Source organism: Nitrosovibrio sp. Nv17, from assembly GCF_900119085.1.
GTDB lineage: Bacteria > Pseudomonadota > Gammaproteobacteria > Burkholderiales > Nitrosomonadaceae > Nitrosospira.
This window is the reverse complement of record NZ_FPIQ01000018.1, coordinates 1-57137: the sequence shown is the minus strand read 5'-3', so window position 1 is coordinate 57137 and position 57137 is coordinate 1. Positions and strand designations below refer to the sequence as shown.

General features: G+C 62.2%; 50 protein-coding genes, 4 tRNA genes, 1 other RNA gene, 1 pseudogene and 1 riboswitch (1 of these 57 running past the window's edge). Of the genes and pseudogenes, 27 read left to right on the top strand and 29 right to left on the bottom strand.

The annotated features are described in order from the left end of the window. Positions 1-253: the 3' end of a heme o synthase gene (cyoE, locus tag BT108_RS10375; protein WP_072294455.1), read on the top strand. The gene continues 641 nt to the left of window position 1, outside the view; only the last 253 of its 894 coding nucleotides appear in the window; the start codon falls outside the window, past its left edge; the stop codon is at positions 251-253. A gap of 28 nt (positions 254-281) precedes the next feature. Here the strand turns inward: cyoE and BT108_RS10370 are convergent, their stop codons facing one another. The 3 genes from BT108_RS10370 to BT108_RS10360 are packed head-to-tail and all read right to left on the bottom strand — an operon-like array spanning position 282 to position 2673. Beyond that, positions 282-1649: an FAD-binding oxidoreductase gene (locus tag BT108_RS10370; protein WP_072294454.1), complete on the bottom strand. Its 1368-nt coding sequence runs from the start codon at positions 1647-1649 to the stop codon at positions 282-284. A gap of 42 nt (positions 1650-1691) precedes the next feature. Further along, on the bottom strand, positions 1692-2282 hold the full coding sequence (locus BT108_RS10365; RefSeq protein WP_072294453.1) for a BON domain-containing protein: 591 nt from the start codon (positions 2280-2282) through the stop codon (positions 1692-1694). Positions 2283-2334: 52 nt separating this feature from the next. After that, positions 2335-2673 carry a YraN family protein gene (locus BT108_RS10360; RefSeq protein WP_072294452.1) on the bottom strand — a complete coding sequence of 113 codons (339 nt, stop codon included), beginning with the start codon at positions 2671-2673 and terminating at the stop codon, positions 2335-2337. A gap of 229 nt (positions 2674-2902) precedes the next feature. Here BT108_RS10360 and rsmI point away from each other — a divergent pair, with 229 nt between their 5' ends. The 4 genes from rsmI to BT108_RS10340 all read left to right on the top strand — a co-directional run bounded on the left by rsmI (position 2903) and on the right by BT108_RS10340 (position 6816). Continuing rightward, complete coding sequence (gene rsmI, locus BT108_RS10355; protein ID WP_072294451.1) at positions 2903-3787, top strand: 16S rRNA (cytidine(1402)-2'-O)-methyltransferase; 885 nt, start codon at positions 2903-2905, stop codon at positions 3785-3787. A 146-nt stretch (positions 3788-3933) separates the two neighbouring features. Further along, a complete protein-coding gene (locus BT108_RS10350) occupies positions 3934-4185 on the top strand; it encodes a thioredoxin family protein (protein WP_255369693.1) in 252 nt (83 codons plus the stop codon). A 154-nt stretch (positions 4186-4339) separates the two neighbouring features. Then, positions 4340-4795 (top strand): SixA phosphatase family protein, encoded by a 456-nt coding sequence (locus BT108_RS10345; RefSeq protein ID WP_072294449.1) that lies wholly within the window; start codon positions 4340-4342, stop codon positions 4793-4795. Between the two features lie 143 nt (positions 4796-4938). Further along, a complete protein-coding gene (locus BT108_RS10340) occupies positions 4939-6816 on the top strand; it encodes a potassium transporter Kup (protein WP_072294448.1) in 1878 nt (625 codons plus the stop codon). Here the strand turns inward: BT108_RS10340 and BT108_RS10335 are convergent. Together BT108_RS10335 and BT108_RS10330 are read right to left on the bottom strand one after the other, a co-directional pair. Next, positions 6813-9218, bottom strand: coding sequence for a putative bifunctional diguanylate cyclase/phosphodiesterase (locus tag BT108_RS10335; protein ID WP_083566380.1), 2406 nt, complete (start codon positions 9216-9218; stop codon positions 6813-6815). The two genes, BT108_RS10340 and BT108_RS10335, sit on opposite strands and share 4 nt — an antisense overlap. Positions 9219-9402: 184 nt before the next feature. Continuing rightward, positions 9403-10725, bottom strand: a complete 1323-nt coding sequence (locus BT108_RS10330; RefSeq protein WP_255369692.1) for an OmpP1/FadL family transporter — start codon at positions 10723-10725, stop codon at positions 9403-9405. A gap of 504 nt (positions 10726-11229) precedes the next feature. Here BT108_RS10330 and BT108_RS10325 point away from each other — a divergent pair. Then, on the top strand, positions 11230-11529 hold the full coding sequence (locus tag BT108_RS10325) for a hypothetical protein (RefSeq protein ID WP_072294447.1): 300 nt from the start codon (positions 11230-11232) through the stop codon (positions 11527-11529). 311 nt (positions 11530-11840) lie between these two features. Here the strand turns inward: BT108_RS10325 and BT108_RS10320 are convergent, their stop codons facing one another. Beyond that, positions 11841-12737 (bottom strand): AraC family transcriptional regulator, encoded by an 897-nt coding sequence (locus BT108_RS10320; RefSeq protein WP_177257302.1) that lies wholly within the window; start codon positions 12735-12737, stop codon positions 11841-11843. Positions 12738-12838: 101 nt separating this feature from the next. On the opposite strand from BT108_RS10320, the gene BT108_RS10315 reads away from it, so the two are divergent. Next, positions 12839-13582 (top strand): SDR family oxidoreductase, encoded by a 744-nt coding sequence (locus BT108_RS10315; RefSeq protein ID WP_072294445.1) that lies wholly within the window; start codon positions 12839-12841, stop codon positions 13580-13582. 209 nt (positions 13583-13791) lie between these two features. Here the strand turns inward: BT108_RS10315 and BT108_RS10310 are convergent, their stop codons facing one another. The 5 genes from BT108_RS10310 to BT108_RS10290 form a co-directional block, all read right to left on the bottom strand. Then, positions 13792-14700 (bottom strand): type I-G CRISPR-associated protein, Cas3-extension family, encoded by a 909-nt coding sequence (locus tag BT108_RS10310; RefSeq protein WP_143142469.1) that lies wholly within the window; start codon positions 14698-14700, stop codon positions 13792-13794. Beyond that, a complete protein-coding gene (gene cas3u / locus BT108_RS10305) occupies positions 14681-17731 on the bottom strand; it encodes a type I-G CRISPR-associated helicase/endonuclease Cas3g (protein ID WP_072294443.1) in 3051 nt (1016 codons plus the stop codon). Before cas3u ends, BT108_RS10310 begins: the two co-directional genes overlap by 20 nt. Continuing rightward, positions 17728-19326: a type I-G CRISPR-associated protein Csb2 gene (csb2, locus tag BT108_RS10300; RefSeq protein ID WP_083566376.1), complete on the bottom strand. Its 1599-nt coding sequence runs from the start codon at positions 19324-19326 to the stop codon at positions 17728-17730. Before csb2 ends, cas3u begins: the two co-directional genes overlap by 4 nt. Next, a complete protein-coding gene (gene cas7u, locus BT108_RS10295) occupies positions 19323-20597 on the bottom strand; it encodes a type I-G CRISPR-associated RAMP protein Csb1/Cas7g (RefSeq protein WP_072294441.1) in 1275 nt (424 codons plus the stop codon). The genes csb2 and cas7u overlap by 4 nt, the downstream gene beginning before the upstream one ends. A gap of 1351 nt (positions 20598-21948) precedes the next feature. Further along, a tRNA-Arg gene (locus tag BT108_RS10290) sits at positions 21949-22025 on the bottom strand. A 146-nt stretch (positions 22026-22171) separates the two neighbouring features. Between BT108_RS10290 and BT108_RS10285 the strand changes: the two genes are divergently transcribed. Both BT108_RS10285 and BT108_RS10280 read left to right on the top strand, forming a co-directional pair. Then, a complete protein-coding gene (locus BT108_RS10285; RefSeq protein WP_072294467.1) occupies positions 22172-22717 on the top strand; it encodes a c-type cytochrome in 546 nt (181 codons plus the stop codon). An 89-nt stretch (positions 22718-22806) separates the two neighbouring features. Next, positions 22807-23634 (top strand): symmetrical bis(5'-nucleosyl)-tetraphosphatase, encoded by an 828-nt coding sequence (locus BT108_RS10280; protein WP_072294440.1) that lies wholly within the window; start codon positions 22807-22809, stop codon positions 23632-23634. Here the strand turns inward: BT108_RS10280 and BT108_RS10275 are convergent. The 7 genes and pseudogenes from BT108_RS10275 to gcvT form a co-directional block, all read right to left on the bottom strand. After that, on the bottom strand, positions 23555-24352 hold the full coding sequence (locus tag BT108_RS10275) for a lysophospholipid acyltransferase family protein (RefSeq protein ID WP_072294439.1): 798 nt from the start codon (positions 24350-24352) through the stop codon (positions 23555-23557). The genes BT108_RS10280 and BT108_RS10275 overlap by 80 nt on opposite strands. Before the next feature lie 53 nt (positions 24353-24405). Continuing rightward, positions 24406-25341: a carbohydrate kinase family protein gene (locus BT108_RS10270; protein WP_072294438.1), complete on the bottom strand. Its 936-nt coding sequence runs from the start codon at positions 25339-25341 to the stop codon at positions 24406-24408. After that, positions 25341-26795 (bottom strand): annotated as a pseudogene (gene gcvPB / locus BT108_RS10265) (aminomethyl-transferring glycine dehydrogenase subunit GcvPB); the annotation flags it as partial. The pseudogene gcvPB and the gene BT108_RS10270, both read right to left, overlap by 1 nt. 42 nt (positions 26796-26837) lie before the next feature. After that, positions 26838-27338 (bottom strand): thiol peroxidase, encoded by a 501-nt coding sequence (tpx, locus tag BT108_RS10260; RefSeq protein WP_072294436.1) that lies wholly within the window; start codon positions 27336-27338, stop codon positions 26838-26840. 11 nt (positions 27339-27349) lie between these two features. Then, positions 27350-28708 (bottom strand): aminomethyl-transferring glycine dehydrogenase subunit GcvPA, encoded by a 1359-nt coding sequence (gcvPA, locus tag BT108_RS10255; protein ID WP_072294435.1) that lies wholly within the window; start codon positions 28706-28708, stop codon positions 27350-27352. 73 nt (positions 28709-28781) lie between these two features. Beyond that, the gene (gcvH, locus tag BT108_RS10250; protein WP_072294434.1) at positions 28782-29174 is read right to left on the bottom strand and encodes a glycine cleavage system protein GcvH; all 393 of its coding nucleotides are present in this window, start codon (positions 29172-29174) and stop codon (positions 28782-28784) included. 34 nt (positions 29175-29208) lie between these two features. Beyond that, positions 29209-30291 carry a glycine cleavage system aminomethyltransferase GcvT gene (gene gcvT, locus BT108_RS10245; RefSeq protein ID WP_072294433.1) on the bottom strand — a complete coding sequence of 361 codons (1083 nt, stop codon included), beginning with the start codon at positions 30289-30291 and terminating at the stop codon, positions 29209-29211. Between the two features lie 40 nt (positions 30292-30331). Beyond that, positions 30332-30441, bottom strand: a riboswitch (glycine riboswitch). A 264-nt stretch (positions 30442-30705) separates the two neighbouring features. Here gcvT and BT108_RS10240 point away from each other — a divergent pair. The 6 genes from BT108_RS10240 (at position 30706) to metW (ending at position 36720) form a co-directional block, all read left to right on the top strand. Continuing rightward, the gene (locus BT108_RS10240; RefSeq protein ID WP_083566374.1) at positions 30706-32286 is read left to right on the top strand and encodes an AAA family ATPase; all 1581 of its coding nucleotides are present in this window, start codon (positions 30706-30708) and stop codon (positions 32284-32286) included. A 13-nt stretch (positions 32287-32299) separates the two neighbouring features. Next, positions 32300-32797 (top strand): PTS sugar transporter subunit IIA, encoded by a 498-nt coding sequence (locus BT108_RS10235; protein WP_369817085.1) that lies wholly within the window; start codon positions 32300-32302, stop codon positions 32795-32797. Continuing rightward, on the top strand, positions 32787-33056 hold the full coding sequence (locus BT108_RS10230) for an HPr family phosphocarrier protein (protein WP_072294431.1): 270 nt from the start codon (positions 32787-32789) through the stop codon (positions 33054-33056). Before BT108_RS10235 ends, BT108_RS10230 begins: the two co-directional genes overlap by 11 nt. After that, positions 33053-34780 carry a phosphoenolpyruvate--protein phosphotransferase gene (ptsP, locus tag BT108_RS10225; RefSeq protein WP_072294430.1) on the top strand — a complete coding sequence of 576 codons (1728 nt, stop codon included), beginning with the start codon at positions 33053-33055 and terminating at the stop codon, positions 34778-34780. The genes BT108_RS10230 and ptsP overlap by 4 nt, the downstream gene beginning before the upstream one ends. A 166-nt stretch (positions 34781-34946) precedes the next feature. Beyond that, a complete protein-coding gene (locus tag BT108_RS10220) occupies positions 34947-36074 on the top strand; it encodes a homoserine O-succinyltransferase MetX (protein WP_072294429.1) in 1128 nt (375 codons plus the stop codon). 19 nt (positions 36075-36093) lie between these two features. After that, complete coding sequence (gene metW, locus BT108_RS10215) at positions 36094-36720, top strand: methionine biosynthesis protein MetW (protein ID WP_255369691.1); 627 nt, start codon at positions 36094-36096, stop codon at positions 36718-36720. Position 36721: 1 nt separating this feature from the next. Here metW and BT108_RS10210 read toward each other — a convergent pair whose 3' ends face one another. Next, positions 36722-38116: an AmpG family muropeptide MFS transporter gene (locus tag BT108_RS10210; protein WP_072294428.1), complete on the bottom strand. Its 1395-nt coding sequence runs from the start codon at positions 38114-38116 to the stop codon at positions 36722-36724. 46 nt (positions 38117-38162) lie between these two features. Further along, on the bottom strand, positions 38163-38954 hold the full coding sequence (locus BT108_RS10205) for an exodeoxyribonuclease III (RefSeq protein WP_072294427.1): 792 nt from the start codon (positions 38952-38954) through the stop codon (positions 38163-38165). A 28-nt stretch (positions 38955-38982) separates the two neighbouring features. Between BT108_RS10205 and pyrE the strand changes: the two genes are divergently transcribed. Further along, positions 38983-39624 (top strand): orotate phosphoribosyltransferase, encoded by a 642-nt coding sequence (gene pyrE, locus BT108_RS10200; RefSeq protein ID WP_072294426.1) that lies wholly within the window; start codon positions 38983-38985, stop codon positions 39622-39624. Here the strand turns inward: pyrE and BT108_RS10195 are convergent. Further along, entirely contained in the window at positions 39617-40093 is a 477-nt protein-coding gene (locus tag BT108_RS10195) for an LEA/WHy family protein (RefSeq protein WP_083566384.1), read from the bottom strand. The two genes, pyrE and BT108_RS10195, sit on opposite strands and share 8 nt — an antisense overlap. Positions 40094-40216: 123 nt before the next feature. Here BT108_RS10195 and rnpB point away from each other — a divergent pair. Both rnpB and BT108_RS10185 read left to right on the top strand, forming a co-directional pair. After that, an RNA gene (gene rnpB, locus BT108_RS10190) (RNase P RNA component class A) lies at positions 40217-40518 on the top strand. A gap of 379 nt (positions 40519-40897) precedes the next feature. Then, positions 40898-41494 (top strand): hypothetical protein, encoded by a 597-nt coding sequence (locus BT108_RS10185; RefSeq protein ID WP_072294463.1) that lies wholly within the window; start codon positions 40898-40900, stop codon positions 41492-41494. A 10-nt stretch (positions 41495-41504) separates the two neighbouring features. Here the strand turns inward: BT108_RS10185 and BT108_RS10180 are convergent, their stop codons facing one another. The 7 genes from BT108_RS10180 to BT108_RS10150 all read right to left on the bottom strand — a co-directional run bounded on the left by BT108_RS10180 (position 41505) and on the right by BT108_RS10150 (position 49498). Beyond that, positions 41505-43268: an ABC transporter ATP-binding protein gene (locus tag BT108_RS10180; RefSeq protein WP_072294425.1), complete on the bottom strand. Its 1764-nt coding sequence runs from the start codon at positions 43266-43268 to the stop codon at positions 41505-41507. Positions 43269-43359: 91 nt separating this feature from the next. Then, positions 43360-44547: a serine palmitoyltransferase gene (locus tag BT108_RS10175; RefSeq protein ID WP_177257301.1), complete on the bottom strand. Its 1188-nt coding sequence runs from the start codon at positions 44545-44547 to the stop codon at positions 43360-43362. Beyond that, positions 44544-44798, bottom strand: coding sequence for an acyl carrier protein (locus BT108_RS10170; RefSeq protein ID WP_072294424.1), 255 nt, complete (start codon positions 44796-44798; stop codon positions 44544-44546). Before BT108_RS10170 ends, BT108_RS10175 begins: the two co-directional genes overlap by 4 nt. Positions 44799-44827: 29 nt before the next feature. Beyond that, positions 44828-45748 carry an NAD-dependent epimerase/dehydratase family protein gene (locus BT108_RS10165; protein WP_072294423.1) on the bottom strand — a complete coding sequence of 307 codons (921 nt, stop codon included), beginning with the start codon at positions 45746-45748 and terminating at the stop codon, positions 44828-44830. A 7-nt stretch (positions 45749-45755) separates the two neighbouring features. After that, positions 45756-47582 carry a fatty acyl-AMP ligase gene (locus BT108_RS10160; RefSeq protein WP_072294461.1) on the bottom strand — a complete coding sequence of 609 codons (1827 nt, stop codon included), beginning with the start codon at positions 47580-47582 and terminating at the stop codon, positions 45756-45758. 434 nt (positions 47583-48016) lie between these two features. After that, positions 48017-48364: a SpoIIAA family protein gene (locus BT108_RS10155; protein ID WP_072294422.1), complete on the bottom strand. Its 348-nt coding sequence runs from the start codon at positions 48362-48364 to the stop codon at positions 48017-48019. A 30-nt stretch (positions 48365-48394) separates the two neighbouring features. Then, complete coding sequence (locus tag BT108_RS10150; RefSeq protein ID WP_072294421.1) at positions 48395-49498, bottom strand: aromatic ring-hydroxylating oxygenase subunit alpha; 1104 nt, start codon at positions 49496-49498, stop codon at positions 48395-48397. Positions 49499-49957: 459 nt separating this feature from the next. Here BT108_RS10150 and BT108_RS10145 point away from each other — a divergent pair, with 459 nt between their 5' ends. From BT108_RS10145 to BT108_RS10115, 7 genes are all read left to right on the top strand, one after another. Then, on the top strand, positions 49958-50233 hold the full coding sequence (locus tag BT108_RS10145) for an exodeoxyribonuclease VII small subunit (RefSeq protein ID WP_072294420.1): 276 nt from the start codon (positions 49958-49960) through the stop codon (positions 50231-50233). Then, positions 50223-51116 carry a polyprenyl synthetase family protein gene (locus tag BT108_RS10140; RefSeq protein WP_072294419.1) on the top strand — a complete coding sequence of 298 codons (894 nt, stop codon included), beginning with the start codon at positions 50223-50225 and terminating at the stop codon, positions 51114-51116. Before BT108_RS10145 ends, BT108_RS10140 begins: the two co-directional genes overlap by 11 nt. 109 nt (positions 51117-51225) lie before the next feature. Next, complete coding sequence (dxs, locus tag BT108_RS10135; protein WP_072294418.1) at positions 51226-53070, top strand: 1-deoxy-D-xylulose-5-phosphate synthase; 1845 nt, start codon at positions 51226-51228, stop codon at positions 53068-53070. A gap of 157 nt (positions 53071-53227) precedes the next feature. Next, positions 53228-54031, top strand: coding sequence for a GTP cyclohydrolase FolE2 (gene folE2 / locus BT108_RS10130; RefSeq protein WP_072294417.1), 804 nt, complete (start codon positions 53228-53230; stop codon positions 54029-54031). Between the two features lie 123 nt (positions 54032-54154). Next, positions 54155-54231 (top strand) — tRNA-Pro (locus BT108_RS10125). Positions 54232-54274: 43 nt separating this feature from the next. Continuing rightward, positions 54275-54351 (top strand) — tRNA-Arg (locus BT108_RS10120). 68 nt (positions 54352-54419) lie between these two features. After that, positions 54420-54494: transfer RNA gene (locus tag BT108_RS10115), tRNA-His, on the top strand. Between the two features lie 96 nt (positions 54495-54590). On the opposite strand, the gene BT108_RS13580 is transcribed toward BT108_RS10115, so the two are convergent. Continuing rightward, positions 54591-54887, bottom strand: a complete 297-nt coding sequence (locus BT108_RS13580) for a hypothetical protein (protein ID WP_143142467.1) — start codon at positions 54885-54887, stop codon at positions 54591-54593. A gap of 102 nt (positions 54888-54989) precedes the next feature. Here BT108_RS13580 and epsA point away from each other — a divergent pair, with 102 nt between their 5' ends. Further along, a complete protein-coding gene (gene epsA / locus BT108_RS10110; RefSeq protein ID WP_072294416.1) occupies positions 54990-55766 on the top strand; it encodes an XrtB/PEP-CTERM-associated transcriptional regulator EpsA in 777 nt (258 codons plus the stop codon). 64 nt (positions 55767-55830) lie between these two features. After that, positions 55831-57137, top strand: a 1307-nt coding sequence (locus tag BT108_RS10105; RefSeq protein ID WP_255369632.1) for an undecaprenyl-phosphate glucose phosphotransferase, incomplete at its 3' end; no start/stop codon positions are given.

Genomic DNA, 57137 nt, shown 5'->3' with positions numbered 1-57137 from the left:
GTTCACGCGCCTGCACGTCCTGCTCTATACACTCATACTCATCGGCGTCACGCTCATGCCCTACGCCACCAAGATGAGCGGGCTCATCTATCTGGCAGGCGCGGGGATACTGGATGCGATCTTCCTCTACTATGCGGTACGCATTTATTTCCGCTATAGCGACGTGCTGGCCCAGAAGACCTTCCGTTATTCGATCTTCTACCTGACGGCCTTGTTCGTGGTGCTCCTGGTGGATCACTACATCCGGTTCTGAGTCGCTTCACCGTCGCTCCGGAGCAATTTCACGGGAACAGTTTCCCGGGATTGAGGATGTTGCGCGGATCGAAGGCGCGCTTGATGTCCTTCATCAGTCCCAGCGTGCCCGCATCGATCTCCTTGCCTACGTAGGCGCGCTTCTCGCTGCCTATCCCGTGCTCGCCCGACAGCGTGCCGTTGAGCCGGATGACGAGATCGAACATTTGGTCCAGGCACTTCTGCGCCCGTTCCATTTCGTCGCCCGCATCAGGGTTCACCAGCAGATTGACATGGATGTTGCCGTTGCCGGCATGGCCGAAGTTGACGTTGGCGATCCGGTACGCGCGCACCAGTCGTTCCAGATCATCCAGGAACTCCGGCAGCGCCGCGACGGGTACCACCACGTCCTCGTTGATCTTTCTGGGCGCCACGTCGCGCAGCAACGGGGAGAGCGCCTTGCGCGCACGCCACAGGCCCGCGGCGTCCGCAACCTGTTCGGCCAGTATCAGGCCGGGGTCACGGCAGGCGTCGAGGATCGCCTTGCTGGCCGCGGCGATGGCATGCTCCGATCCATCCACTTCGATCATCAGCATCGCGCGGGTGGCGTCGGGCAGCATGTCCGGAAAGCGCTTGCGTATGAGATCGAGTGCGCCCCCGTCGAGGAACTCCAGCGCGCTGGGCGTCTCCGGCAATGCCATGATCCTGACGATGGCTGCGGCGCAGCTGCGGGCGTCACGATAGTGCGCCGTGATCCCGCTACGGGATCTGGGCAGAGGCGTCAGCTTGAGCGTGGCCTCGGTGATGATCGCCAGGGTACCTTCCGAGCCGATCAGTAATCGTGTCAGATCATAGCCCACCACGCCCTTGGTGGTATAGCAGCCGGTCCTGATGAACTCGCCCGCCCCCGTTACCGCCTTCAGTCCCAGCACATGATCCCGCGTCGTTCCGTACTTCACGGCGCGGGGGCCGCCCGCGGAGGTTGCAAGGTTTCCCCCCACGCTGCAGTAAGCAGCACTGGACGGATCGGGTGGCCAGAAAAATCCGTGGGGCCGGGCGGCTTCCTGTATCGATTCGTTGAGCACGCCAGGTTCCGTGACAATCACGCGGTTGGCAGGATCCATCGAGACGATCCGCAACATGCGCTCCAGCGAAAGGGCCAGGCCTCCCTGCTCGGGCAGGCTGCCCCCCGAGGTACCGGTCCCCCGGCCGCGCGGCGTGAGCGCCACTCCGTGCATATTGCATAACGCCACAATGGATCGAACTTCCGCCCCGGTGACCGGGAATGCCACCATCTCCGGTGGAAAGATCCTCCGGCTGTTGTCGTAGGCGTAGGCGTAGCAGTCGACCGGGTCCGTGAGCACCCGGTCGACGGGGAGCAGCTTCCGAACCCCGTCAACGAAATCAGCGGCAAGCATCGCTGTTCCTGTCCGGTCGTATGCCGTACCCAGGGGCGGCAATCAATCCAGGTATTCGAACACCTTGACCACCTTGCGTACCCCGCTGGTCGAGCTTGCAATACCGGCCGCGCTGGCGGCCTCCTTCCGATTCACGACGCCCAGCAGGAACACCACCCCGTTTTCCGTCACGACCTTCACGTGATTGGCCTGGAATCCGCCGATATCCAGAAAACGGCTCTTGACCTTGGACGTGATCAAGGTGTCGTTGCTGCGCGACGCATAGGAACTGGGGGCGGCGACAACCATTTCATTGACCACGCCACGTACGTTCTCGACCTTGCCGACCAGCATGCCGATCTCCTCTCTTGCCTGATCCGATGGCGCTTCGCCCGTCAAAAGCACGTTGCGATTGAAGCTGGTGACGTTGACGTGCACGTCGCTGCCGAACTTCTCGCCGATACGCCGTCCGCTCTTGATCTCGATGCCTTCGTCCTCGACGAAGGTGCCGCTCGTTCGTCGGTCCTGGGAGATCGCCACTCCCGTGCCGACACCGGACACCACGCCGGCCGCGATCAGCGGCGCGCATCCCGGAAGCAAGGGAAGCAGCAGTGCAAGCACGAGCGGCTGCCACGGTGCAGCTGAATCTCTCATCGGTCGTTTTCTCTCCATTCGTATATCCATGCAGGTGACCGGAAGGTCCGCGCTATTCGGAAAAGGCATTCCTGATCCAGTCGATCTGCTCCCCGGCGGCTCCCGACAGCAGCACGGCATCGAAGCGGCATGGCGGCACCGTCTTCAGGCTGCAGAGATAGTGCCGTGCCGATCGCAGCAGCCTTTTCTGCTTGGAGGCGGTGATACTGGCGGCCGGTCCCCCGAACGCTGCATGCGTACGCAGCCGCACCTCGATGAATACCACCACCTCTCCGTCCTGCATGATCAGGTCGATTTCGCCGTAGCGGCAGCGATAGTTGCGTGCCAGCAATCGCAGATGCTGATGCAGAAGAAACGCCTCCGCGCGCTGCTCGGCCTCGCTACCCCGCATGCACGGAATTCCGGGCATTCCCGGCCGCAAGCCGCGTGACTTCCATTCCCGAATCCCAGCCGATTTTCTTCAACCGTGACTGCCTGCGAGATTGCCCTGTACAGGAAGATACCGGACAATGCTACAGCATTCTCAAAAAAATTGGGTGGAATCGACCCGTCCGGCCATTCGGGCACGCCACCTGGACGGACAGCGACCTCCTATTCAGCCGATCGGGTTCTCGAACTGCATGGATATCTCCCCCCTACCGTCCGGTACGCTGTACGTCGTTGCGACCCCCATCGGGAATCTGCGGGATATCACGCTGCGGGCGCTGGACGTGCTGGCGTCGGTGGACGTGATTGCCGCCGAGGATACGCGCACGACCGCAAATCTGCTGGCGCATCACTCGATAGGCGGCATCCGGACCATGGCGCTGCATCGCCACAACGAACACGCATTGGGACAAAGGATCGTGGAGCTGTTGGCCCGGGGCCAATCCGTCGCGCTCGTCACCGATGCCGGCACGCCCGCGATATCCGATCCTGGAGCCATGCTGATCGCCTTCGCGCGTAGCCGCGGCCATAGGGTCGTCCCCGTTCCGGGTGCCAATGCGGCCGTATGCGCCTTGTCCGCCTCCGGAATCATTGCTTCCCGCTTCATTTTCTATGGGTTTCTTCCCGCGGGCTCCGCTATGCGCAGGCGCGAATTGGAGTTGTTGAAACCGCAGCCCTACACCCTCGTATTCCACGAAGCGCCTCATCGCATCCTGGAGTGCGTAGCCGACCTGAGTGAGCTCCTTGGAGCGCAGCGGCAGCTGGTCATTGCGAGGGAATTGACAAAACTGTTCGAAACTTTCCATCGCTGCCGGCTGGATGAAGCGTCAGCGTGGCTGCAGGCGGACTCCAACCGCTGCAGGGGCGAATTCGTGCTTCTGGTGGAGGGTGCGGCGCCTGCCGTTCCGGATGAGATCGGAGAGCAGGCACGGAAAACGCTCTCGCGTCTCCTGGAGCACCTGCCGCTGAGGCAGGCTGTCGCGCTTGCCACCGAGATAACCGGTGAAAGCAGGAAGCGCCTGTACGCCTTGGCACTGGTACTCAAGCGGTCGGGACCGAAGGCGAAGGACAGCGGATAGCCGGCCGCCTGGCTGGCATGGAAGCATGGAGGCCTTGCTCTACCGGGGTCTTCGGTTATAATAACACTCGTCGCATGGTTACAATTCTATCCTTTCTTGCGAACGTGGGCGGCCCCCACTGATCTGATTCAAATCTTCTGGAGATAATGACTATGACCGCTAAAACAGCAGCCATCTTTTACCACGCCGGTTGTCCCGTATGTGTCGAGGCTGAGCGCCAGATCGCCGACGCTCTGGATACCACTCGCTACGATGTCGAGCTCGTGCATCTGGGCGAACAGAAAGACCGCATCGCCGCCGCGGAATCGGCAGGTGTGAAGTCGGTTCCCGCGCTCGTCATCAATGGCGCACCGTTCCACATCAATTTCGGCGCTCCGATCTCCGCTTTGAAGTCCTGACCCTGGTGTTGGCGGGCGGCTCCAGGTCAACTGCCCGCCGCTTCCGGAGCACGATCGCTCTCCAGCGGTCGACAGGCCCGACGACGGGCCTTTTTTGTTGAGGGATGCTATCGTTTTGCCGAGAAGATTCCCGTCGACGGGGGTGGAGGATACCATGGAACTCATACTGTGGCGCCATGCGGAAGCCGAGGAGGGCGTGCCGGACATCACCCGCAGGCTGACGGATCGGGGCCTGAAGCAGGCACGGGCCATGGCGGGATGGCTCAATCCCAGGCTGCCAAAAAATGTGCATATCATCGTCAGTCCCGCCACGCGTACCCAGCAGACCGCAGCAGCGCTCGGCTGTGACTTCGAGACGGTCAAGGCGCTCGCACCCGGGGCTTCGGCCGATGCGGTGCTCGATGCCGCGGGCTGGCCGAATGCCGAGGAGGCGGTCGTGGTGGTGGGTCATCAGCCGACGCTGGGGGAGGTCATTTCCCTCGTCATGTCGGGCGAGGAGTCGAGAGGATGCAGCGTTCGCAAGGGTGCCGTGTGGTGGCTGAGCAGCAGGAAAAGGGAAGGTGCAGCCAGTGTGGTGCTGCGTGCCAGTATCGCGCCGGACATGCTCTGATCCCTGCGGATCACGTGTAGACACGACGTGGTTCACGTCAGCCGTTCGTGGGGTGATCAGAAGGCTTCTGTTTTCGTGACCGTCTCTGACAGGCCGGGGCCTTCTAGAGCAGCGGCCGGGACGTTGCGGATGAGGCTTCCGGAATGACCTCCTCCGTCGACCACCCGCGTCTGGGAAGCCTGAGTCTGGCTGCACTGGGCGTGGTGTACGGAGACATCGGCACGAGCCCGCTCTACGTCATGAAGACCGCCTTCGATCCCCAGCACGGGCTCGTCGTCAGTGGCGACAACATCGTCGGCATCATCTCGCTCATCCTTTGGGCGCTCGTGATCGTGATTGCGCTCAAGTACATCACGCTCATTCTGCGGGCGGATCACAAAGGCGAAGGCGGCATCATGGCGCTGCTGTCCCTGGCCGCATCCTCCGCCGCAGAGCGGCCCCGGCTGCGCAATGCGCTCATTCTGCTCGGCGGCTTCGGGGCAGCGCTGTTCTACGGCGACGGCGTCATCACCCCCGCCATTTCCGTACTGAGCGCCATGGAGGGGCTGGAGGTGGCGACGCCGCTACTGCAGCCGTACGTGATCCCCGCCACGCTGGCTGTCCTCATCGCGTTGTTCGTCGTCCAGCAGTATGGCACCGGGGGACTGGGCACCCTGTTTGGTCCGATCACGCTGATATGGTTCAGTACCCTGGGCATCGTCGGCGTCATCAACATCGGGGCTGCGCCGCAGATCCTGGCGGCACTCAATCCGGCGCATGCCGCCGCTTTCTGCCTGGACAACGGCTGGCGGGCATTCGTCGCCCTGGGTGCGGTGGTGCTCGCGGTCACCGGGGGCGAGGCTCTTTACGCGGATATGGGGCATTTCGGCGCCAAGCCGATCCGCATCGCCTGGTACGGGTGCGTGCTCCCGGCACTGGCATTGAACTATCTCGGCCAGGGTGCCCTGCTGCTGTCCGATCCGGCTGCGATCGTCAATCCCTTCTATCTGCTGTTTCCCGCCTGGGCCCTCTACCCGGCGGTCGGACTGGCCACGGTGGCCACCGTGATCGCCTCACAAGCGGTCATCTCGGGTGTCTTCTCCATGACCCGGCAGGCCATTCAGCTCGGATTTCTGCCGAGGATGCGGATCAAGTACACGTCGGACCGGAAAATCGGGCAGATATACCTCCCATTCGTCAACTGGATTCTGCTCGCGGCGGTGGTGATCGCCGTGCTGGGCTTCGGCTCCTCCGCCAGCCTGGCTTCCGCCTATGGATTCGCCGTCACCGCCACGATGGTGATCGAGACTCTGCTCACGCTGTTCGTTCTGCGCTACGCATGGCGCTACTCATGGTTTCTGGCCGTGGCCGCGACGGCGGTGTTCATCGCGATCGACGTCACCTTCTTCGCGGCCACCACCATGAAGCTTGCCCAGGGCGGATGGCTGCCGCTCGTCATCGGCGTGGCGGTCTTCACCGTGATGATCACCTGGCATCGTGGGCGCCGGCTGCTGTTCGAGCATCTGCGCGCATCCGCCATTCCGCTCCAGCCTTTTCTGGACTCCCTCATGGCCCATCCCCCGCTGCGCGTCGCCGGGACGGCGGTGTTTCTGACCGCCGATTCCGAAGGGGTTCCCCATGCGCTGCTGCACAATCTTGCCCACAACCAGGTTCTGCACCAGCGCGTCGTATTCCTGACCGTGACATACCTGGAGATACCTCGGGTTCCGGATGCTGAGCGGGTCTCCATGGAGCCGCTTGCCAACAACTGCTATCGGATCACCATACGTTATGGTTTCAAGGATGAGCCGGATCTGCCGCATGCCTTGGAATCGTGCGCGGTGCACGGTTTGGCGTTCGAGCCTCTCCAAACATCCTATTTCCTCAGTCGCCAGATCGTCGTACCCACTACCGGCGCCGGCATGGCGATGTGGCGGGAGCAGTTGTTCGCAGCCATGGTGCGCAACGCCGGGAACGCGGCGGAGTACTTCAAGCTGCCGGACAACCGTGTGCTGGAGCTGGGTGCCCGGGTGCAGATCTAGGGCTTCGGGGCCACGCATGCCTGAAAATCCTCGATCGGCATCGGCTTGCCGAACAGGTAGCCTTGGTAGGCGTAGCAGCCGTTGCGTGCAAGAAAATCGCGCTGGGCTTCAGTTTCCACCCCCTCGGCGATGACATCCATGCCAAGACTGTTGCTCATGCCGATGATGGTGCGCACGATGATCTCGTCGCTCGGGTCGGTCGTGATGTCATTCACGAAGCTGCGGTCGATCTTGATCTGTTCCAGCGGCAGGCGCTTGAGATAGGCCAGGGATGAGTGTCCGGTGCCGAAGTCGTCCAGTGCGAAGCGTATGCCGCTGTTGCACAGTATTTCCATCTTTCCGATACTGTGGGCGACATCCTGCAGCACCAGGCTTTCCGTAAGCTCGAGTTTGAGCTTGAGGGGATCGGCGCCCGACTGCCCCAGTACTTCCAGCACTTCGTCGGTGAAATCCGTCTGGCGAAATTGGCGGGCGCTGATGTTCACGGCGAGTTGGAAACTCCGCGTGCGGGGATCGTCTTCCCATCGCCTGAGCTGAGTACAGGCCATCCGCAGCACCCATTTCCCGATTGGCACGATGAGACCGGTTTCCTCCGCGATGGGAATGAAGACCATCGGTGAGATGGTTCCCCATTCGGGATGCTGCCAGCGTAGCAGGACTTCGGCTCCAACCACCACGCCTTCCGCATTCACCTGCTGCTGATAGTGGAGCCTGAACTGCTGACGCTCTATCGCCTGGCGCAGTTCGAGCGCCATTTCCGTGCGTTCTTCCAGGGCAGTCTGCATGGACGGATCGAAGAAGCTCAGAGCGTTGCGGCCGGCTGTCTTGGCCTGGTACATCGCGGTATCGGCATGCTTGAGCAGATCGTCGATCCTGTTCTCGCCATCATGGAACAGCCGGATGCCGATGCTCGAGGATCCATGGTATTCGAATTCCTGGAGCATGAAGGGCTCGTTGATGGCCGCCAGCAGCTTTTCCCCGATATCCTGCGCCTGGGCGGCTGCCTGCCACGCATCCCGGTTCAATTCCTCGACGATGATGACGAATTCGTCGCCGCCCAGGCGCGCCACGGTATCGCCGCTGCGCACGTGGTCGCGAAGGCGCTTGGCGATTTCCACCAGAAGCAGGTCGCCGATGTCGTGCCCCCGCGTGTCGTTCAATGCTTTGAAGTTGTCCAGATCGATGAACAGCAGGGCGCAATGATTATCATGACGGGTACTGTGGGCCTGTGCCTGCTGCAGCCGATCAAGAAAAAGCCGCCGGTTGGGGAGCCGGGTGAGCGGATCGTAGAAGGCGAGCTGGTGCACCTGCTCTTCCGCCCGCTTGTGATCGGTGATGTCCTGTATCACCACGATGTGGTAGTCCGGTTGCATGCCCTGCATCCACATGGGCGAAATCGTCAGGTGCACCCATATGCTGCGGCCATCCTTGCGGGAGATGCGTCTTTCCAGGTCCAGTTCGCGTATTTCCCCCGTATGCAGGCACTCCATGCCGGCAAGGTCGGTCTCCACGATGCCAATGCGGAACAGTGTCCGGAAATCGAACGCGAGAATCTCCGTGTGCGTATAACCGACGATTTCGGCATGCTTCCGGTTGGTGCGTACGAAGCGGTTCGTTTTGATATCGACCTGCGCTACGCCTACCGCAACCTGCTCGAACAGGAATCTGAAGCGCGCCTCGCTGTCCGCCAGTTCCGCGGTGCGCTCGGTTACGAGCTTCTCGAGATTCTGGTTCAGTTGCTGCAGGCGCACCTTTCCTTCCTGCAGGGCTTCTTCGCGGAACGATGCTTCGACTCTCAGGCGGATGGTCTCATGGATGGCGTGTCTGACCCGGGCTGCGTTCTGCGTGATGATGAACAGGAAAAGCACGGTCATGATGCCCATGGACAGAAAGATCTCGGTGTCTTCCAGCATGAAGCGCACAATCAGCGGTATCAGGACGAGCGACACGAAGGTGATGACCGATAGCTTGTCGACCGCCAAGGAAGTGACCGCGCCGGCACTCAGCCCGGCCAGGATGAACGAATGGAATACCTGGTGAAGTACGCTCTCGGTCGGGAACAGCAGTACGCTGCTCAAGCTCCAGACCGATCCGCTGACGATGACTCCCACGCGAAACCTGTATCTCCATGACGATATCTGCGACATGTCGTTCCTGCCGTTGCGATGCCAGAAGACCGCCAGGGCTATCCTGTACGTCGAAATTGCGGCCACGGCGGCAAGCCATCCGAACAGCAGAGTCTGGTCGATCATCGTCCTCTGGACGTAAACGAGGATCATGGCCAGGAGGAAATTGGCGCCGACGGCGGTGGGCAGATTGGCATACAGCAGACGGGTATGTTCGATTCCCAGCGTGTCCGGTCGGGTGGCACTCGAGTCACGTGATGGCCTGGAGCGGGTCATGATTCGAAGGGATGGGGCGGATGGCTCATGGCGCTGCGTACGGCGTGCGTACGTGGGACGGGACAGACGGCAGGGCGGCGACACGCCCGGGTGCCTGCGTGAAAGCTGCCGACCCCGCCGGATGAGAGGCCGCTGCCGAGGAGCACCGTGTTTTGCGTGTATCGGCTCATTTTCCGCAATGGCATCAGAACCGATGGTTCAACTGGACAGAAAAAATGTGCGCCGAACTGTCGAAGCGGCCGTGCACTTTCTGCAGCAGCGGATCATCGGCGGTCGCCCGGTCGATCGAAGCGCTGCCGATGAACACATATGCATATCCCGTATCGATCGAAGTATGCTCGGTGAGCCTGCAGTTGAAACCGAACGCCAGCCAGATCCGGTCCGCATCCGGCAATCGTACGGTCCGGTCTTCGCGGTTGCGCACAGGGGAGCGGTCGTAGGCAACGCCGGTGCGCAGCCGCACCGCCTCGCTGAACCGGTATTGCGCCCCCAGACCTGCGCGTATGCTGTTCCTGAAAGCCAGCCTTTCGTTCACCAGTATGGTGCCGGAAGTGCGGCTGCCCGCGGTCAGTGCCTGAATGCCGTTCCAGCCCGTCCACGTCAGGTCGCCTAGAAGCTGCCACCGTTCGCTGATCCAGTGGGACAGCGCCAGCGACGCGGTAGCCGGCAGCTCGACCGAAACGAAGGTGGGGATGTCGCTGCCCGGAGCCTTCAGATGTCCCTCGACCTTCAGATCCACCGCCGATCGATAGGTGGCGCCGATGCGTGTGGCAGGCGTCAGCTGGATCATGGCGCCGAGATTGTAGCCGAATCCGATATCGCTGCCGGTCATCCGGGTTTCGATATCCGCCCGCACGGGCAAGAGCGCCGTGGCCGGAGACATCGTGCGCAGGTCGGCGTCGAACCGCACCACGTTCAGGCCCAGGCCGAGCGAAAGGGCGCCATTGACCTGCCAGGCGAGGCTGGGATTGAAGTTGATCGCGGTAATGTCCGAGAACGTCCCCTGGTAGCGGCCGATGAAGCTATCGTTCCATTTGGTGGCATTGCCGAAGGTTGGTGACAGGCCCAGCCCGATTCGCAGCCGGGAGGTGACCGGCATGGTCCAGTAGGCTGCCGGAATCGCAGCTACGCCGCCTCCCTGGCCGCCGCTGTTGCCCAGCGGATAGATTCCCATGAGCGGGTTGCTGCCGGTATCGGAAAATCTCAGCGACCGGACCAGGACGCTCAATGCGCCCGAGACATGGTGATGCGCGGAAAGATGGGTCATCCCGGCGGGGTTGAAATAGATCGTCGAGGCGTCCTCGGCCATGGCAGCGGCCCCTGCATAGGCATACCCTGTTCCCGCTCCATTCTGGTTCTGCAGCCCAAATCCTGCTGCGACAACACTGCCGGAAACCAGCAACCCGCCCACGAATTGAGGCAGAAGCAGCGGCCAGATGAAGGAACCCGATCGTGGCTTGGAGACGTGCAGAAGTGCGCGAAGGGCGGAGGGGCGTATGTTCGGCAAATTGCGTTCCGGAACCTGTGCAGGGGAATTATTGATGTGATCGCCGTCTGGGGCAGGGTCACCTTCATTCCAGGAGAAGCCGGTCGGTCATGCACGGCGATGCGGGGCGGATCGTTGCGAACTCGCCGAGTCGATCCATATCAGTATTTGCGGCGGATGGAGCAGATCGGGCTTTCATTTTCACGCTACCGCCCTAATCTGTTTTCTCGGTCATCTTTCCGGCCAGCGGGCTGCCGGGACATTTGAGACAAAGGGGGAGCCAGACGCCACCACGGATCAATTCCTCATTGGGTCTGCCCAGGAAACAGGGACGACCAACTCCAGCCTCCAATATTAGAAACCAGGATCAGACGGGGGTGTAGCTGTAGAATCTTACAGGTGGGGATCAGAATCCACGGAGAACGTTCGCAAGCGGGGTTCGGCATCTTTCCTGACAGGGGTCATGGCTTTCCTTGTTGCCATCATGTACGTTGTGCATACACCTTTTGCATTTGGGGATGACCCATGACGGCTCTCGATGCAGCTGCAACCCGATCAATGCCCTACCATCTGATTGATGAGGCTGGCCGGGTCCGTCGACCCCTCCTCATCATTGGCAGGAAAAGCAGGAGCATCTTGTGTTCGGATCAAGACTGGAATGCCACGGATGAAACCCTGTACCAGCTCTCCCTGCCGGGGATGAGTGAGTCCGTTGACATGGAGATGACATCCGACCTGAGCGAATGCGCAAAGAACCTCGATTGGCAGTCCGAGAAATTTGCCATGCACGGCAGACTCAAATGGATGAGAAAAAGCCTGCCGTAACCGGAGTAATGGACCAGGTTCGGAGTTGAGCCTCATCCAGCCGGAGGCTGCGGGTCTGAAGTCGCCCTCTTCGGCTCCACCGGGAGCCCTCATCCATGCGGCCATGAAAAATGTCCGTTTTCAAGCTTGTTGTGAAGCTGGACAGCGGTTCGAAAGGTTTCATGGCGCAATAGGTTAGGCCAGATTTTGCTCCTCACACACACTCGGCGCGCTGGAGACCAGATGGCACATAGTTGCCTGTGACGGTCAGCTCCGAAGTAGCGCAGCGATAACTAGCGTGGGCCCGCCGAGGACACAACGACGGAACCGGCCTACTGCGATCGTGCGTAGTGGCTCGGTGGTTGCCCGACATGCCTGCTAAACGCAACGCTGAATGCGCTTGTCGATCCGTAGCCCACGCGTTCCGCGACTTCGGAAACTGCCAGATTGTTATCGCGGAGCAGATCCTTTGCGATCTCCATTCGCCATGCAAGTAGGTATTCCATCGGTGCTACTCCCACCATACGTGTGAAGCGGTCAAAGAATACGGAACGGGAAAGGGCTGCAATCTTCGCCAACTGATCGATGGTCCAGGTGTGATCGATACGGGCATGCATATGCTTCAGCGCACGTGCCAGTCGATCATCCGCCAAGCCCCGCAGTAGTCCTGGCGGGGCGCTTTCGGCTGCGGCTGATCGCATTGCCTCCACGAGTAGCAGTTCTACCAATCTGGCGAGAATGAACTCGCTACCCGGCTTCTGGCCTGCTGATTCCTCGCCCACCATCTGAACTAGCTGCGACAAGCGAACCGAGTCTCGGACGTGCACCACCTTTGGCAGAAGCGAAACCAGTAGCGATGGATCGGTACTGTCGAATAGGAACGAACCTCCCAACGAACGCATATCCGCACGGCCTTTGCGTTCGCCGTACCGAATCTCGCCACGGACTTTGGACATCGCATTGGGGTCCAGATGCACCGGAAGCGCGGGTACGAAACTCGATAGGGTGAAGGCCGGAGTCGTCGGCAGCAAGATGAAGTCACCTTCGCTGACGGTGATGGGCTCATGCTCGTCAGGCGTCAGCAGGCAGCTTCCGTCCAGCATGATGCAGAAGCTGGGCAGGCCGTACTCGGAATAGCGCACGGCCCAGTTTCCTTTGCCACTGATGATGTTGGCAAAGGCTGCGCTTGGGTGGAGTAGCCGAACCATCTCAGAAAGCGGATCGCTCACTTCAGGACTTCCACTAAAAATAATAGGACTATGGATTATCTTTAATCCCGAGGTGCGAGTCTATAGTTCACTCCGAGACAACTCACACTTCGGAGCTAGAAATGAAGACTGTACTGATCACCGGCTGTTCTTCCGGCTATGGCCTGGAGACCGCACGCCACTTTCTCGCGCAGGGCTGCAAGGTCATCGCCACGATGCGAACTCCGAAGGAGGACCTTCTCCCGGCATCCGGAAATCTGCAAATCCTCCCTCTGGATGTGACCCGACCAGACAGCATTGCCCGCGCCCTGGACGCAGCAGGCCCCATTGACGTACTGGTGAACAACGCCGGCATCGGCCTGTTCGGGGCGTTCGAGGCCACGCCCATGTCCACTGTGCGCGACATCTTCGAGACCAACACCTTCGGCGTCATGGCCATGTGCCAGGCGGTCATCCCGCAGTTCCGGACAAGCCGCTCCGGCATCATCGTGAACGTCACCTCCAGTGCCGTGCTCGCGCCGTTCCCGCTGGTTGCGCCCTACACGGCCAGCAAGACTGCCATTGAAGGGTTCACAGCTTCCCTGGAACTCGAACTCAAGGGCTTCGGCGTACGAGTCAAGCTCGTCGAGCCCGGATACGGCCCTTCGACTAGCTTCATCGCCAACGGCCAGCAGCGGATGCAGGGGCTGATTCCGGAAACGTATGAACCTTTCGCCCACAGCGTGTTCGCCGGGTTCTCGAACCTCAAGGCGGTGACCAAGGAGACCGACGTAGCTGCGGCCGTATTGAAGGCCGCAAGCGACACCTCCGATCAGCTTCGCTTCCCCGCAGGTGCTGACGCCATCGCACTTGCGAAGTCGGCGTAGCCAAAGGGCGGCCGTGGCTCGTCGCATCTGCACAGGGTCGATGAATATCAACGGAGCGTTCTCCCGTGAAGCAGTAGTGGTGGAAGCATGGCGCCGGGAAACGCCTCGATTGAATCATTCTTCACACATTTCACTTGCCGCAGCCGACTCGGGGCCTCCCGGCCGCCTGCTCTCCAGTGCGACACAACCTGTACGCCATATATGCCGCCTTACCAGACGCCTTGTGAAGGTGTGAAGGACAGTTTTCCTTTCGTGCCGGATACGCGATCAGCGCTGAAGGCCGCGAAGACGCCCCGCTCCCGCTGGACCTGGGGACGTCCTATTCCTCCCCACAGAAGCGCGCGCGCAGTGGGAAGCGTCGCAGGGACATTCCAAAGCGGCCACGAGAAGGTGACCCGCTGTCGATGCCGCGTCGAAGCGACAGTGACGGGCTGCTTGTGGGGTACGACCGGCAGCAGGCCAAACGCCGGGATGGCAAGCGCCTGGGCGCCGAGTTCGGTGCGGAAGTCGTCCGTCGTAGTCGGATTCGAGAGCCGGAGCGCATAGAGCCGCTCGTCGGATGGATCGAGGCGAAGAGTGGGTTTCCGGGTGCCGAGTTGGAGTTGCTGACGCTTGTCGTCCGGCACGCGGTAGGCTTTCTGCCAAATTCCGAACAAGGCAAGCCGTACATGCTCGTCCTCGACGAGCCTGAGAATGTCGCGCATGGATTGGACGAGGTTCTGATGGCTCGCGCCATTTGCTGCGCACAACGTGGACTCGGATACCTCATCGCCGACGACGCATGCCAGGCCGGCGAGAAAGTCGAGCGTGTCCGGCCTGCTCGCGTACGCGATGCTCTCGTAGCTCGCCCTCATGAAATCGCCGGGCTTCTTTACGGTGGCGAGGTCCTGTTCCAGATAGGGCTGGAGCCTCCGTAGCCTGGCCAGCAGTGTTGCAGCGAGCTGCTCTTTGACAACCCGGGAGTGAACCACGGCCGTCCCGTCTTCCTTGAAGGCCAGCTTGGGCGCTTCGAGCATCTCCGCGCGCGCATGCTCGTCGAGCAGCGACAACGAACCGAGCGCCGTCAGAAATCCCCAAAGATGTTGGCCATCGATGCCTTCAAGCGTCAATACTTGCATTCCGTTTCTCCTCGCTGGCGCGATGATCGGCGAGGCGAAGAATTGCCTCCAGCCAGCATAGTTCCTGCCAGCCATACTTTGCGATAAGAGACCAGAAGCGATCGGCCAGTGGTGAATCGAGCCGGTGAAGCTCGTGCCTCGAGGGCGTGCCCGCGAAGTCGAGTTCGCCATAGGTTGGGCTCGTATGAGCCGAAAGCGCGACGTCGACGGGAGCATCGTCGAGGACGACGGGCGCGAAGGGACGGCAGTAGCCGTGGTGGCTTCCGATGAGATGGAGCACGAGATCGAGGTCCGGCTCCATGGCGGCATCATGCCTCTTCAAGCACGCCGCCAGCACCTCCCGTTGCCCCTGCAGCATGGCGAGCGACTGCACCTCATGGCGGGCACCGCGCGGATAGCCGCTCTTTTGCTGTGCAAGCCGGTGTACCTTGCGCGCGCCGGGTGGTATCGCCGACTTGGCCCACGGTGTCTCGTCCTTGAAGTACTCGATTTCGCTCCCGCCTCGAAGCATGAGCTGAAAACGTCGATCGGCTTTCCCGATGTCATGCAGCCATGCCGCGAACGCGATGTGCTCTGCGAGCCACGATCCGAGCCCGCAACGCATCGCGTACTCACGTGCGAAGCTCTCCACGTCCACGCTGTGCTCGGCCAGTGAGACAGCACGACCAGCATGAAACGAGTCGTCACCATCCGTCGTCAATTCGATCCCATCTTCAAGCGTCTCTTCGGGTCGAACGACGCTGCGGAGCTCGGCCAGCGGCACGTGTCTGCCTTCGAGGACGGTCCATGCGGGTTCTCCAGCCACGACCAGAGCCCCACGATTAATGCTGAGCTTTTTCATCCACAAGCGCTTCCACTCCGGCCGGTCCCCGTCTGAAGCGAGGTGACCGAGAACGAGGCGGGCTTCGTCGGGCTCGTCGAGGGGCAGCCTCAGTCCAAGTGCTTCGACGATCGCGGGATGCAGACGCAGCACGGGCCTTCCGCGCGCGAAGAACTCCGCCTGTTCCGCACGGTCGCGGACGGGTTCGTTCGAAGACGCCTCGAAACAGCCATTGCGGATGCCGCCGTAGGACGCCGGCACGACGATGGTGTCGCCCGGCCTCAGCGAGGAATCCGTACCTGGCCGAGCGAAGACGATCTCGCTCTCATCACCTTTCCAGCAGAGGGCGGGCCGCCCTTTCGCGTCCACGTGCACGATGTCGGCCGGAGTCGCTCCTTCCGTATCCCCCAGCTCCCGCGCCAACTGTCCCGCGAGCCAGGCCTGCGCGGTCGCGAAGGGCAACGACATCGCTTCGAGGCTCGAAGGGCGAACTGCCGTGACGATGGCTATCGCCATCTCGAGGTCTCTTCGCTGAAGTACACTTTCCGAAAGATCGGCGCGCCAGATCACCTGCACATCGGCCGGGCCCGAGCTTGGGCCATGCAGCCAGAGGCTCACATCAGGGACCTGGCTCGGCGCGGGCGAGGTCTGCGCCCACAAGTCGAGATAGGCCGGAAGCAAGGTCGGTGCATTTGACTTGGGGACGAGCAGTTTCGCCAACTCGTTGCCGGCCGGCACATCGAGCGCGAGGACACCGAAATCGACCTGGACTCTTCTGGCCAGTTGCTCTTCGGCCTGCTGCTTGGCTTCTCCCCTGAGTTTCTTCAGCTCCTCCTTCAACCTCTTCGATCGCTCCTTCTCTTGCATCTTGAGCCATCTGACGGTCTCGCCGAGCGCTTTGCCATAAATTGGATCGTCGTCAGCCAGCGAAGGCTTCTCCCCTCGCTGCTTGAGATCTTCTTTCAATTTCCTGCAGTTGTCGTAAATGATGACGCCTTCGGCCTTCCCGTAGCTGCCGAGTCGATCGATACGGCCAAAGCGCTGCCGCAGGCTGTCGAGGCTTGCAGCCTCGGTGATGAGGGCGTCAAAGTCGAAGTCCGCGCCTGCCTCGATGCACTGGGTGCCCACGATGATGCGCTTGGGAAGATCATCGTTGCGCATTCGACCTGTCTGGACGGCGGGCCGCAGCTCACGCAGCACGCCGTCACAGTCCAGCGGGCGCATACGACCGATGAGCAGGGTGACGATCACCTTGCTTCCAAGGGATTCCGTGAGCTGCCGTGCGATCATGCTTGCACTCGCGACGCGGTTGACCACCACTGCGACCGTCCTGTGCCGTTCGAGCAGGGCGATCGCCTGTTCGGTACATTTCTTCTCCAGTGTGGTCCGATCTTCAACCTCGACGAGGCGCACGGGTTTGTTTGCATGGAGGCGCGGTCCCAGCGGCGAATCGGGTTTCTTCTCTTCGTCGAGCAATGCGAAGGATGGCTCCGTCCCCGTCCCCGTCCCCGCCCCCGGCGTCGCGGACAGGAATGTATGGAAGAACCGCGTCTTCATACCGTTCCCAGAAAATCGCCCACGAAGGCGGGCGAGCTGGTCGAGGGTCTGCCGGAATGGTTCGGAGAGGTGTACCTCGTCGAGGAGGAGCAGCGTGTCATTGGCCAGGAGACCTGCATTCACCGGCTTCATACCCTGGCTCACGCCGTAGCCCTGCATGAGCATCCGCGATCCGACTTGATCGACGGTCGAGGCGATGATGAGCGGCTGATCGGGCGTGCGCGCCCAGCCGTCGTCCTTGGGCATCCCGCCGCGCAACGTAAACACGCCGAGGGGTTCCTCGCCCTCACGAGTCAGGGAGCGGAGCCGCTTCGCCGTTTCGACGACGGCCGTATCCGTGCTCGTCAACAGGGTTCGAAGAAGGACATGCCCGCGCTCGGCAACCTGGTTGACCACCATACGGCGGTCCACCACCATCGCAATGCGACGTGGACACCAGCGCTTCTCCATCTGCTGCTCCGCGTCGAGCGCGAGCGCGAAGAGGGCAATGTCGATGCACGTCGTCTTTCCCGAGCCGGTCGGGAGGTCGAGCACACGCGGCCAACGTCTGTCTCGGACGATCTGCTCGAGCAGACGTTGCTGCCATGCAAAGGGCTGCCTTCCGCCGTGAACGGCCGCGTGGAATGCACCGAAGCGGGAAGTGGAGAGCGTCATCGGTCCTCCGCCGGCAGGCAGAGTCCAAGCCCAAAGTAGCGCCCGGCACCGAGCAGGAGCGGGCCGCGCACGCGTTCTTCGAAGCGGATGTCGGCATGGATGCGCATGCGCGCCGGGCGACCGGGCCATGGGAGGAAGTCACGCGCATGCTGCGCCCCGGGGAGCAGCGGTGCGAGCGACACCTCGACCGAGGCCGGTCGGATGCCGGCGACGCGCAGGCACGCATCGCTGATGCTGTGCTGAGCTTTCACAGCGGCCTTGTGTGCCGTGCCATTCTGGTTGCTGCGGAGGTTGCCGGGATTCCTGTCGAGGGCGATCGGCGTTGCGGTGATGAATCGCGTGGACGCGCGGCACCATAGTTCGGGCGAGAGCGACCTCTTCGCCGACACGTCCACACGGCGGACGGTGAAGAGGGGAAGCGATTCACCAGCAAGTGTCAGGTTGCCGCGCTTGTTGGAGCGTTCCTTCTCCCACCTCGCGACGAGGCGCAGCAGCGTTTCGCACTTGCTCCTCGGAAGCTGACGAGGCAGCACCAGCGCGCAGCCCATGATGGTTCCGTCGGCATGCTCGTGTCCGACGAACGGCAGCGGGACGAACGCGACCTGTGCCTGTTCGGCCGGGGTGCTCCCTGAGTCGCACGAGAATGCCGCCGACAGGCCCTTGTCGCCGTGCTGCTCCAGCAACGCGGCGCGCAATGCCTGCGCGAGATCGATGGAGCGAGAAGAGAGCAGGCGCGATCCGCCGACGTGTTCAAAGACGATCCAGTCGGCGGAAAAGACGCTCTCGGCCTGCGGAGCCGGGGTGGTGACCTTGGAGATGGAGCGATAGCGCTGCGGACGTGCTGGCAATACGCGGCTCTCAACGCCGCAATGGTGAGTGAAGGCACGATCGAGCCGCTCAAGTTGGCCGGCTCCGATCACGCGCAGGATAGTATCGCCTTCATCGCTGGGAACCAGCGTCGGGGAGATGTCATGGTCAACGACATTGCAACGCACCAGCGAGGAGGAGTGGCCGAGTTTGGTTACACGCAGGCAGAGTCGTTGGAGCGCCTCCCGATGCTCTGTTGCATCCGCCGCTTCCCAGAGGAACGCAAAGGTCGGCGTCTCAGGGATGACCACCGGGAACGTCCGCACCTGGCGCGTACGCCGCTCGGGGAGAAGCGCAATCGCCGTCTTGAGCGCCTTGTCGGAGGGGGCCGCCTCCACGATGTTCGGTGCACTCCTTGCGATGGCCAGCTTCATCTCGGCTATCTTCCGCCTGCTGCCCCCATCGGCCTGCTGAAAGGCATTCTCGGCACGGCGGATCTCGGTGTCCAATCCGAGCGTGACGTCATTGACGGGCACATACACGTCCTGCACCTGTCGCCTCCCGACCTTCGACTCGGGATCGGCCCACAGCAACGGTGCGCTCTGCCGCTCGAGCCACAGGAGCGCCGCTCGCTCGACCGGGTCAACCTCGTCGTGGTCGTGGAGCGCGGCGACCAGCGCCGAGAAAAAGCGCGCGGGATGTGGCGGCCACTCGGCGCGTCCGCGGTCGTTGTACGCGGTCGCCGCGTAGCGCCCCGTCAGGAGTTCCACCTCGATCGCGAGCATCATCCGTCTCCGACATCGGCGCCCGTTGCCACGAGCTCGCGGCTCTTCCTCAAGAGGTCGGCGAGCTTCGGCGAAGGCCGCAGTTCCGCGAGGGCTTCGCCCGCAGGCCTGTCGAACTTGATGCCGTCTGGAAGTTTGCCGATTGCCTCGTTGTAGAGCGCGATCGCTCCCGCGAGGTCCAGATCCACGGGTGTCGTACTGCCATTTCGGGCGACCGCCTCGAGCTTCAGCGCGAAGCCTTTTCGCGGTATCAGCAGGCAGCGGGAGCGCAGATCGTGTCCGCGGCTTTCCGCGGCGAGTACGGCGAGCAACCCGAGCGCAGCCAGTACCGTGCGGGCTTCCTCCGCTCCAGTGGTGAACCCCAGACGTTGCAGCGAGGCCAGGGAGAGCACCACGGTGTGCCTCGCTTCGTCGATCGTCACGCCGCCTCCCGAGGAATCGATCGTTGGCGGGACGTTGCTGTGATTCGCAGTCGTCAGTTTGCCCTCGCCCTGCTTCCACTTGTCACCCTCCCTCCTGGCGCCCCATTTCAGCCGTACGTTGTCCTCGTTTCCCACCTTCCCGCGCTCCGCCTCGGCCTCGTTGAACGTCCAGGTGAGCGGAGCCTCGTTTGTCTTGCGATAGAGAACAGCCGCCGCGTTCACGAGCTGAGCGGGATCGATGCGACTCTCGGTCCTGTTTCCAGGGACGGCGTTGATACCGATGATTTCGGAGACCAGCGCACGCTGGAACTTGGCGCCGAGGCCGCCCCTGGGCCCCGTACTGTCCCACAAGCCAAAGACCAGCCCCGTCGGGCAGATCTTGAACAAGGCGGTCGCGTTTCTGGGGCTTGCGTCGGTGAACGACTTGCCGATCTCCGAAAGCCGAAAGAGCTGATCATTGAACAGGCTGTCGCGCAGGAGTGCGTCGGCAATGCGGTGAGGCGCCGTGAGCGATGTGACGCGTCCCACTTCGGGCGCGACCGACGAGAAGTCGACGCTCACGACGGGAAGCACGATCCGCCTGTCGGCCCACAACGCCTGAAGCGCCTCCTCCATCCGATTCGCCTGACTCTGCACGGAGTCGATGAGCACGCACGTCGTGTCCTGCCCGTCGATGCGGCGGTTCTCGAAGGCGTACTTCGCCCCGGGCTTCTTGTTCTTCTCGTCCACCGCGTGGGTCGGGGGAAAGATCTTGTCACCAGGGCCGCCTGCGGGTTCCAGTGTCGCCGTGCCGCGGATGGCGACCGCGTCTCCGGCTACCAGTTCCTTGAGTTGATCAGCATTCAGTGGCATCGGGTCTCTCTCCTGTCATATGCATATGAATTGGTGTTCTTGGAGGGCTCGCACATGTTCGGACAATGTGGCGATGGAAATCCTGAACGGCACCGGTCATGGCCGATCACAAGCGTGCCTGGCTCGGCTTGCACGCCGAAGGCATCGTCTTCCTCGCCCGTTGTCGAACGCGGTGCAGTGCGCGCGCGTTTCCGTGATATGTCGAGCCAGATAGACCGCGTGGGCCAGGTAGTTGGTACGACCATCGCGATACTTCCGCCGCATTACAGGGGCGGGGTAGCGATCTCGTGGAGAGGGTCAGGGCTGAACTGCGGGTATCCGACCCATCGAATGCTGCTGCAAAATGAGCTTAAGGGCGTTCACGAGCTTTCTGGTGCGCTCGATGTCAGCGGCCTTGCATGGCTCGATGCAGCCTTCTTATTCTCCTTGATGTCTCCCAAATCCAAGCATACTCTTATTCGCGGCCTTCGATTCGCCATCATGGCCCACCTTCTCCACCGTGCGGCTGCTTGTCGATATTGGCCGCTGGGTGCGCCACCGTCTCTGGTCTTGAAGATCAGAATCCGGCCGGCATGAGCCATGTATGGGGTGCTTCTTCCTAATAGCTCGGGCGGATAGCCTGTTTCCAGCCACCAGAGCCTTATCGGGTCGTGGACTCGGCGTGGTGTGAAATGAGGACATTACGCCGCCAAGGTCCAGACCGTCTTATTATACTCCAGCTTATTGACCGACGGGGCAAGAAAGACGCAAGATCATACCCTGCATGAAAATCCGGGATTGCACTGGCTTGTTCCGTCGCTGCGATGATGTTACTGCTTCCTGAAGGGCTTTTGAATCCAGCGGATTCTGTACCATTTGAGGTGTGGAAAGCAGTGCTGGGATCGATTTATATCGACAGTCTTTCTTGTTTTTCTTCCAGAAGAGGGATCAACCAGAATCCAGCTTTATCATTCAAGGTCTTATCGATCTGATCCAGCGGGCCTGACGGGGCGTTCTCCCCCGATGCAGACGTACTGCCAATGGGTCTTTTCCGGGGGTGGTCCTGGCCGTCCCTTCACCTCGGCTTCTCCGAACCTGCAGGTGTGAGCCTCCGCCCGGCACCACGACTCGGCTCGACCAAAATAGGTCACGCGGTCCAGCAGCAGCTTCGGGCCCGACCGTGTTTGCCCGTCGAGATCGAGGTACGGCCAGTGAAACAGCAGGGCTGATCCTTGGGGATCACGGCAAAGGTGTCGAACATCCCGCAACCGGTGAGGGGCGACAGCGCGCGCGGGCGTGATCGGCGATGCCGAACTGCACCTTGTCACCACCACCTCAATGCCAGGGTGGCGTTCGCAATCCCGTTCTGCAATGGCGCGCCCAACACGATTCGAACGTGTGACCCCCGCCTTCGGAGGGCGGTACTCTATCCAGCTGAGCTATGGGCGCCTGGTGCCTTGGGCTGATCCCCGCCGGGCGAGCAACGGGGTGCAATAGGATAGTCTTTTTTCTATTCGGCGTCCAACATGGGCAGTGCGCATTTTTGCCTGAAAGCGCGCGACCCGATACAATATCAATTTTTTTCCGGGGGTCATGTGAGCGAGTCCGAAGACGAAGAGCATTCTTCCGCCATCCAGACACCAGGGCAACTGCTCACAGTGCTCCTGGCGGCCTTTGGGTTTCCGATAGTCATCATTCTGATGCTGGCGCAATTTGCCACCGGTGATATATTGACGAGCCGAAGTGATGAGGGATTGTCTCCCGAGGAAATTGCAAAGCGCCTGCGCCCGGTGGGTACGCTGGTGCTGGCCGAAGACCTGCCGCAATTGGAAGCGGAGTTCCAGGCAGCGAGCCGCCAGGCGCAGGCCGATGCAGGTACGGTGCAGGAAGCGGGCGGTCCCGGCGACGCCAAATCCATCTACACGGCGAGTTGCGCCGCGTGCCACGCGAGCGGCGCCGCAGGGGCACCCAAGCTGGATGACAAGGGGGCATGGGCCGGACGCCTCGGCAGCGGCATCGACACCTTGTACAAGAGTGCACTCAACGGCAAGAACGCGATGCCTCCCAAGGGAGGGAATGCCGCGCTGTCGGACGACGACGTGAAGGCGGTCGTGGACTACATGGTGGAGCAGGTGAAGTAGATTTCAGGGGAGTATGAGCCCTGGTCCCGCATCGCCGCCTCTTTGCGTCCCGGCCGCTGATTCGGGCCTGCGAAATGCTTCTTTGAACGATGGCCATTTTCGCGATCGGCGACGTGCAGGGATGCTACCGCGAGTTCAGGCGGCTGCTCGATCTGGTGCGCTTCGACGATGCCCGGGACAGGCTGTGGCTGGTGGGAGACATCGTCAACAGGGGTCCGGACTCACTGTCGGTGCTGCGCTTCGTCCGGGACCTGGGCGATGCAGTCATCATGGTGCTGGGCAATCATGACCTGCACCTGCTGATGGTTGCGGAAGGGTGCGCCCGTCTGCATCGGAACGACACCTTGCAAGAGGTTCTCGCCGCGCCCGACAGGGACGAACTGCTCCACTGGCTGCGGCATCAGCCGTTGCTGCATGTGGAGAACGATCATGTCCTGGTGCACGCAGGCCTGCTGCCATCCTGGAGCGTGTCGCAGGCTGCCGCACATGCTCGATCGGTCGAGGCCGTGCTGCGTGGCGACGGTTTCCACGCCCTGTGTGCCCATATGTACGGGGATGCGCCTGATCGCTGGGACGAGCGCCTGACGGGTTACGCGCGGTTGCGGGTGATCATCAACGCCATGACGCGCATGCGCGTGTGCACGCCGGACGGGCGCATGGAATTCGCTCACAAGGGTACTCTGGAGGATATTCCGGACGGGTACCTGCCATGGTTCGAGGTGCCGGGGCGTGTCAGCCGGGGGGCCACCGTCGTGTTCGGCCACTGGTCCGCCCTGGGCCTGCGTGTCGCCGCCGATCTGATCGCGCTGGATACGGGATGCCTGTGGGGTGGCAGCCTCACGGCGGTGCGGCTGGAGGATCGGAGGATTTTCCAGGTGCCGTGTGCGGCAGCGGCAGGGACAGGGCTTCGGCGATAGCGAGTTCCACCACGCGTGCCAGTTCGCGCCGGTTTCTGCCCTGGCTGCAAACGGGGCTGATAAATGTCAGTTCGGCGTCTATCCATGGCTGGCGCAGTACCCGCCGCAGCGATTCCAGCAGCGAGATTTCGGAGAACGCCGCCGATCTGCCGGGTGTCCCTCCTGTATCGGTGTAGCGTATCGCCACGGGGTGCAGGGTCGCTGCAACCGCGACCGCTGGCTGCAGCAGGGATGCATGGAAGTGCCGCAGCAGGGTGCCATCGCTGGTGGTGCCTTCCGGAAATATCGCGACGCGGTCGCCCTGGATCAGGGCATGGGCGATGTCCGCGTTGATGCGGGCCGTATCGCTGCGCTTCGTCCGCTCGATGAACAGCGTGCCCACGTTCCGGCTCAGCCAGCCGAACAGCGGCCAGCTGCGGATTTCCGCCTTGGCTACGAAACGGGCGGGGCATGCCGCATTCAAGGCATGGATGTCCAGCCAGGAAACGTGGTTGGCCACCAGCATCACCCGCCGGGTGCCGGGAGGGATTCCGGTGCAGCGCAGCCGGACGTTCAGGATTCGCAGCAGCGTCGCGCACCACCTCTGCGCCATGCGCTGCTGTGTGGATTGGCCGAGGTGTGGATAGATCGCGGACTGGATCAGGCCGGACAGGATGTGCAGAAGCAGCCGGAGGGTACGGACGGCCCAGGTTAGGCGAGGGGTGGCGGCGGGTTCCATTCCGCCATTATCGCACCCATTCTCCCGTCCGGTCGGGGGTCGGGGTGCGGCCGCTACAGAATGCGACTGCCGAAAGCCTCGAAGTAGTGCTGGCCGATCGCTTCCTGGTCGAGGTCATGGTTCTGGCCGCCACGCCGGGCGATCTTCAACGCACCCATGAGCGATGCGAGCCGTCCGGTCGTCTCCCAGTCCATCCCGCTGGCCAGCCCGTACAGGAGTCCTGCGCGGTAGGCGTCGCCGCAGCCGGTGGGGTCGACGACCTGTTCCGGCTGGACGCTGGGGATCCCGATCTGCCGGCCGCCGGCATGGATGACCGACCCTTCTCCTCCCCGGGTCACGATGAGGGCCTTGACTCGCCTGGCCAGCGCCTCTGGCGCGAGTCCGGTACGTTCGCAGAGCATCTGGCCCTCGTAGTCGTTGACGGCGACGTAGTCGGCCTTGCCGATGAAGTCCAGCAGTTCCTCGCCGTTGAACATCGGCAGCCCCTGTCCCGGGTCGAAAATGAACGGGATGCCGGCCTCATGAAATTCGCGGGCGTGCTGCACCATGCCCTCGCGCCCGTCGGGAGCGACGATGCCCAGCCCGACATCCTGGGCGTCACCGACGTGATTGGCGTGGGAGAAGTTCATTGCGCCTGGATGGAATGCGGTGATCTGGTTGTCCCCCAGATCGGTGGTGATGAACGCCTGCGCGGTGAATGTGCCCTCGACCCGGCGTACATGGGTTTGCACCAGCCCGAGGCGATCCAGCCGGTGCGTATAGGGCAGGTGGTCATCGCCCACGGTGGCCATGACGAGCGGCTTGCCGCCGAGCATGCGCAGGGTGTAGGCGATGTTTCCGGCACAGCCTCCGAATTCCCGGCGCATGTCGGGAACCAGGAAGGCGACGTTCAGGATATGGATCTTGTCGGGCAGTATGTGGTTCCTGAAATGGTCGTTGAACACCATGATGGTGTCGTAGGCCATGGATCCGCAGATGAGCGTGTGCATCAGGCCTGCTTCCAGGCCAGATCCAGTTCCCGGGCTGCCTTGACGTCGTCCAGCTTGCGCACCGGGGTGCTGTGCGGCGCACCTTTCACGAGATCCGGCTGGGTGCGGGCTTCTTCCAGGATTTCCTTCATGGCCGAGACGAAGGCGTCGAGCGTTTCCTTGGACTCGGTCTCGGCGGGTTCGATCAGCAGGCACTCCGGCACCAGCAGGGGAAAGTAGGTGGTCGGGGCATGGTAGCCCTTGTCCAGCAGCCGCTTGGCCAGGTTCATGGCGGTGACCCCGGTTTCTTCCTTCAGGTTCTTCAGCGTGACGATGAATTCATGGCTGGCGCGGCGGGTGGGGTAGGCGATCTCGAAGCCCGCGCGGCTCAATTCCGCCATGAGGTAGTTGGCATTGAGCGCGGCGAAGTCGGCCACGCGATGCATGCCTTCCGCGCCGAGCAGGCGGACATAGACGTACGCGCGCAGCAGCACGCCTGCATTCCCCATGTGCGCCGACAGCCTGCCGATGGTCTGGGGACGATCCTTTTCCGTGAGCCAGCGGTAGGTGCCGTTCTCCAGGGCCACCACCGGCACCGGCAGGAACGGCAGCAGGCGCTCGGCGACGCCTACCGGGGCGGCGCCGGGCCCGCCGCCGCCGTGAGGGGTCGAGAACGTCTTGTGCAGGTTGATGTGGATGACGTCGAAGCCCATGTCGCCGGGCTTGACCTTGCCCAGGATCGCGTTCAGATTGGCGCCGTCGTAGTACAGCAGGCCGCCCACCTGGTGCACGAGCCTGCTCATTTCCGCCACATTCTTTTCGAACACGCCGAGCGTGGAGGGATTGGTCAGCATCAGGCCGGCGGTACGCGGCCCTACTGCCGCCTCCAGCGCCTGCATGTCCACGTTTCCTTCCCGGTCCGTCGGGATCTCCACGACCTTGTAGCCGCACATCACCGCTGTCGCGGGATTGGTGCCGTGGGCGGCATCGGGCACGATGATCTCGGTGCGCGCGGTATCGCCGCGGGATTCATGGTAGGCGCGGATCATGGCGATGCCGATGAGCTCTCCCTGCGCGCCGGCCATGGAGGTGAGGCTCACCCCGGACATGCCGGTGACGTCCTTGAGTATCTCCTGCAGTTCGTACATGCAGGCAAGGAATCCCTGGCCGGTGCTTTCCGGTGCCCGGGGGTGCCGCGCAAGGAATTGCGGCAGCATCGCCAGGGAGTTGCACGCCCTGGGGTTGTACTTCATGGTGCAGGAGCCCAAGGGATAGAACTGGGTGTCGATCGAGAAATTCTGCTGCGACAGCCGTGTGTAGTGGCGTACCGCATCCATTTCAGAGACTTCGGGAAGCAGGGGCGGTACGGTGCGCAGCAGATCTTCGGGAATGCCGACCGTTGTCGCTGCGGCTGCGGGAGACTGCGAATAGTTGCGCCGGCCTGGGCGGGCGTGTTCGAATATCAGCATGGGCGTGGTCCGGGCTTGGGAATCAGTGAAAAAAAGGTCTGTTGCCGATCAGGCTCGCTTCAGCACCGCCAGTGCGGCATCGTAGTCGGGTTCGTCCCGTATCTCCGGCACGCGCTGCGCGTGGATGACGATATCGTTCTCGTCCAGCACCAGCACGGCACGGGTGGTGAGGCCCGCGAGTGGGCCGTCCGTGATGGCGACCCCGTAGTCTTCCTTGAATCCGGCGCCACGGAGGGTGGACAATACCACCACCTTGTCCAGTCCCTCGATGTCGCAGAAACGCGCCATCGCGAACGGCAGGTCGGCGGAAACGATCAGGACCACCGTATTGTCGATGCTGCCTGCCCTTTCGTTGAACTTGCGGGTGGACAGCGCGCACACGGGCGTGTCCACGCTGGGAACGATGTTGAGCACTTTCTTCTTGCCGGCGAAGTCGCCCAAGGTGACGTCCTTCAGGTCCCGGTTCACCAGCGAGAAGATGGGCGCCTTCTGGCCGGTCTCGGGGAATATGCCCGAAATCGTCACGGGAGTGCCTGCCAGCGTGACCATGCCGTTCTCCCCTACGCCGCGCCGAGCGCCAGACCCAGGCGCTGCGCGAAGCGCTCCAGATCCGCCGGCGTCTTGGTTTCGGTGGCGCAGACCAGGATGGCGCTGCCCAGTTCGGGATGGCTTTCCTCCAGGCTCAGCCCGCCCAGTATTCCCTCCCGCTCCAGGGTGCGCAGTACCTCTCCGGCGGGACGCGACAGCGACAGCGCCGCTTCGTGGAACACCGGCCCGCTGAACAATCGTTTCACACCCTCCAGTGCTTCCAGTTTTTCCAGCAGGGCAAGGGTATTTGCGTGCGACTGCGCGGCGATCCGGCGCAGTCCCTCGGGCCCCGTCAGCGCCATGTAGATGGTGGCAGCGGTGACCATCAGACCCTGGTTGGTACAGATATTGGAGGTCGCTTTCGAGCGCCGGATGTGCTGCTCGCGAGCCTGCAAGGTCAGGACGAAGCCGGGCCTGCCATCCAGATCGGTGGTGCGGCCGATGATGCGGCCGGGCATCTGGCGTACCAGCGCCTGCTTACAGGACATGAAGCCGAAGTATGGTCCCCCGCTGGAGAGCGGGATGCCCAGCGGCTGGCCCTCTCCCACCGCGATGTCGGCGCCTTTCTCCCCCCAGTTCCCGGGGGGGGTGAGCAATGCCAGCGTGGTGGGATTGACCACGCCGATCGCCAGCATGTTGTGCCGGTGCGCCCAGTCGGTGAGCGCGTCGACGGGTTCGAGGATGCCAAAGAAATTCGGCTGGGGAATGACCAGCGCCGCGAACTCCTCGCCACCGAAAGCATCGAGGGATTCCGGCAGGGTCTGGCCGGATTCGCGGCAGTAGGGGGCCTCGACCACCTCTATGCCCTGGTTGCGGACGATCGTGCGCACTACGTTGCGGTAGACCGGGTGCACGGTCGCGGGGATCAGGATGCGGCGCGAGGATTTGTGGGAGCGCACTGCCATCAGCGCCGCTTCCGCCAGCGCGGAGGCACCGTCGTACATGCTGGCGTTGGAGACGTCCATCCCGGTCAGGGACGCCATCATGGTCTGGTATTCGTAGAGCAGTTGCAGCGTGCCCTGGCTGGCCTCCGCCTGATAGGGCGTGTAGGAGGAGTAGAATTCGCCGCGGGTGGTGATCTGCCACACCGCGGCCGGAATATGGTGCTCGTAGGCGCCCGCGCCGATGAAGCTGAGGTAGCGGCCGTCGGTCTCGGCCCGCTCCAGCATCAGCCGGGAAATTTCCATCTCGCCCAGGCCGTCGGGTACGCCCTTGAGGCCCGTACTCTTCAGTTCGGAGGGGATTTCGTCGAACAGGTCGTCGATGGCGCGTGCGCCGATGCTCGCCAGCATCGCCTGGATGTCGTCGTCGGTATGGGGAATGAACGGCATGGTCTGTTCCGCGGATCAGGGTATGTGAGGAGGGGAGAAGCGCGAGAGAAGGTCTCCGCGGGATGTCCGGAGGCTATGCATCCTCTTCGCTTTCCAGCAGCTTCTGATAGCCTGCGGCGTCGAGCAGGCCGTCCAGGTCGGCGGCGTTCGCTGGTTTCAGCTTGAACAGCCACGCAGCATAGGCGTCCTGGTTGATCGATTCCGGGGCGGACTCGAGGTCGGGGTTGGTGGCGACGACCTCGCCGCTGATCGGCGCATAGGCGTCGGCTGCAGCCTTGACCGACTCCACGACGGCGCACTCTTCCCCCTGCCTGAGCTGGCGCCCCACTTCGGGCGTTTCCACGAATACCATATCGCCCAGCAGTTCCTGGGCGTGCTGGGTGATCCCGATGGTGACGGTGCCGTCATCTTCGAGTCTGATCCATTCGTGGGACTTGGTATATTTCAGGTTGTCTGGAATGCTCATGTTCTTGCTCCGAGATTGAGGGATGTCATCCTGATCAGATCAGGCTCTTGCCATTTCGCACAAAGGGATATTTTACCGTTTTGGCCTGCAGCGCCTTGTCACGCACTACCACCTGTACCTCGTCTCCGGCGGACGCTTCCAGCGGCAGGCGCGCCAGGGCAATGGACTGGATGAGCGTCGGCGAGAATCCGCCGCTGGTGATCTCTCCCTCGCCATGGGACGTGACCACTTTCTGGTGACTGCGCAGTATGCCGCGTTCGGTCAGCACCAGGCCGATCAGTTGTCGCGTTACGGGATGTTCCAGCAATGCCGCCTTGCCGATGAAGTCGCGGTCGCTCTTGAGGTCGACCGTCCAGCCCAGGCCGGATTCCAGTGGGCTGGTGCTTTCGTCCATATCCTGCCCGTAGAGGTTCATGCCCGCCTCGAGCCGGAGCGTGTCGCGTGCGCCGAGGCCGGCCGGGGTCACGCCCGCAGTATGGAGCGCGCGCCAGAAATCCACGGCATGTTGCGACGGCAGGGTGATCTCGAAGCCGTCCTCGCCCGTATAGCCGGTGCGGGCGATGAAGTACTCACCCCATATGGCTGCCTGGAACGGCTTGAGATTCTCGGTCTCGCCCCGGGCCCCCGGGATGACTTGCCAGACCTTGGCACGGGCGTGAGGTCCCTGCACCGCGATCATCGCCAGATCCCGCCGGGAGACGATCTCCAGTTTCGGGTCGATCTCGTCCCGCCGCGCCTGCATCCATGCCAGGTCCTTGTCCGCGGTGCCCGCGTTCACCACCATGCGGAAATGGGATTCCGTCAGGAAATAGATGATCAGGTCGTCGATCACGCCGCCCTGGGGATTGAGCATGCATGTATACAATGCCTTGCCGGGCTGCACCAGCTTGTCCACGTTGTTGGCGACCAGCCTGCGCAGGAACGGCCGGGCGGATTCTCCCTTGAGTTCCACCGTCAGCATGTGGGATACGTCGAACATGCCGGCGTCGTTGCGCACCCTGTGGTGCTCGTCGAGCTGGGAGCCGTAGTGGAGAGGCATGTCCCAGCCGCCGAAGTCGACCATCTTGGCCTTCATCTCGCGGTGGATCGGATTGAGAATGGTAGTTTTCAATTGCATGCCTCGAAAAACACAAAAAAGGGTGAGGCCATCTGCATGACCTCACCCCTCTGTCCTTTTTACCTGAGAGATTACGGGGTGATCCTCCCGCATGCCCCTTCGGTGGCCGGTATCCGTCGAATGGTGCCGGCACTCTCCAGATTGCCTGTCACAAGCGGTTCTCAAGGATCGGGACGACCCGATCTGTACCTGAGCGATTCCGGGGGGTTGCGCCTTCGGCGGCGACGATGAAGCTGGCGCCCTCTTCCGCTTGGATGTGGATGGCAAACTCGCACTATACTCCAGCACCGGGGTTCAAGACAAGGTAAATAGCGTTCGGGAGAAACGTTTTGGGGCACAATCGGGGTCTGAGAAGCTCCGAGTGTATATAGTGGTATCTTTGCTTTCAGCCAATTGCCAATCTTCGAGCCTGGAATGATGACTCTCGGTCATTTTGGATTATATGAACAACTGCGTGCCTCCGGGGTTGACGCCACCCCTTTCTTCGAGGGAGGTGGCCGGGGCGCGACCCTGGATGCGCTGATCTACATGCTGGTTCAAGGCGAGGGTGCCGAGGGAATGATCCAGTTAACGGGTGGAGCGGGCAGCGGCAAAACGGTATTGTGCAAGGTGCTGAGCGAGCGGCTTCCCGTCAGGATGAGGCCGGTCTATCTGGACGTGGCGAATCTGCCGGAAAACAGGCTGCTGCAGGCATTTGCCGAGACGCTGCACATCGGGTTGCCTGACGCCGCAGGCGTGTCGGATGAAGAATTCTCCGATACGGTGATCGACGGTCTGCAGCATGCCCTGATCGAAAAGTACGCCCACGGGGGGCGGGTGGTGTGGCTGGTGGACGGAGCGCATGCCCTGTCCCCGGAGGCGCTGGAGGCGATACGACGTCTCGATGCTCCCGCAACTGTCCGTTGCAATCCGCTGCGGATCATCCTGGCAGGGCGTCTCGAACTGGACCATCTGCTTGCGAATCCGTCCATGCGACCGCTGCGGGATCGCATTGCGCATCGCTTGGATCTGCCGATGCTGGACGACAGGGCCGTGGGTGCATATCTCGGATGGCGCATGCGTGCCGCCGGCCATCCCGGCCCGGGGATGTTCGCCCCCAAGGCAGTCAGCCTGATCGCCACGATCTCGGGGGGCGTGATCGGCCGGATCGGCCTGTTGGCCGACAAATCCCTGGAGGCGGCGCGTTCCGAAGGTGCGGACACAGTGAAGACCCGCCACGTCCGAGCGATCATGGGCGACTGCGGCATCCGGCACCCGCCGTCGCCGGACACCCGCCTGATCGGAGCGGGTGCCGCGCTTGCGATCGCGATACTGGTTGTGACGGGATGGCAGATGCTGCAGCCGGCATCGACCGCGATCACTTCGACGGCCGTTGCCGTCACCGATCCTTCTCACCTCGACGGCGAACTCTCGAGCCCTCTTCCGGACGGTTCGTCGCCGGTTGTCGCCTTGGTCACGCCCAGCGCCCCTCCTGCGGCGCAGCCGCCAGCCGAGCTGAACGTTTCGCCCGTTCCGTCCGCCGAAGCTCCATCCAACGAGATTCCGCCACCGGTTGCCGTGACCCAAGATGCTCCCGTCAGGGAGACCATGTCCGCAAAGGACGATTCCACGGCGGCTACCGGGCAGGCTGGTACGACGGTACCCTCGCATTTCGGCGGAATCAGGCTGGCGGACTACCCGCTACTGGCGCAGCGCATTCGAGAAACCGAGCAGGTCCTCGCGGCGGCGGACAGACGCCACTTCACGATCCAGCTATTCGTGACCGAGAGTGTGCTCCCGGATCGGATGGAGCGATTTCTGGGGCGTGCCGAGCGTCTCGTCAATCTGGCCGGTCTGTACATCCATCCGGTGATTCGCGATGGCCAGGCGGGATTCAGGGTCTCGTACGGAATCTATCCCGACCGGGAGCAGGCCGCCACGGCGATGGCCGAGTTGCCATCGAAGTATCGGGAGGATTTCAGAATGGAATTGTATACGATGGACGACTTGCGTTAATCTTCGATCCATCGTGCGTTTCCGTCCCGCCAGGGTGGCGGGTTCGCCGCAACGTCTGAAGCATCCGGATGGATTCGCTATCACATATCGAGTGGCACCGCTGGACATGATCGGCATCCTGATCGTCTCTCACGGCGACCTGGGACGCAGCCTCGCCGATTGCGCGAGTCATGTCCTGGAAAGCGACATTCCGCAATTGGCGTGGCTCGGCGTCGCCCCCGGGGATGACCCCGATGTCATCGTATGCAGCGCGGAAGCCCTGATCGGTCGGCTCGACGGTGGCGACGGCGTGCTGGTGCTGAGCGATATCTGCGGGGCCACGCCCTGCAACGTCGCCACCCGGCTGGTCGTTCCAGGCAGGGTGGCATGCGTGGCCGGCGCCAATCTTCCCATGCTGCTGCGGGCGCTCACCTATCGCGGCGAGCCGCTTGCCGCGGTAGCGGACAAGGCACTTGCGGGAGGAAGGGAAGGTGTCATGCGTATCGCAGGAAAATCGCACGATGCAGTATAGACAGATCGAGATCGTCAACAAGCTGGGGCTGCATGCGCGTGCATCCGCCCGGCTGACCCAGCTGGCCGGCCGCTACGACAGCGAGGTGTGGTTGTCGCGGGACGAGCGCAAGGTCAATGCCAAGAGCATCATGGGTGTCATGATGCTGGCTGCGAGCAAGGGAACCATGCTGGGTATCGAGACCTCCGGCGGCGACGAGGTGGCTGCGATGCAGGCCCTGGTAAATCTGATCGAGGATCGCTTCGGGGAACCGGAATGAGTTTCGCCCTGCATGGCGTGGGCGTGTCCGGTGGCATCGCCATCGGCCACGCCTGTCTCGTCTCCCATGCCGCGCTGGAGGTGACGTACCGCCTCGTGCCGCCGGAGCGCATCGATGGGGAGATGCTCCGCCTCGATGCCGCCTTTGCTGCCGTGCGCGATGAGCTCGACGCCATGCACGCTTCCATTGCGGAAGGGCCCGCCTCCGCGGAGTATGGCGCCTTCCTCGACTTGCACCGCATGATACTCGACGATCCGACGCTGTCGACCGCCGCCGGGGCGCACATCGCCCAGCATGGATGCAATGCCGAATGGGCGGTGGCGCAACAGATGAACGTGCTGATCGCGCAGTTCGAACAGGTCGAGGATCCCTACCTGCGCGAGCGCAAGGCCGACGTGACCCAGGTGGTCGAGCGCGTGCTGAAGGCCCTGCTGGGACATCCCGGACACGTATCCGTCGCTTCCCGGCGGGATGGCGACAACATCCTGGTGGCGCACGACCTGAGCCCGGCAGACGTCATCCAGTACAGGCGGCATCGCTTCAGCGCATTCCTGACCGACCTGGGAGGCTCGACTTCTCACACAGCCATCATCGCGCGCAGTCTCAACATTCCTTCCATCGTGGCCCTGCATCATGCCCGCAGCCTGATAAGGGATGGCGATCTATTGATCGTGGACGGTACCCAGGGCGTGGTGATCATCGCTCCCGACAGCCGTGCGCTTGCCGAATACCGCTTGCGCCAGGAGCGGCTCGAACTGGAAAAGCAGAAGCTGAAGCGTCTCAAGACGACGGCCACCGTGACACTCGACGGCACTGCGGTGGAGTTGCACGCCAACATTGAATTGCCGCAGGATGTGGAGCAGGCCAGGGAGAGCGGGGCGGCTGGCATCGGGCTGTTCCGCAGCGAGTTCCTCTTCCTCGATCGGGCAGATTTGCCCGACGAGGATGAGCAGTTCGAAGCATACCGCAAGGTCGTGCGCAAAATGCGGGGTCTGCCGGTGACGATACGCACCTTCGACCTGGGGGCCGACAAGAATCTCGATAGCAGCAGGCGCGTAGCGGCCAATCCCGCCCTCGGACTGCGTGCCATCCGCCTGAGCCTGGCCGAGCCGCAGATGTTCCAGGTGCAGTTGCGCGCCATCCTGCGCGCCTCACAGCACGGCCCCATCCGCATCCTGATACCGATGCTCTCCAGTGCGGCCGAGATCGCGCAGACGCTGCATCAGATCGAGCGTGCCAAGGATGGGCTGCGGCACGAGAGGATCCCCTTCGACGAAGATATCGAGGTGGGCGGCATGATAGAGGTTCCCGCTGCGGCCTTGTGTCTGGAAGTGTTCATGCGCAGGCTGGATTTCCTGTCCATCGGAACCAACGATCTGATCCAGTACACCCTCGCCATCGATCGCGCCGACGATTCCGTGGCGCACCTCTACGATGCCATGCATCCAGCGGTGCTGCGGCTGGTCGCGCATACCATACGCAGCGCCAACCGGGCGAAGGTGCCGGTGACGGTGTGCGGCGAGCTGGCGGGAGACGTGTCGTTCACCCGGTTGCTGCTGGGTTTCGGTCTGCGCATCTTTTCCATGTATCCGGCACAGTTGCTGGCCGTGAAACGGGAGGTGCTGCGCAGCGACCTGCCCGGCATCGTCCCGCTGGCGCGAAAGATACTCAGAAGCGACGATCCGGAGAAGATCCGGACATTGCTGCAAAGACTGAACGGCTGATCCGTGGATTGCCGCACCATCTGAAGGCGGAAATCCATGGCAGCGCCAGCTCGGCGTGGTATGATATATGGATAGCATCCCGGAAAAAGGGGTGGGACAGATGCAGGCGGAGGCCGCCTGCCGGGAGACGCATTGATCCATGATTGGTTCATGAACAGTTTTTTCGATGCAGAGCTTGGATACGACTGATATCGTCACGCCGCAGCGTATGCGCTTCGATATGCCGCTGCGGCTGAAGAGCGGTGCCGTGCTGGAGGGTTATGACCTGGTATACGAAACCTACGGCAAGCTGAACGCGGCCCGATCGAACGCAGTACTGGTGTGTCACGCGCTTTCGGGCAGCCACCACCTGTCCGGCCGTTATGCGGATGATCCCAAGAGCATGGGCTGGTGGCACAACATGATAGGTCCGGGAAAATCCATCGATACCCGCAGGTTCTTCGTGGTGGGCGTGAACAATCTGGGCGGATGCCACGGTTCCACCGGTCCGGCCAGCATCAATCCCGCCACCGGCAGGCACTACGGGCAGGATTTTCCCGTGATCACGGTGGAAGACTGGGTGCAGGCGCAGGCCAGGCTGGCGGATCACCTGGGGATCGACCAGTTCGCCGCCATCGCGGGCGGCAGTCTTGGCGGGATGCAGGCGCTGCAGTGGACGCTGGACTTCCCGGATCGGGTGCGGCATGCGCTGGTGATTGCCGCGGCCGCCAAGCTGACCGCACAGAATATAGCGTTCAATGACGTTGCCCGTCAGGCCATTCTCACCGACCCCGACTTTCACAACGGCGACTATTATCTGCATGGCGTGATCCCACGGCGTGGACTGAGGCTGGCGCGCATGCTGGGACACATCACCTACCTGTCGGACGATGCGATGGCCACCAAGTTCGGACGGGAGTTGCGCAACGGGGCGCTTGCGTTCGGTTTCGGCGTGGAGTTCGAGATCGAATCCTACCTGCGTTACCAGGGAGACAAGTTTTCCGACCAGTTCGATGCCAATACCTACCTGCTCATGACCAAGGCGCTCGACTATTTCGATCCCGCATACCTGCACGACGGCAACCTGAGTGCGGCCTTGCGTGCCGCCAGGGCAAAGTTTCTGGTATTGTCGTTCACCACGGACTGGCGTTTCTCCCCGGAGCGTTCGCGGGCCATCGTCAAGGCGCTGCTGGACAACAAGCTGGACGTCAGCTACGCCGAAATCACCTCCAGCCACGGCCACGATTCGTTCCTGATGGAAGACTGTCACTACCACAAGCTGATGCGGGCCTACATGGGCAGCATTGCTCTATAGGCGGCGGGAGACGAGTTCCATGCCAATCGACCACAAGATCGATACGATGACGTCTTTCGCACGTATCAGACCGGACTTTGCGGCCATCGCCTCCTGGATCAGGCCGGGTACGAAAGTACTCGATCTGGGTTGCGGCGATGGCTCCTTGCTCTGCTTCCTGCGGAACATGCGCCAGGTTCATGGATATGGAGTGGAGATCGACGACGAAAATATCCTGGCCTGCTTCAACAACGGCGTCAATGTGATCCAGAGCGACCTGGAGGCAGGGCTGCAGAGCTTCGAATCGGATTCGTTCGACTACGTGGTGCTGTCGCAGACGCTGCAGGCGGTCAGGCATACCAAGGAGATCATCCGGGAGATGCTGCGGGTCAGCAGGGAGGGAATCGTGTCATTCCCGAACTTCGGGTACTGGAAGAATCGCCTGCAGATCATGGCCGGCCGCATGCCGGTATCGGAAGCCCTGCCTTATCAATGGTACGACACGCCCAACATTCACAACTGTACCCTGGGCGACTTCGAGGCATTCTGCGGCCAGCACAGCGCGCGCATCCTCGAGCGCCGGGTGATGAGTGGAGAACGGCAGGTCGCATTTCTCCCCAACCTGCTGGGTGTACTGGCGGTCTACCGTTTCGAGCGGCGCAGGTAGTTCAGTCCCGTTCCGGCCCGGAGGCGTGCCGGTCGCCGAATTCTCCCCGTCCCGCCAGCCACACCAGCAGCAGCACCGGCATGCCGATCAGGGCGGTGCCGGTGAAGAAGCTGGCGTAGCCATAGGCATCGACGAAGGCTCCACTGAATCCGGCGATGAATTTCGGCAGCAGCAGCATGATCGAGCTGAACAATGCATACTGCGTGGCGGAGTAGGCGGAGTTGGTCAGGCTGGACAGATAGGCGATGAAGGCGGAGGAGGCAATCCCTGCGGAAAGGTTGTCGGCGGAGACGGTGAAGACCAGTCCCGCGACGTCGTGCCCGCGCCCGCTCAGCCAGACGAATAGCAGGTTGGTCGCTGCCGACAGTACCGCACCCAGAAAAAGCGTGCGCATGATACCGATCCTGGCGGTGAGCACGCCGCCCAATGCCGCGCCGATGATCGTCATGAGCACCCCGTACACTTTGGAAACGGTGGCCACCTCGTCCTTGGTGTAGCCCATGTCGACGTAGAAGGGGTTGCTCATGACGCCCATCACCACGTCGGAAATGCGGTAGAGGGCGATCAGCGCCAGGATCACCAGCGCCTGGCGGCCGTGGCGCACTATGAAATCGCGGAATGGCGCGATCATGGCTCCATACAGCCATGCGAGCAGGCGGGCAAGATGGACGTTCAGGTGCCAGTGTGCGATGGCCTGCCGGGCATGGCGCTCGTTTTCCGTGACGAGTTGTGTGGCAGGTGGGCCGGGCTCACGGACGGCGAGCGTGGTGAGGATGCCCACGGCCATGCAAGCGGCCATCGCGAGATAGGCCGCACGCCAGGGCGCGTGCTCATACGTCGTCTCGGAAGGATCGAGCGCTGCGGCAATCCAGAGCACGCCGGCAGAGGCGACGATCATGGCAACGCGATAGCCGGCCTGATAGGTGGCCGCCATGGCTCCCTGCAGGCGCGGTGCCGCCGCCTCGATCCGATAGGCGTCCAGTGCAATGTCCTGAGTGGCCGAAGCAAAGGCGACCGCCAGAGCGAAATAAACAGTGTATGTCAGATGTCGGGCCGGATCGGTACTGGCAAGGCCAACCAGGGCGATGGCGATGACGATCTGCGACAGCAGCAGCCAGGCGCGCCGCCGGCCCAGCAGGCGCGTCAGCAACGGCAGCGACAGGCGGTCGACCAGGGGCGACCACAACCACTTGAATCCGTAGGCCAGACCAATCCAGCTCAGGTGGCCGATGGTGGAGCGGTCGATGCCCGCCTCCCGCAGCCAGAACGAGAGCGTCCCCAGCACCAGCAGCAGCGGCAAGCCGGCGGAGAATCCGAGCGGCAGCATGCCCAGGACGCGCGGATGGGCATAGACGCGGAAGGCATGGAGCCAGCCGGCTGGGGTTGTAAACGCCATCTATCCGTCGTGGCCGGCCGAAGTGGCGACTCCGTGGGACGGGTGTTCAGGTACCAGGGGTGGGGAATACGTCATAGTCGTAGTCGATGATGAGCGGGGCATGATCGGAAAAACGCTCCGTTTTATGGATATGCACCTTTTTGGCCCTGGCCGCGATGCCGGGCGTGGCGATCTGGTAGTCGATGCGCCAGCCGACGTTCTTGGCCCATGCCTGGCCGCGGTTCGACCACCATGTGTACTGCTCGGGTTCGGCATTCAGTTGCCGAAATACGTCGATGAAGCCGAGTTCGTCGAATACGCGTCCGAGCCAGGCGCGTTCCTCCGGCAGGAACCCGGAATTCTTCTGATTGGTGCGCCAGTTCTTGAGATCGATCTCCCGGTGGGCGATGTTCCAGTCGCCGCACAGGATGATTTCCCTGCCGCACCGCGCGAGTGTCTCGAGCATGGGCAGGAACCGCTCCAGGAAAAAGAACTTCGCTGCCTGGCGGTGCTCGCCGCTGGATCCGGAAGGGAAATAGATCGAGATGATGGTCAGCGCATCGAAATCGGCACGCAGGAAGCGTCCCTCCATGTCGATTTCGGCGATGCCGAGGCCTTCCACGACGTTATCGGGCCGCCGCCGGCTGTAAAGGCCGACACCGCTGTATCCCTTCTTTACGGCGTAGTGGAAGCAGCCGTGGTAGCCGTCGGGCGCCAGCATTTCCACGGTCATGTCCTTGGCGTGTGCTTTCAGTTCCTGTACGCATACGATGTCGGCCTGCTGGACGGGCAGCCAGCGGAAGAATCCCTTGGTCGCGGCGGAGCGTACGCCATTCAGGTTAAGCGTTATAATTCTCACGTTCTGGTTTTCGGCCCGTCATCGGATCATGACTGCTTTGCGTCGGGAGTTCATAGGGTTCGCCGTGGATTGCGGGGCGCTGCGCTTTGGCGAATTCAAGACCAAGGCGGGGCGGATGTCGCCATACTTCTTCAACGCCGGTGCGTTCAACGACGGCAACTCGCTCCGGCGCCTGGGGCAATTCTACGCCAAAGCCATCCTCGACGCCCGGCTTGCATTCGACATGCTGTACGGTCCGGCCTACAAGGGAATTCCGCTGGTCAGCGCCATCGCCATCGCGCTGGCCGAGCATGGGCACAACCATCCTTTCTGCTTCAATCGCAAGGAAGCGAAGGATCATGGCGAAGGCGGGAGCCTCGTGGGTGCTCCTCTGGCGGGACGCGTCCTGATCGTGGATGACGTCATTTCCGCAGGCGTGTCGATGCGCGAATCCGTCGGCCACATCCGCGCCGCGCACGCAGTGCCTTGCGGTGTCATCATTGCCCTGGATCGCATGGAACGCGGCATGGGAGAACTGTCCGCAACGCAGGAGGCCATCCATGCATATGGAATGCAGATTGCTTGCATTGCAAATCTGGACGACATCGTGGAATACCTGCGGTGGGCAGGGAACGAGGAAGCCGATCTCGGTGCGATCGAGGATTACCGCGCGCGCTATGGCATCATCTGACCACAGGTTCGGCTGGCAGTTCAGGCAAGGCAATCTCCCCCTTCGAGTCGAAGTATCGCCCCATGGCCAGCCCCTGCCCGCCGAGGTTGCCGCGTAGCTGGTAGTCGACCTTGGTGCGGTCGCCGGTCGCAAAACCGACGACATGGCGGATGATGGTCGTGGCGGGTACCGTTACCGGCACCATGATGACCGTTTCTCCATAGCGCGGGATCGTTCCGCGCTGGTCGCTGACCCCGCTTGCGAAATTCATGCCGCGCAGATCCAGATCCAATGCGATGCCGTCGTAGTCCAGCGGCGAGTTGCCATGGTTCTGGATCCGGAGGTATACCGTGAAGCGTGCCTCCATGCCCTTGCCTTCAAGAGGCTCGATGCCGGCGACGGAGGTACGGATCGAGTCGTCCAGGCGCAGCGCTGCGCAGCCCGACAGGACGAGAAGCAGCATGGACAAAAGCAGGAGGAAGCGGTTCATGGTCATGGCGCATCGGCTTCTGAAAGCGCAGATCATACCCTGAATGCTCATGGCTGAGCGGCTTTTTGGGACTCGGGAAGACACGTCTCGCCGTCGGCCGGGTTTGATGATACCATCCCGATCGAAGCTGGCCAGACAGTCGCCGCCCGTGTTCAGCCCATGAGCGCGGGGGGAGGAAAGTCCGGGCTCCGCAGAGCAGGATGCCGGTTAATGGCCGGCCACCGCGAGGTGAGGAACAGGGCCACAGAGACGAGCGTATTGAGTTACGGTGAAACGCGGTAACCTCCATCCGGAGCAAGACCAAATAGGCAGGCTATGACGCTGCTCGCCGAGCCTGCGGGTAGGTTGCTTGAGCGCATGGGCAACGATGCGCCTAGAGGAATGATTGTCCACGACAGAACCCGGCTTATCGGCCAGCTTCATTCTTTCATTCCGCGGGGATCGTTCCCCGTCCGATCGGCATTCTTGTCCGACGTTCGTCAAGACCGATAGTCTGCCGTTCGGGAAATGGGGAGGGAACGTGGCCGGCAGGCGCTGCTTCCTATCCCCGAAGGGTTTGGTATACAATCCGCGCTTGCATTCAGTCTCCGGCCGGGCATGGCGTACGGCTGAGGGCGAGGAGGCCGTGGCACACCGGGAAGCGTGGCGTGGTCTCCTGATGAGGGGTAGCGCCCGCGGGGTGAGTCCGTGGCAGGGATTCCTGGGTCTGGGCCCTGGATCCGCGATATGCGGCCCGCCGCCGCATCCAGCTTCAAGGAGTTGTCTGTCGTACGATCGATCGAAGGATTTGAAACCGGAGAAACCATGAACAAAAAGTTTGGATGGGTTGCGGGGATGGCATGTTCCGCGTTGCTGGCCTTGGCCATGATGCCGGCGCAGGCGCAGCTCATGCTGGCCCACGAAGGCCATCATTCGGGTGACTGCGCCATCAAGACAGGCGATTTCCCCGTGGCTTTCAGCGCCTATGAAAAACCGAAGGGCGATCTCCCGCCCATGCATGCGTACTGCGATCACGTTCCCGAAACCGGCGAACTGTTCATGTCGGTGGACCTGACGGACCCGGAATCGCGCGAGATTCCCATCGCTGCGCGACTGGTCATGGAAGGGCATGGGGAAGGCGGGCACGAGATCCTGTCCGTTCCGGCACAGGCCTATCCTTCCGGCAGCATCACGTTCACGGTCAACCTGGAAGACCTGGGCCAGTACGCGATCCTGCTGGAGACGGAAAAGAACGGCAAGCTGGCGACAGCCGTGCGCATACCGATCCATGTCGGTGGCGGTGGCGGCCATGGCGGCCATGGCGGAGGAGTCGGGGTGACCGAGATCGCGCTGCTGCTGGGTGCGGTCGGTATCGGCGTATTCTTCTGGATGCGCAGCCGGGCGAGCGCCAAGGCATCCTGATCGTCGATCGTTATTGCCGCTTCCGATTGGGTGGCTGCCAAGCGTGATCGGAGGCGATATCCAGGAGCGCCGGGGAGTCTGCGCCGTTACCGGGCTGCAGCCGTTGCGCGGTTCCCTTGGAAAGGGTATAGACAGTGTGCGCCGCAGTGACCACCGCAGGCTGGTGGGATACGGCGATGATGGTCAAGTTCTCCGCCAGCCGTTGCAGTGTTTCGCAGATGATCTGTTCGCTGTGCGGATCCAGTGCGCTGGTCGGTTCATCCAGGAGCAGAAAGGACGGCTGATGTGCGAGCGCCCGGGCGATGGCGATGCGCTGTCGCTGTCCGCCTGACAGCAGTCCCCCGCGTTCGCCCACGACGGTGCGCATGCCCTCCGGCAGGGCGCTGACGAAATCCCAGGCACCCGCCTGATGCAATGCCCGCTCCGCATCCCCCGCGTCAAGGTCGGGCGCGCCCACCAGTATATTGTTGAGAATGGTGTCATGCAGCAGGATGGTCTCCTGGGAGACGTAGCCGATCATGCGCCGCCATAGACGCAGGTTGATATCCTGCAGGGGGACGCCGTCTATCAGGATCTCTCCTGCTTTGGGTTCGGCCAATCCGCAGAGCAGATCCAGCAGCGTGCTTTTTCCGATTCCCGACGTGCCGGTGATGGTCGTGAAGGATTTCACGGGAATGTCGATGTGGAGATCCCGGAATATCACCTTGCTGCCGTAGTCGAAGTCGATGTGCCTCAGGCTGATCTCCTGCTGCAGGGTGGGCTGCAGCGTACCCGTCGTCCTTTCGGCGGCTGCCTGGGCCTCCTGGGTGGCTGCCCGCATGGCCCAGTAGGCGCTTTCCTGGGCGACGAGTTGCTGGTAGCGCCGCTGGGTCTTGTTGAGCAGGCCGAGCACCCGGGTCAGCAGAAAGACCATGACCATCACCTCGGGCAGGGACAGCTCCCAGATGACGAGTGCCAGATACAGGCCGCTCGCCGTGAGCGCGGCGAGTATCGGTTCCTGTAGCGCCATGAGGGCTTCCCGGCTCATGACCTCCCGGCGGGTAGCTCTCTCCAGCTGCTGGGTCTGATCGCGCAGGATGGCGTCGGCCACATTGTCCCGCGCCATGGCCTTGAGAGATTTGACGGAGCTGAGCACGTCGGAGAGATAGGTCAGCAAATGACGTATCAGGTGCGTCTGCTTGGAGCCCGCCTTGCGCGTGGCCCGCACGAGGCGATGCAGTACCAGCAGCAGCAGCAGGCCGATGACGAGCGAGGTGAGCGTCGCCTGCCAGGAGATGAAAAGGGCGACGACGGTATAGACCAGTACCTGCATCGCCAGAGCGAGGACATTGGCGCTGTGTTCGAAACCGTTCGCCGCCCGGTAGGCTTCGGTGGCGACTGAATTGGCGAGCGAGCCGATGGGCTGGCGCAGGTAGTATTGCCAGCGGCTGGCGAGCAGCGCCTTGATGAGTTCCAGGCGCAGGGTGGTGGCGACGTGGGCCACGGTATAGCCGACCTGCCGGTTGGCCAGCAGCAGGATCAGGCTCTTGACGAGCATGCCACCGACGATGATCAGCAGCATGGCCCCTATCGTGGGCTCGATCCCGACTTTCTGCAGCACGCTGACGATGACTCGGCCAATGTCCGAGTCTCCCGTTCCCCCGATGGCGGTCGACAGCAGGGGAAGCAATGCGGTGAGGCTGAGCCCTTCGGCGACGCCCGCAGCCAATAGCGCCATCAGCACGTAGGCGCTGCGTCGCGGGAAGACCATGCTGTAGGTCAGAAGGGTGCGCATCCTGCTTCGGAATCAGGGACGGCAGAAGCCCGATCGTTGCCTGGAGGACCGGCGCGCCAGGGGCAGCCAGGGCATCTGGCGGCAGGAATTTTCATGACATGGCCGTGGCGCGCAACTCGGCAAAGACCCGCCCGGCAAAATCCATCTGATCGCGGGTATGGGCGGCACTGACGCTGCACCGTACCAGCGATTTTCCATCCGGTGCAGCGGGAGGCAGCATCAGGTTGACGTAGATGCCGTGTTGCAGCAGGCCGCTCCATAACGCCAGCGCCTGCTGCGGCGTATCCAGTATCGCGGCGACGATGGGGCTGGGCTCCGGCCCCAGCCGGTAACCGAGCTCGTGCAGGCGGGAATAGAGTCGGTGGGCATTGCTCCAGAGCTGTTCGCGCAGCGTCGTTCCATCGCGCAGCAGACGAAGCGCCGCCCGGGTGGAGGCGATGGTGGCCGGTGAGGGCGAGGCCGTGAAGATATAGGGACGGCTCACGTAGCGCAGTTGATCGAGCTGGGGATGATTGCTGATACAGTATCCGCCGATGCCGCCCAGGCTCTTGCTGAAGGTGCCGGTGATGAAATCGACTCCCTCGATCAGGCCGGTTTCCTCTACCAGGCCCTGCCCGGTTGCGCCCAGCACACCGAGGGAGTGAGCCTCGTCCAGCAGCAGCACGCTGCCGTAGGCGTCCTTCAGGCGGACCATGTCGGCCAGCGCCGCGCGATCTCCCAGCATGCTGTAGATACCCTCGGCGACGATCAGGGTCGAGCGCGACCGTTCGCCCAGGCGGCGCAGCCGCTTGTCCAGATCGGCCATGTCGTTGTGGCGGAACCGGATAATCTCGGCACCGCTCAAGCGGCAGCCATCATAGATGCTGGCGTGGGAATCGGCATCGATCAGGATGACGTCCCCTGCGCCCGCCAGGCAGGAAATCGTGGCGAGATTCGCTTGGTAGCCGGTAGTGAAGACGATGCACGACAGGACTCCGTAGAATTCCGCGAACTCCCGTTCCAGCGCCCGATGGCCGCCGTAGCTGCCGCTGGCCATGCGCGAGCCGGTGGTGCCGGTGCCTTCGGCGTCGAGCGCCTCGTGCGCAGCTTTCAGGCACTCGGGCGCGAAGGTCAGGCCCAGATAGTTGTTTGTGCCCAGAAAAAGGATGCGGCGCCCGCCGATCTCGGCTTCCGTCGTGGAGTGGATCTGTCCCACGGGAATGCCGAAGACGTCCATGCCTTCGGGTAGCAGGGCTTTTCTCGCCGCCGCCACCGCATCCAGCTTGTCCAGGAGGCTCACCGTGCCTCCGACCTGATGCGCAGAATCAGGTTCGTCAGTTCGTCCACCGTCTGCACGTCCGCAAGCGCGTTGATCGGGACCGAGATATCGAATTCATCCTCGATTTCCATGACCAGGTTCAGCAGCTTGACGGAATCGATCGCGAGTTGCTCGATGAGATCGGTCCGGGGCGTGATGTCCGCGTCAGACGGGGAAAGCTGCCGGAGGTGGTGGCAGAGTTTCTGGAGGACGTCTTCGTAGTCGCTGGCCATGATGGATGCCGGGTCGGGTTTCTGATGGATTATATCGCCTGGGACAGGGCATCCTGCAGGCGAATGCGGGGTTGCCAGCCCGGAATTGCACGAGTCAGCGGTCCGATGTCGCAGACCCAGTCCGGGTGGCGCAGTTCCCTCACCTTTCCGGGAGTCAACATGGGCGCATAGCGCAGCCGCCGTGCCAGCCACAGGTTGGCGTGAGCTATCAGCGAGACCAGCGGAGCCGGGAGGAACAGGCAGCGTACCGGCCGTTTCCACGTATCCTGCGCGATGCGGGCGACCGCACGACTGTCGTAGCCTCCCGGCAGACCGTCGTCGAGTTCGTATATGCCCTGAGGCGGCGGTTGCGTTGCAAGCCAGCAGCGTATGGCCGAGACCAGGTCGTCGACGTGCAGCAGGCCGAAACGCATCGTCACCGGGCCCACCATGGGCAGAATGCCGTGCCGCGTAAGCCTGAAGAGCGGGCTCATCTCCTTGTCGCCGGGACCGTACACCGCCGTCGGACGGAAAACCGCGCAGGGGATGGCACGCGTGTACTCATTCACCAGTTGCTCGGCCATGTGCTTGCTGGCAGCGTACCATGAAAGCTCCGGTTGCCGGGCAGCCAGGGAGGAGACGAGAAGGAAGCGGGATGGCGGGACTGCTTGCTCTATCGAAGCCAGCACGAGATTGCGCGTGCCGGTGACATTGGTCGCGATGAAATCTTCCAGGGATCGCCCTCGCACCCGTCCGGCGCAGTGAACCACGGCGGACACCCCTTCGACCAGCCGCCGCAGCGCATCCTGGTCGTCCAGGTCACCCTCGATCCATTGCACCGAATTGTCGATCGCCCTGCGAGGACTGCGGGTCAATGCCCTGATCTTCCATCCACCCTGCGTCAGGGATTCCAGCAACGCACCGCCGATGAAGCCGGTGGCTCCGGTCACCGCCACCCATGAGCCCGACATAGATCGATTACTTGTCCCCCGACTCGGCGGATAGCTGGTCCGTCAGATTGGTGCGCTGAATGAAGCCCTGGCGTGCCGCGAAGCGCGACAGCTTTCCGGACGAGGTGCGCGGCAATGTATGCGGCGGCACCAACTCGACCAGGCAATTGACGCCGAACGCCATGTACACCTGCCGCTGCAGCCGGCTGATGAGGGATTGCCGGTCCGCCGCGGAGGTCAGGCGGCACTCGATGACCAGTACGATGGTGGTCACATCGCTGGTATCGGTGATGCCGAAGGCGGACGCTTCCCGGGTTCTGACTTCCGGCTGCTGCTCGGCGAGTTCCTCGATATCCTGCGCGCGGATATTGCGACCGTTGACGATGATGACGTCGGTACGGCGACCGGTGACATACAGGTCGCCTTCGAAGATGAACCCCAAATCCCCGGTATCCAGCCAGTTTCCGGGGAGGAGGGATCTCTGGCTGTCCTCAGGGTTGTTGAAATAGCCGGCCATGATGCTGTTGCCATGCACCAGCACACTGCCCACCCTCAGATCGGGCACGGCCTGCCCGGCTTCGTCGACCACCTTGACGATATGTCCGGGCAGCGGGCGGCCGCAGTTCACGAATTCGCTATACTTCCTGCCTTCCACCTGGAGGCGTACCGCCATCTTCTTGTCTACCAGCGTCCCGGCATCCACACGCAGGCTGTCGAAGCCATGGCCGACCTTGGAAAAGGTGACGGCCAGCGTCGATTCCGCCAGCCCGTAGCAGGGCAGGAAGGCGCGCACGTCAAAACCCGCCGGGGCGAATTTCTCGGCGAAGTTCCTCAGGGTATCCGGCCGTATCATCTCCGCACCGACACCGGCAGCCCGCCAGCAACTCAGGTCGAGTTCCTCCAGGTCGGAATCGCGCACCCGCAGCGTGCAGAGCTTGAGTCCGAACGGCTGGCTGAACGCGACGGTGGCACGATTGCGGCTGATCAGGCGCAGCCATTGCAAAGGCCGGATGGCAAAGTCGCGGGTGGCCAGGTAATCGACCGACACTTGTGCCACCATCGGGGCCATCACCATGCCCACCAGCCCCATGTCGTGGTAGAAGGGCAGCCACGAGGCACTGCGGTCGCCGGGGCCGATCTCCAGGCCGTTGCGCACGATTCCCTGCAGGTTGCTCATGAGCGCCCGCTCGGTGATGATCACGCCGCGCGGCGCGCGCGTGCTGCCGGAGGTGAATTGGAGGTAGGCGACTTCATCCGGGTGGTTTTCAAGCAATTCCACTTGCGTGGCCGGGCGCTCGCCCAGTTGCTCGGGTGTGCCGACCCACTTCAGCCTTTCGGATCCGGCAGCGGCTTCGGCAAGAAAGCCCACATAGTCAAGGTTGGCCAGCGCGGCGGCGGCCTGGCCGCTTTCCAGCATTCCCCTGAGCTGCTGCACATAGACCGCGTGGCTGCCAAGATTGACCGGAACGGGCATCGCAAAGGGAACCAGCCCGGCATAGCGGCACGCGTAGAACAATTCCACGAATTCCGGTGTGGTATCGGCGATGAGGGCAACCCGGTCGCCGCGAGTCATGCCGAGCCCCGCCAGACGGCGGGCCTGCGCGCGCGCGTTGTGTCTCAGGGCCCGGTAGGGCAGCACCGAGCGCAGATTTCCCCTGGCATCGTAGAAGTTGTATCCGGTTTCTCCGGTCGCTGCGTATTCCAGGGCCGCCGTGAGCGTTTCGAAGTCGGCCAGCCTCTGTGGCTGGGTATTGGAGGTGGGAGTGGGCGCAAGCGCCACCGCAAGCTCGTCTGACGATCGAAGAGCAGACGCTTGTGCCAGCGGAGCATTTAACTGCGCTATTGTTGAACTCAAGGTCTTCTCCTCCAAATGAATGGTACTGGCCATTATTTCTTATTTAAATTCAATAATGATGGGTTCCGGTCGATACGAGGGGTCTTCGTTTCCGAATTATCTGCTCCATCCCTACCGAAACAATGTGGAAGCCAGTCGGGTCACGCCGGTTCTCAGGCCGATGCCCGGGCGTTCCAGTGCCCGAATGTCCTTGGCCCTTCACATATGTGTACAACAAACATAAGGAGAGGCAACGGGCTCCATTTTGGACGAGTTGTGGATCAATATAAAGAAATTTTGGAGCAGAAAGGCGGAATGTGTAGTTTTTTTGCAACAATTCCTCCCGGTGACGCGGGGGCGGCAGGGCTTTCGGTGCAGACCGCCATCCGGTTCCTCCGCTGGCCAGGAGGACTGGACTTGCCGCGTGCCCGGTTGCCGCAGCACGGCTTTTTCCCCTATCGGTCAGTCACCCACGCATTGGCGCTGTCGTAGTCGCTGAACACCCGGACACTGGCATTCATGAAAAGATTGGACACCCAGGCCCCCCACGCCTGCCATTGATCGTCGGTGATGATCGCGATCCGGTCGAATGCGCTGCCATGTTCCCGCATGAACCGGATATCCTCCCAGGCGACGTCGACGGTGTAGTCGAGCATGGCACGCCAGTCCAGCAGCAGATTCAATCGGCCCTCGAACCGGGACTTGTAGACCACCTGCTCCTCGAATTCCCTGTAGTCGGCCAGAGTGAACTCACCATATATGGTGGCGGATATCAGATTTCCGGTTTCCTCGATCGTGATCATGGGCGGGTTGTCCGTGGATGGGGGATACGGCTAAACAAAGGGCTCGATCCTGCGCTTCAGGAACTCATGGAAATGCACCATCCCGTCCTCCATGGGCGACTGGTACGGTCCGGTCTCACTGATGCCCTGCGCATGCAGGGCGCGCCGCCCGGCGGTGATCAGCCTGCAGATTTCATCATCCTCCGCGGCGGTTTCATGATAGGCGGACTGCTCCGCCTCGATGAATTCGCGTTCGAACAGGGCGATGTCTTCCGGATAGTAGAATTCGACGACATTCGTGCAGCGCTCCGGCCCCCTCGGCAGCAACGTGCTGATGATCAGCACGTGCGGGTACCATTCCAACATGATATTGGGATAATAAAGCATCCAGATGGCCCCGTGGGCCGGTATTTTTCCCTGGGTCTGGAGCAGCAGCTGCTCATGCCATCTGGCATAGACCGGCGTGCCGGCATGGGCGAGCCCGGCGTGGATCCCGACCGTCTGCACGCTGTACCAGTTTCCGAACTCCCACTTCAGGTCGTTGGTGTCGACGAAGTTGCTCAGCCCGGGATGGTAGGTCTCGACATGATAGTCCTCCAGATAGACCTCGATGAATGTTTTCCAGTTGCAGGCATATTCGTCTATCTGCACCCGTTCCAGCACGTGCCCGGAAAAATCGAAGTTCTCCAGCACCTTCAAATCAGCCATATCGCGGGCCACATCCCGGCTCCCCGTGAAGAGAAGCCCGTTCCAATTCTGCAGCGGCGTACTGCCAAGATCGAGGCAGGGTTTTTCCGGGAAATGGGGAGCGCCCAGCAGCGTGCCGCGCATGTCGTAGGTCCATCGGTGGATGGGGCAGACGATGTTGCGGGCGTTGCCGCGGCCTTGCAGCAGCAGCGATTGCCGGTGGCGGCAGACGTTCGACAGCAGTTCGATACCGCGTTCGTTGCGCACCAGCACCCTTGCGTTCTCCATCCATTCCAGCACGTGGTAGTCCCCAATATTGGGCAGCATGATCTCATGGCCGACGTACCCTGGCCCCTGATCGAACAGGAGATGTTTTTCCAGTTCCAGAATGCGCGGGTCGAGATACCAGTCCGTCGGCAGGGATGTCGATGCACGCGTCAATTGCGAGACGTCAACGATATTGGACATATCGGGTATTTTTTCTCCTTTTCACGAAGGTTGAAATATATCCTTCATTTTAACCCAAATCGGCCGGCCGGCCGCTGATTTATGGATTCAGTACCATGATTCATAACACGATTTCTCAGGGTCGGCGCAAGGATCGGCGGGTGCTCCGCCAAAGGCCGGTTTACCTTGCGGGTCCCGCCTCGCACGGATCGTGTCGCAGACGCCGGGTGCCATTCTTCCGTGCTCCGGGTACCCTCCGGCTGTTTGCGGCTTCGTATCGAAGGATCGATTCCTGTTATACAGGGGTAAAGGATGATGTAGCGCAAGCGTATCTTGTTTCTTCGGGAATGAACGGTAGGGAAGGATCGGCTGCACCGATCCCGCCTCGTGCGATTTGATTGACCTGACCCCGCTTGATGCGTTATTTTTAGAGGTTTCCAGTGGCGTATCCCTCCCTGCGGACATCGTATCTTGGTTATCATGACTCAACCTGCAAAGCCCGCGGATCCAGCCAAGCCGTTCCAGGAGTCCTCGCCGCCACCGAACTTCGAAGCGGCGCTGGCGGAACTGGAGAGCATCGTCACGGAGATGGAAGCCGGGCACCTGTCGCTCGAGTCTTCTCTCTCGGCCCACCGGCGTGGCACGGAACTGCTGCACTACTGTCAATCCCGGCTGCAGGATGCGCAGCAGCAAGTGCGCGTGCTCGAGGCCGACGTGCTGAAAAACTTCTCCCAGACCGGTGGCGATGACCGCTGATTTCCAGGATTGGGCGAGTAGCCGCCAGGCGCGCATAGAAACTTCCCTGCAAACCCTTCTTCCCGCTGCCGATGTGCCGCCCGAGCGCCTGCACGACGCGATGCGCTATGTGTCCCTGGGCGGGGGAAAGCGGGTACGTCCGCTGCTTGCCTTTGCCGCTGGCGAACTCGGTGAGGCCGATGAAGAGCGCGTCACCATCGCGGCGGTAGCGGTGGAATTGATACACGTCTATTCGCTGGTGCATGACGATCTCCCCTGCATGGATGACGACGTGCTGCGGCGGGGAAAACCCACATGTCATGTAAGATACGACCAGGCGACGGCGCTGCTGGTGGGCGACAGTCTGCAAAGCCTGGCATTCCAGCTGCTGGCCGAGCATCACCTGGCGGATGATGCCGATACGCAGCTGGAAATGGTGAAACAGCTGGCGCAGGCGGCAGGCTCGCGCGGCATGGCGGGCGGCCAGGCGGTCGATCTTGCCAGTGTCGGCAAGAGCCTGACCCTGCCCCAGCTGGAATTCATGCATATCCACAAGACCGGTGCACTGATTCGTGCCGCAGTCATGCTTGGAGCGCGTTGCAGCAACACCCTGGATGAGGATAGCCTGCAGAAGCTCGATCATTTCGCCAAGTGCATGGGCCTTGCGTTCCAGGTGGTGGACGATCTGCTCGATGCCGAAGCGACCACTGCCACACTGGGCAAGACGGCGGGCAAGGATGCCGAGCGCAACAAGCCTACCTACGTCAGCATCCTCGGCAATGCACCGGCCCGTGAACTGGCGACGGAGCTGAGGCAGGACGCATATCGGTCGCTGGAATCCTTTGGCGAGGGTGCACGGCGATTGCGGGAGGTGACGGATTTCATCATTCACCGCACGTTCTGAACCCCGGCAACGCTCGGAGCGAACAGGCACTATATAATAAATAACAGGCGTCTGCGCATCCCCGAAAACCATGCCACGGATGACAGGCGCCAACTAGCGGATGAGTTAAATGTACCCACTGCTCGATACCATCGATACCCCTTCGACGCTGCGCAAGCTGGAGCGCAAGGTATTGCCCCAGCTTGCGGATGAGTTGCGCCGATTCCTCGTGGAATCGGTCGCCAGAACCGGTGGACACCTGTCGTCCAATCTGGGAACGGTGGAACTGTCCATTGCGCTGCACTACGTCTTCAACACGCCCCATGATCGCCTGGTGTGGGACGTGGGCCACCAGACCTATGCCCATAAAATACTGACCGGCCGCCGCGCAGGCATGAACAGGCTGCGCATGCAGGGCGGCGTGGCAGGATTCCCCAGGCGCGACGAGAGCGAGTACGACGCGTTCGGTACGGCGCATTCCAGCACGTCCATCAGCGCCGCGCTCGGCATGGCGGTGGCGGCGCAGCAGGAAGGGAAGGGGCGGCGCGCGGTAGCCGTGATCGGCGATGGAGCCATGAGCGCCGGGATGGCGTTCGAGGCCCTGAACAATGCCGGCGCCATGGATACCAACCTGTTGGTCATCCTCAACGACAACGACATGTCGATCTCGCGTCCGGTCGGCGCGCTCAACAACTACTTGGCGCGGCTCATGTCCGGACAGTTCTACGCAACCGCCCGTCGTGCCGGCGAAAAGATGCTGGGCGTGGTGCCCCCGGTGCTGGAACTGGCCAAGCGCGCGGAAGAGCACGTGAAGGGCATGGTGACGCCCAGCACCCTGTTCGAGGAGTTCGGCTTCAACTACATCGGCCCCATCGATGGCCACGATCTCGACATACTGGTGACCACGCTCAACAACATCAGGCATCTCAGCGGCCCCCAGTTCCTGCACATCGTCACCCGCAAGGGAGCGGGCTACAAGGCGGCGGAAGAGGATCCCATCCTCTACCATGGGGTCTCGAGGTTCAATCCGGAAGCCGGCATCGTCTCCAAGCCTGCGGACAAGCCGGCCTACTACCAGATCTTCGGGGACTGGCTGTGCGACATGGCGGCGCTGGACGAGCGCCTGGTCGGCATCACGCCGGCGATGCGCGAGGGATCGGGGCTGGTGAGATTTTCCGAGAAATACCCGGATCGCTATTTCGACGTCGGCATTGCAGAGCAGCACGCTGTCACCTTTGCGGCGGGTCTCGCATGCGAGGGAATGAAGCCGGTGGTGGCCATCTATTCCACCTTCCTGCAGCGCGCCTACGACCAGCTGATCCACGACGTCGCGATCCAGAATCTGCCGGTAGTATTTGCAATCGATCGTGCCGGGCTGGTAGGGGCGGATGGTCCCACCCATGCAGGCAGCTTCGATCTGACCTACCTGCGATGTATTCCGAACATCACGGTGATGACGCCCGCGGACGAAAACGAGTGCCGGCAGATGCTCTACACCGCGTTTCAGATGGACACGCCGGCGGCGGTGCGGTATCCCCGCGGCGTGGGAACCGGCGTGGCGCCCGACAAGCAGATGCAGGCGCTGCCGGTGGGCCGCGGCGAAATACGCCGCAACGGGGAAAAGATCGCCATCCTGGCTTTTGGAAGCATGCTCAAGCCCGCCCTGGAAGCGGCGGATGAACTGAACGCGACCGTCGCCAACATGCGATTCGTCAAGCCCCTGGACGCCGATCTGGTGCTATCCCTGGCTCAGCGTCATGAGCTTCTGGTGACGGTCGAGGAGAACACCATCATGGGGGGCGCGGGTAGTGCGGTGCTGGAACTGCTTGCCGCCAGGGGCCTGGCCGTTTCCGCCCTGCAACTCGGGTTGCCGGACACATTCATCGACCAGGGTGATCCGGCCCAGATGCTGGCCGATTGCGGGCTGGACAAGGCGGGGATCATCAGATCCATCGCAGCGAGATTTTCCGGGTAGCCGGCTTCATCGATCCGGCTGCCTTGTCTCGACTTCCAGTACCTCCTGTTCCGCTTCTGGACCCGGGAATTCGTCCCGGCTTCCGTTGCGGCCGCAGCCCATGCCGGCTGGGGGCCGTGCAGCGGCATACCGTGTGAGGCCTTTCGCCGAAAGGATCATGACCGACACCAGCGTTTCCATCTCGGATGTCCAGGGCGCTTCGGATGCCCGCCGCATCGCCATCGACGAAGTGGGCATCCGTGCGCTGCGCCATCCCGTGACGATCGTGGACCGCCATGGCGGCCGGCAGCACACCGTCGCCGTGTGCAGCCTGCACGTCGGCCTGCCCCACAGCCGCAAGGGTGCGCACATGTCCCGCTTCGTCGAAGTGCTGGCCGCCCATGGAGACGATGTTTCGGTCGTCTCCTTCGAGCACATCCTGCGTACCGTGATGGTTCGACTGGAAGCCGATTCCGGGGGCGTCGAGATCGTCTTCCCCTATTTTGTCGAGAAGGTGGCGCCGGTTTCCCGGTTGAAGAGCCTGCTGGACTATGAGGTAACCTTTGCCGGCGAAATCCGGAACGGGAAGTACACGTTCACGATGAAGGCCGTGGTGCCGACCACCAGCCTGTGTCCCTGCTCCAAGGAGATCTCGGCCTATGGCGCGCACAACCAGCGTTCCCATGTCTCGATCTCGATTCAAGGGAACCGTCCCGTATGGGTGGAGGAGCTGATAGACCTCGCGGAAAGCCAGGCGTCGTGCGGACTCTATGGCCTGCTCAAGCGGGCGGATGAAAAATACGTGACCGAAAAGGCGTACGACAATCCCAAATTCGTGGAAGACACGGTGCGCGACATTGCCGCCGTGCTGGACCAGGATGAGCGTGTCGATCGTTACACCGTGGAGTCCGAGAATTTCGAATCGATCCACAATCATTCGGCCTACGCACGCATCGAGCGGGACAAGTCGAAAAGTGCATGAAGCATGGCGTGCGGCCGCACGCAGATACCCGTCCCGACAGGATTTCGGAAGCATGCGCGGGACAGATGCGAACTGCTTTGAAATTGACCTTTGACGGCTGGAAAGGTATAGTAGCGCCCTTTCCGGGGTGTAGCGTAGCCTGGTAGCGCGCCTGGTTTGGGACCAGGATGTCGGGAGTTCAAATCTCTCCACCCCGACCACCGGCCATTCCCTGCCAGCACGGGGCGAAATCCGATTTGAGTGGTGCCCGTAGCTCAACCGGATAGAGCACCAGCCTTCTAAGCTGGGGGTTACAGGTTCGATTCCTGTCGGGCACGCCATCGGCGTTCTCCTGCTTTCGGGCGAAGAGGCGCAGAGGCGGAATTCAGGTCATGCAGTCTTGCAGATGGTGGCTGTAGCTCAGTGGTAGAGTCCCGGATTGTGATTCCGGTTGTCGTGGGTTCGATCCCCATCAGCCACCCCACGACCTTCAAGACGCATCAGCGGACAAGACCTGGCCAAGCGACAGCCTTTTCCTGAATCCGCCTTATTCCAGTTGCCGAACCTTTCTCCCCTTCATTCATAGAGTTTCGAGCCTTCCTTTTTCCGCCACTCCTGTTCTTCCGTCTCGTCTTTTTTGAATGGTTGCAGTTTGGGTGTCTCCTTTTAGAGACATTCGAACCGATTTTTCGCGGTGGAATACTGCCTCATGCGACGAAAAATCCGCCCGCTCCCGGTTGAAAGTAACAACTGCTGCCGATTTCAGCTGCAGCTGAATACATGGCATGAATATTGCTTGATAGTTCAATGCGTCAGAACCCCGGCCTATGTTAGGCATCGTACAGATTTTGCCGGGAAGAAAATGCTGAATAAGCATCGGGATATTATGGGAAGGTATTGACGTCGCTGTCGTGCTGATCCGCCGAGAGGGTACGGATGCATCGATCTTCCCCTCGCATAAAAAGAAACCAAGAACGACATGGATAAATTCTCCTCACTTTCTGCCGATCACCTTCGGCGCTACGCGCGCATCATCCAATCAGGCATCGCCGTCCGCGGTCATTTCGACCTGCTGAGATGGCTGCAGGGCGAAGTGCAGCACTACCTGCCGCACGAGATCATGCTGGCTGCCTGGGGCGACTTCGATTCGGGAAACCTTCATTGCGACATCGTGTCGGCATTGCCCGGCGTCAGGACGGATGGCCTGCACTTGCAGCACCTGCTGCCGCTGCTGCGGAAGTACTACAACCTGTGGAACGGCTCCGGGAGGAGCGCTTGCGTACAGAATGTCCGATCTGGTATGCTGGGCAGCAGTGGCAGTCCGCAGTGTTCTCTTGGCAAGGCGCTGCGTGGGATGCGCAGTGCGCTGCTGCACGGCATCAGCGACCGTCGCGGGCGCCACGACTGCCTGTACGTGATCTTCAGTTCGCGCGACACGCTCGATGGCGGCACGCTTGCCGCCATGGAGATCCTGCTGCCCTACCTCGACACCGCCCTGCGCGGCGTGGCGCCCCTGCCGCAGCGCACCTATCTGCCGGAAGGCGCGCAGGAGACCGAGCACCACGGACTGAGCGAGCGCGAAAGCGAGATCATGGACTGGGTCAAGCTGGGCAAGACCAATGCGGAGATCGGCAGCATCCTCTCCATCAGCGCCTTCACGGTGAAAAACCACATGCAGCGCATCTTCAAGAAACTGGACGTCTACAACCGGATGCAGGCCGTATCCAAGATCGAGCGCAGCCTGAGCCATGGCTGAAGCCAACCCGGCCTTTTCCGCCTCCCGGGTCTCGGCGCGCGCCGAGGAACCGCTGGGCAACAACATGCTCAGCGCCGTGGAGGCCATGCTCGACCCCTCCATGCTGGCGCTGTCGCTGTGGCTGATCGGCGTGAGCATCGAGGGCGAACTGCAGCCCCCCTACCTGATCCTGGCGGTGATCGTGTTCTCGATCACCTTTCCCGGCACCTCGCGCCTGCAGTTCTCGCTCAAGCGCCTGGTGTTCGACGTGCTCTACAGCTGGTTCTGGGTGATGACGCTGCTGCTGCTGCTGGGCATCGCCACCGGCTACGTGCACGAGTTCTCCCACCAGGCGCTGGTCGCCTGGCTGTGGCTGGCGCCCTTGAGCCAGATCGGCGCCCACCTGGTGCTGCGCGCCGCCGCCCCCACCCTGCTGGCGCTGCAGGGGCCGCCGCAGCGCGCCATCATCGTCGGCCTGAACGACCAGGGCGCCGCCCTGGCCGGGCGCATCCACAAGGCGCGCTACTCCAAGATCGCCCTGTCGGGCTTCTTCGACGACCGCAGCCCGGATCGCCTGAGCCGTGCCGAGGACAGCCCGCTGCTGGGCAGGCTGCACGAACTGCCGGGCTTCGTCAAGACACAGCGCATCCAGTTCATCTACCTGTCCCTGCCCATGGCCTCACAGCCGCGCATCCTGCACGTGCTCGACGAACTGAAGGACACCACCGCCTCGATCTACTTCGTGCCCGACATGTTCGTCACCGACCTCATCCAGGGCCGCAGCGGCACCGTCTGCGGCACCCCGGTCATCTCCGTGTGCGAATCCCCCTTCACCGGCTCCAACGGCTTCATCAAGCGCGCCAGCGACATCGTGCTCTCCCTGCTGATCCTCGCCCTCATCTCCCCCCTGCTGCTGCTCGTCGCCCTCGCCGTGAAGCTCGACTCCCCCGGCCCGGTCATCTTCAAGCAGCGCCGCTACGGCCTGGACGGAGAGGAGATCCTGGTCTACAAGTTCCGCTCGATGCGCGTGTGCGAGGACGGCGAGACCATCCGCCAGGCCAGCCGCGAGGACAGCCGCATCACCCGCGTCGGCGCCTTCCTGCGCAAGAGCTCGCTCGACGAGTTGCCCCAGTTCATCAACGTCCTCCAGGGACGCATGAGCATCGTCGGCCCCCGCCCCCATGCCGTGGCCCACAACGAGACCTACCGCAACCTCATCAAGGGCTACATGATCCGCCACAAGGTCAAGCCCGGCATCACCGGGTGGGCGCAGGTCAACGGCTACCGCGGCGAAACCCGCACCCTCGACAAGATGCAGGCTCGCATCGACCACGACCTCGACTACCTCAGGAACTGGTCCCTCAAACTCGACCTCCATATCATCCTGAAAAC

Excerpts from the sequence above, each read along its gene's own strand:
- ptsP (WP_072294430.1), top strand. The coding sequence starts at position 33,053 with ATGAGTTTCGCCCTGCATGGCGTGGGCGTGTCCGGTGGCATCGCCATC.
- BT108_RS10170 (WP_072294424.1), bottom strand. The coding sequence starts at position 44,798 with ATGGCCAGCGACTACGAAGACGTCCTCCAGAAACTCTGCCACCACCTC.
- gcvPA (WP_072294435.1), bottom strand. The coding sequence starts at position 28,708 with ATGCCGTTCATTCCCCATACCGACGACGACATCCAGGCGATGCTGGCG.
- pyrE (WP_072294426.1), top strand. The coding sequence starts at position 38,983 with ATGACTGCTTTGCGTCGGGAGTTCATAGGGTTCGCCGTGGATTGCGGG.
- BT108_RS10365 (WP_072294453.1), bottom strand. The coding sequence starts at position 2,282 with ATGAGAGATTCAGCTGCACCGTGGCAGCCGCTCGTGCTTGCACTGCTG.
- BT108_RS10230 (WP_072294431.1), top strand. The coding sequence starts at position 32,787 with ATGCAGTATAGACAGATCGAGATCGTCAACAAGCTGGGGCTGCATGCG.
- BT108_RS10150 (WP_072294421.1), bottom strand. The coding sequence starts at position 49,498 with ATGTCCAATATCGTTGACGTCTCGCAATTGACGCGTGCATCGACATCC.
- BT108_RS10180 (WP_072294425.1), bottom strand. The coding sequence starts at position 43,268 with ATGCGCACCCTTCTGACCTACAGCATGGTCTTCCCGCGACGCAGCGCC.
- BT108_RS13580 (WP_143142467.1), bottom strand. The coding sequence starts at position 54,887 with ATGCTTATTCAGCATTTTCTTCCCGGCAAAATCTGTACGATGCCTAAC.
- BT108_RS10140 (WP_072294419.1), top strand. The coding sequence starts at position 50,223 with ATGACCGCTGATTTCCAGGATTGGGCGAGTAGCCGCCAGGCGCGCATA.
- cas7u (WP_072294441.1), bottom strand. The coding sequence starts at position 20,597 with ATGCCACTGAATGCTGATCAACTCAAGGAACTGGTAGCCGGAGACGCG.
- BT108_RS10275 (WP_072294439.1), bottom strand. The coding sequence starts at position 24,352 with ATGGAACCCGCCGCCACCCCTCGCCTAACCTGGGCCGTCCGTACCCTC.
- BT108_RS10370 (WP_072294454.1), bottom strand. The coding sequence starts at position 1,649 with ATGCTTGCCGCTGATTTCGTTGACGGGGTTCGGAAGCTGCTCCCCGTC.
- BT108_RS10340 (WP_072294448.1), top strand. The coding sequence starts at position 4,939 with ATGACCTCCTCCGTCGACCACCCGCGTCTGGGAAGCCTGAGTCTGGCT.
- BT108_RS10145 (WP_072294420.1), top strand. The coding sequence starts at position 49,958 with ATGACTCAACCTGCAAAGCCCGCGGATCCAGCCAAGCCGTTCCAGGAG.
- gcvH (WP_072294434.1), bottom strand. The coding sequence starts at position 29,174 with ATGAGCATTCCAGACAACCTGAAATATACCAAGTCCCACGAATGGATC.
- folE2 (WP_072294417.1), top strand. The coding sequence starts at position 53,228 with ATGACCGACACCAGCGTTTCCATCTCGGATGTCCAGGGCGCTTCGGAT.
- BT108_RS10350 (WP_255369693.1), top strand. The coding sequence starts at position 3,934 with ATGACTATGACCGCTAAAACAGCAGCCATCTTTTACCACGCCGGTTGT.
- gcvT (WP_072294433.1), bottom strand. The coding sequence starts at position 30,291 with ATGCAATTGAAAACTACCATTCTCAATCCGATCCACCGCGAGATGAAG.
- dxs (WP_072294418.1), top strand. The coding sequence starts at position 51,226 with ATGTACCCACTGCTCGATACCATCGATACCCCTTCGACGCTGCGCAAG.
- BT108_RS10220 (WP_072294429.1), top strand. The coding sequence starts at position 34,947 with ATGCAGAGCTTGGATACGACTGATATCGTCACGCCGCAGCGTATGCGC.
- tpx (WP_072294436.1), bottom strand. The coding sequence starts at position 27,338 with ATGGTCACGCTGGCAGGCACTCCCGTGACGATTTCGGGCATATTCCCC.
- BT108_RS10345 (WP_072294449.1), top strand. The coding sequence starts at position 4,340 with ATGGAACTCATACTGTGGCGCCATGCGGAAGCCGAGGAGGGCGTGCCG.
- rsmI (WP_072294451.1), top strand. The coding sequence starts at position 2,903 with ATGGATATCTCCCCCCTACCGTCCGGTACGCTGTACGTCGTTGCGACC.
- cas3u (WP_072294443.1), bottom strand. The coding sequence starts at position 17,731 with ATGACGCTCTCCACTTCCCGCTTCGGTGCATTCCACGCGGCCGTTCAC.
- metW (WP_255369691.1), top strand. The coding sequence starts at position 36,094 with ATGCCAATCGACCACAAGATCGATACGATGACGTCTTTCGCACGTATC.
- BT108_RS10155 (WP_072294422.1), bottom strand. The coding sequence starts at position 48,364 with ATGATCACGATCGAGGAAACCGGAAATCTGATATCCGCCACCATATAT.
- csb2 (WP_083566376.1), bottom strand. The coding sequence starts at position 19,326 with ATGATGCTCGCGATCGAGGTGGAACTCCTGACGGGGCGCTACGCGGCG.
- BT108_RS10210 (WP_072294428.1), bottom strand. The coding sequence starts at position 38,116 with ATGGCGTTTACAACCCCAGCCGGCTGGCTCCATGCCTTCCGCGTCTAT.
- BT108_RS10325 (WP_072294447.1), top strand. The coding sequence starts at position 11,230 with ATGACGGCTCTCGATGCAGCTGCAACCCGATCAATGCCCTACCATCTG.
- BT108_RS10315 (WP_072294445.1), top strand. The coding sequence starts at position 12,839 with ATGAAGACTGTACTGATCACCGGCTGTTCTTCCGGCTATGGCCTGGAG.
- BT108_RS10360 (WP_072294452.1), bottom strand. The coding sequence starts at position 2,673 with ATGCGGGGTAGCGAGGCCGAGCAGCGCGCGGAGGCGTTTCTTCTGCAT.
- BT108_RS10185 (WP_072294463.1), top strand. The coding sequence starts at position 40,898 with ATGAACAAAAAGTTTGGATGGGTTGCGGGGATGGCATGTTCCGCGTTG.
- BT108_RS10240 (WP_083566374.1), top strand. The coding sequence starts at position 30,706 with ATGATGACTCTCGGTCATTTTGGATTATATGAACAACTGCGTGCCTCC.
- BT108_RS10310 (WP_143142469.1), bottom strand. The coding sequence starts at position 14,700 with ATGCAAGTATTGACGCTTGAAGGCATCGATGGCCAACATCTTTGGGGA.
- BT108_RS10270 (WP_072294438.1), bottom strand. The coding sequence starts at position 25,341 with ATGCACACGCTCATCTGCGGATCCATGGCCTACGACACCATCATGGTG.
- BT108_RS10165 (WP_072294423.1), bottom strand. The coding sequence starts at position 45,748 with ATGTCGGGCTCATGGGTGGCGGTGACCGGAGCCACCGGCTTCATCGGC.
- epsA (WP_072294416.1), top strand. The coding sequence starts at position 54,990 with ATGGATAAATTCTCCTCACTTTCTGCCGATCACCTTCGGCGCTACGCG.
- BT108_RS10195 (WP_083566384.1), bottom strand. The coding sequence starts at position 40,093 with ATGAACCGCTTCCTCCTGCTTTTGTCCATGCTGCTTCTCGTCCTGTCG.
- BT108_RS10335 (WP_083566380.1), bottom strand. The coding sequence starts at position 9,218 with ATGACCCGCTCCAGGCCATCACGTGACTCGAGTGCCACCCGACCGGAC.
- BT108_RS10280 (WP_072294440.1), top strand. The coding sequence starts at position 22,807 with ATGGCCATTTTCGCGATCGGCGACGTGCAGGGATGCTACCGCGAGTTC.